The sequence below is a fragment of the Pseudomonas sp. GW821-FHT09A09 genome (genome assembly GCF_059418405.1).
The window spans coordinates 147,267-204,494 of record NZ_JBWKPU010000010.1 but is presented as its reverse complement, the minus strand read 5'-3'; the positions used below and the strand labels follow the sequence as shown (position 1 = coordinate 204,494).

The following is a 57,228-nucleotide window of genomic DNA, read 5'->3' as shown; positions in this document are numbered from 1 at the left end:
GACACGCCGCTGAGCCTGTTCGAATCCGGCGCGATCCTCAATTACCTGGCTGACAGCGCCGGGCAGTTCCTGCCGCCAGCCGGCACTGCCGAGCGGCAGAAGGTGCAGGAGTGGCTGTTCTGGCAAGTGGGGCACATCACCCCGTACCTGAGCCAGTTGCAGCTGTTCAAGGAGAAGGCGCCGGAGCCGATCCCGTTCGCCCTCGACCTGCTCAATGCCGAAGCCACGCGCTTGTACCGCGTGCTTGAGCAGCGCCTGGGCGAAGTGCCCTATGTGGCCGGCGAGTATTCGGTGGCCGACATGGCGATCTTCCCGTGGATCCAGCCGTTGCGCCAAGGCCAGGACCTGGCGAGCTACCCGCACATCCAGGCCTGGCGTGAGCGCATCAAGGCGCGGCCGGCGGTGCAGCGCGCCTATGCCAAGGGCCGCGACGTGGCGGCGGGCGAGCGTTCGTTGGCGTTGCAGTAACTCATTTCTTACTTTGTTGGGACTTCCATGAGCCAGACCATCACCCCGAGTCAACTGCAGCAATGGCTGTTCGACGGACAGGAAATCGCCGTATTCGACGTGCGCGAACACGGGCAGTACGGCGAAGCCCATCTGTTCCACGGGGTGAACCTGCCCTATAGCCGTCTGGAGCTGGAAGTGCGTCGTTTGGCGCCGAACCCCCAGGTGCGCCTGGTGATTTACGACCAGGACCAGGGCGAAGTGGCCACGCGTACCGCGCAGCGCCTGTACGCCCTGGGCTACGGCCGGGTGCATGTGCTGGAGGGTGGCGCAGACGGGTGGCAGGCGGCGGGTTTGCAGCTGTTTGCGGGCGTGCATGTGCCGTCCAAGGCGTTTGGCGAGTTGGTGGAGGAGGCCAGCCACACGCCCCACGTCACCGCGCGGCAACTGGCCGAGTGGCAGGCCCGTTGCGAGCCGTTGGTGGTGCTGGACGGTCGGCCGTTCGATGAATACCGCAAGATGACCATCCCGGGCTCCATCTGCTGCCCGAACGGTGAGTTGGGCTACCGCGTGCATGACCTGGTGCCGGATGACAGCACGCCAATCGTGGTCAACTGTGCCGGGCGTACGCGCAGCATCATTGGCGCGCAGACGCTGATCAATCTGGGCGTGAAGAACCCTATTTACGCACTGGAAAACGGCACCCAGGGCTGGTACCTGGAAGATTTCCAGCTGGAGCACGGCAGCACGCGACGCTATGCCGACGCGGTCAGCGGCGATCTGGATGCACAGCGCCAGGCCGCGCAGCAGTTGGCGCAACGGGCTGGGGTGCTGAGTGTGGCGGCGGAGCAGGTGCGGCAATGGGCCGAGGACACCGGGCGCAGCCTGTTCCTGTGCGATGTGCGCACTGCCGAGGAGTTTGCCGCAGGTACCTTGCCCGGCGCGCAACACACGCCGGGCGGGCAGTTGATCCAGTCCACCGATCTGTACATCGGCGTGCGCCAGGCCCGGGTGGTGCTGGTGGACAGCGATGGTATCCGTGCGCCGATCGTGGCCAGTTGGCTGCGTCAGTTGGGGCATGAGGCCTACGTGTTGAGCGGTGGGGTCGACAGTGGCCTGGCATTGCCGGTGCAGGCGCCGGTGGCTTATGAGCCTTTGCCGCTGATCAGCGCGCAAGGCTTTGAGTTGAGTGAAGTCAACTTGATCGACCTGCGCCCGAGCATGGTGTACCGCAAGGGGCATATTCCGGGTTCGCGCTGGTCGATCCGCTCACTACTCAACGCCGACCAGCGCCCTTTGGTGCTGGTGTCTGATGACCCGGCATTGGCGGCGTTTGCTGCACAAGGCTTGGACGCAAAACTGCTCGACGGTGGTTTTGCCGCCTGGGCCGCCGCCGGCCTGCCAGTGAGTGAAGACCCGCAGAACCCGCCGGACGCGCAGTGCATCGACTTCCTGTTTTTCACCCACGACCGCCACAGCGGCAACAAGGACGCCGCGCGCCAGTACCTGGCCTGGGAAATCGGCTTGCTAGCGCAGATGAGCCCGGCAGAAATCGCCAGCCTCAAGCCGCTGGTGCCGACGTCGCGTGTGCGTACCCGGTTGATCCACGCCGCCCGTACGGAAAAAGGCCAGGGTGGACGAGCGGTCAACGTGCCGGTCACGCGTATCAGCACGGTGCTGTTCGACAACCTCGCCCAGATGCGAGATGCCCGCGCCCGACGCGACAGCGAGCGTGTGCTGACTTACGGCGCTCGGGGCAACCCCACCTCCCATGCGCTGGAAGACCTGGTGACCGAGCTGGAGGGCGGCTATCGCACGCGTCTCTATGGCACCGGCCTGGCGGCGGCCGCCCAGGTATTCCTGGCGTATCTGCGCCCGGGCGATCATGTGTTGATCACCGACGCGGTGTACTCCCCGGTGCGCAAGCTGGCCCGGGAGTTCCTGCAGCCGTTTGGCATTGAAGTCAGTTACTTCGCGCCGGACGGCAAGGGGCTCGAAGCGCAATTGCAAGCCAACACAAGGCTGGTCTACGCCGAAGTGCCCGGCTCGTTGTTGTATGAATTGTGCGACTTGCCGGCGATTGCAGCCTTGTGCAAGCCACGCAATATCCTGCTGGCCGTCGACAACACCTGGGGTTCGGGCTACCTGTATCGCCCGCTGGCGCTGGGGGCGGACATCTCGATCATGGCCCTCACCAAATACCTCGGCGGCCACAGCGACGTGATGATGGGCAGCGTGTGCACCAGCGCAGCGGCTTGGCCGGCGTTGGGCCGCATGAGTGACACCTTTGGCAACGCGGTGAGTGCCGACGATGCTTACCTGGTGTTGCGAGGGGCGCGCACCCTGGCATCACGTTTGGACGTGCATGAGCGCGGCGCAGTGGAGATCGCCCAGTGGTTGCAGGCGCAACCGCAGGTCAAGCGGGTGTTCCATCCGGCGTTGCCGGAGCATCCGGGGCATGCGTTGTGGCGACGGGATTTCACCGGCAGCAACGGGTTGTTGTCGTTTGAGCTGGCCAATGCAGACGCGGCGTACGTCGAGCGGTTGATCGACGGCTTGCAGCTGTTCGGGTTGGGCGCATCGTGGGGCGGCTATGAAAGCCTGGTCACCGTGGCCGATACCAACGACCGCGACAGTGCAGCCGATCGCGGGCTGAACCCGGTGGTGCGCCTGCACATCGGCCTGGAGGACGTGGCGGCGTTGATCGAGGATTTGCAGCGCGGGTTAACGGCGGCAGGCTGAAAGAAGATCGCTCCCACGCCCGGTGGGAGCGATCACTCCGATCAGTGTTTGACCGGCGTTGGCAGCGTCACGAGGTTGACGTAGCCATCCCAGAATTGCTTCTGGTCCACGCCGAACACCACTTTGGCTTTTTGCGTGCCCACCGGCGCGCCTTTCTTGTAGCCCAGTGCGCGGCCGTAGTCGGCGCCGAAGGTGGCGTCCACGTCCACCCACAGGTCGCGGGATTCGGTGACGATCTGCGGGTTGACCAGATACAGCGCGGGCAAGCTGTCCCAGGTGAAGCTGTGGTAGCCCGGGTCTTTATCGAACAGTGGCCCGAACTCGTGTTTGTACAGGTCGGCAATTGCGCCTTTCTTGGCGATCACGCGCTGGTACACCGCCTTGTCGAAGGTGACTTTCTCGCACACGTCGTTAGGGAAAATCACGTGTTCGATCGGCGAACGCAACACGATCTTCGCGGCCTCCGGGTCGAACCACCAGTTGAACTCCGCCGCTGGCGTGGTGTTGCCCGGGATCTCCAGCGCGCCGCCCATGTACACAATGCGTTTGATCAGCGGCACGATGTCCGGCGCCGAACGAATGGCCAGGGCGATGTTGGTCAGCGGGCCGACCGCCAGGATCGTCACCTGGTGCGGGTTGGCCCGCACGCTCTGCACGATGAATTGCGCGGCGGTTTCACTGCGCAGTTGGGTGTGGGTGGCCAGGCCGTCCGGTGGCGCGATCAACTGTGACGGTGAGGTCGGGCGGGGGTTCTTGAACGCCCCCGGCCAACCCGCGCCGAACAGGGTTTTTTCTGCCTCGTAGGTGGCGTAGTCATGCAGCAGCGGGTAGGCGGCGCCGGAATAGACGCCCACCTCTTTTTCCACGCCCATGCGTTCCACGGCCTTGAGGGCGTCAACCTGCTCCTGGTCGACCCAAGCGTTGCCGCTGACCAGGGTCATGCCCAGCAACTCGATGCGTTTTTGCGCATGCAACTGGGCGAGCATGATGAAGGCCTGGCCGTCATCGTTGAGCACGTTGAAGTCGGTGTCGAAGATGACTTTTTCAGCGGCTTGCGCGGTACCGGCACATAAACCGACCGCAACGAGCAGCGCACAGCGTTTCAGGAAGCCTTGCATGGTGATTCATCCGAAAAATTATTGTTGTCAACGGTTCACCAGTTTCGCCGGCAAGGCGATGACCAGGAAGCTGCTGAGGATCAAGCAGCCCGCGAAAAACCACAAGGCACCGGCGCTGCTGCCTGTGACGTCGATCGCAACGCCCATCAACGAGTTGCTCACCAAGCCGGCAATGTTCGCCACCGAACAGGCCAGGGCAAAGCCCGTGGCAGCGGCGGTGCCTTTGAGGAAGGTGGCCGGCAGGCTGAAAAACACCGGCACCGCGCCGATGATCGCGGCCGAGGCGATGGCGAACAGCGCGACGGTGGCGGCGACGTTATGGGTAAAGAACGTGCTGGTGGCCATGGCTGCCGCGCCGATGAAGAACGGCACGATGATGTGCCAGCGGCGTTCGCGGTGTTTGTCCGAGCTGGCGCCGATCAGCAGCATGCCGAGCAAGGCTGCGATGCTCGGCAGCGCGGTGAGCACGCCGATATGGAAGGTGTCGGTCACCCCGGCGTTGCGGATAAAGGTCGGCATCCAGAAACCCATGGCGTAGGCGCTGAGCAGGATCGAGAAGTCGATACCGCCGAGCATCCACACCTTGAGGTTGAAGAAGCCGTCGCGAAAGCTGTGCTTGCTGCCGGTGGCGTCGGCCTCGTCCTTGCGCAGTTCGCTTTCCAGCAGGGCTTTTTCTTCATCCGACAGCCATTTGGCCTGCTGATAGGTGTTGGGCAGGGCCCAGAAGGTCAGCACGCCGAGCAATACGCTGGGCACGGCCTCGATCAGGAACAACCATTGCCAGCCGCGCAGGCCGGCCATCTGGTCGAAGTGACCCATGATCCAGCCGGACAGCGGGCCGCCGATCACGCTGGACAGCGGCAGGCCGATCATGAACAGCGCGATGATGCGCCCGCGTCGGTGGGTGGGGAACCAGGTGGTCAGGTAATACAGCACGCCCGGCAGGAAACCCGCTTCGGCGGCGCCAAGCAAAAAGCGCAGGATGTAGAACTGGGTGGTGGAGGTGACCAGCATGGTGCAGGCCGACAGCAGGCCCCAGGTGATCATGATGCGTGCGATCCAGATCTTCGCGCCGACCCGCTCCAGCACCAGGTTGCTCGGTACTTCAAAGATGATGTAGCCCACGAAGAACAGCCCGGCGCCGAGGCCGAACGCGGTTTCGCTGAAGTGCAGTTGGTCGAGCATCTGCAACTTGGCGAAGCCGATATTGATGCGGTCCAGGTAGGCCGCGAGGTAACAGAAGCACAGGAACGGAATCAGCTTCCAGGTGATCTTGTGGTAGAGCGTGGTGACGGGATCAGCGACGGTGGTCGCGGGCGCTGCATTCGCAATGGGCATTGGGGTGTCTCCTGGCGGTGACTTATGGTTTTTATACGGCCGCTTTGTTCCAGCACTTCGGAGTGCTGTAGAAGCGACTTCCAAAGGCAGTGTCAGAAGACTGAGGGGGGGGGCTGGCAACGCTCTCGTGTGGCGCCCGACTTATGTGGGAGCTGGCTTGCCTGCGATAGCATCGATGCGGTGTAGCAGTTACACCGCAGCGTCTGCATCGCGGGCAAGCCCGGCTCCCACAGGGATCGGTTCCCACATTCGGACGTGTTCCAGGCTGGGCCTCAGTTTTTTTCAGGACCACGCTCTATGGCGCAGTTCCCAATAACGTCTTATTGCTCCCTGAACTGATTCATCGCCTCCTGCTTGCTCACCACGTCGCCATACTTGCTGTCGATATCGAACAGGTTGGCTTCATGGGGAGCCGGGTGTCGATCGCCAACGCATTCACGCACGACGATGGTGCGAAACCCGTGTTGCACGGCATCCACCGCTGTGGCGCGGATGCAGCCGCTGGTGGAGCAACCGGCCAGCACCACGGTGTCGATGCCCTGGGCGTGCAGCATCGGGGCCAGGCTGCTGCCAAAAAACGCGCTGGCGTACTGCTTGGTGATCACCACTTCGTCGGTCTGGGGCAACACCTCGCTGCAAAACGCGGCGAGCGGGTTGCCTTCGACCATGTCTTTCATGACCGGGGCCTTCTTGACCCAGATCCCGCCATCGACGAAATGGCCGGGATGGTAGCGGATATTGGTGTGCACCACCGCAATCCCATGCCTGCGTGCGACGGCCAGCAGCTCGACGCTTTCGGCCACGGCACTGACCACGCCCGGCGCAAACAGCGGCGCGCCTTCGGTGGTGTAGCCCTGCATGAAGTCGATCATCAGCAGCGCGGCCTTTTTGCCAAAGCCGATGCGATTGCCCCAGACGCCCTGGTAGTTGGCGTCGGCGGATTGTTCGTTCATCACAAAGCCCCTCAGTAAGCGCCGGAGAGCAGGGCGCCGGCACCGGGCACGATGGGCTCCAGGTCCAGGGCCTTGAGCATGGCGTAGGTGGTGGCGATGGCGGCGGTGAGCACCGGTTTGCCGGTTTGTGCCTCGACCTTGGCCACCACCGGCAGCGACTGCATCTGCACGCAGGCCGACAGCACGATCACGTCCACGCCTTCCAGGTTCATGCCGGCGACGATGGCCGGCAGGTTGGCCGGGTCGTGGCGGGCCACTTCGAGGTTGTCGGGGATCTCCAGCGCGCGCCAGTCCACCACCTCAAAGCCTTCTTCGCGGATGTAGTTCACCACCAGTTCGGTGAGCGGCTTCATGTACGGCGCGACGATGGCGATGCGCTTGGCGCCCATCACCTTGAGGCCTTCAATCAAGGCACCGGCACTGGTGATCACCGGGGCGTTGGCGTCGTTGTCGGCGGTGGCCTTGCGCAAGCGTTGCTCGGAGTTGCGGTGATAGCCCAGCCCCATGGCCATGATCGCCACCAGGCAGGCGTAGCCCAGCACGTCGACCTTGGCGTCGGACAGCTCGACCGCGCAACGGTCGGACTCGCCGTCCATCGCTGCCAGTTCTTCCTTGCGCACTTGCTTCATGCGCATGCGGCTGGAGTGAAAGGTAAAGCGCTCCGGGCGGATGGCCTGGCGTGCGGTGAGCATCGCCGGGATCTCGGTTTCCATGGTGGTGTTGGAACTCGGCACGATCTGGCCGATGCGGTAAGGCTTGAGCATGGTGGTCTCCCTTATTGTTCGGTGGGCAGGAAGTCGCCCAGGGCGTCGAAGAAGCCCTGGAGGTCGTCCCACGGAATCATGTGCCCGGCGTTGGCCACGCGAACCACGTGGATCGCCGGTTGCAAGTCTTGGATCTCGGCGACGTCCTCGTCGAGAATCACGCCGCCACGCCCGGCCACCATCAACAGGGCAGGGGCCTTGAGGTGGGGCAGGTCTTGATGGAAGTCGACGTCGTGAAAATCATTGAAGGCGCGCACGATGGCGGGCTCGAAGCAGGTGTGCAGCCATTCGGCGCGCAGTTGCAGTTGTTCTTCGGTCCAGGTGGCGCAGAAGGCGCGCATGGCCTCGGCGTCCATGCCGACCAGCGACTGGCGGATGGAGTCGACGTACCACGGCAACTTGCTCGGGTAATCACGGCGGCCGGGACCGGACACCGGCGGGTCGATCAGCACCACGCGGTTCACGCCTTGGGGGTGCTTGACCGCACTGCGCACGGCAAAGCGTGCGCCCATGGAGTGGCCGACCAGGTGGTAGTGATCCAGGTTGAGCGCTTGGGCGAACGCGCCGATATCGTCGGCACAGGTCTCGGCGCTGTAATCCAGCTCGGGTCCGGTGGACGACAGGCCGCGTCCGCGCACATCGAGCACGTAGGTGTCGTAGTGCGCACCGAGGCGTTCGGCCACAAAGCCCCACGTGATAGCCGGGCTGGTGATGCCCGGGATCAGGATCAAAGCCGGGCCTTTACCGCCGTAACGCAGGTAGTGCTGGCGGATGCCATTGGCCTGGACGTTGCCGCCGTAGAGGAAGGTGCTCACGCGGCCACCCCCGATTTCAGCTCCTGGGCATACAGGTCATAACCGTAGACCCAGGCCGGGTCTTCTTGCGTGCGCAGCCAGGTGTTGGCGTTGGATACGGCCTGCACGCGGGATGCACGTTCCTTGCGGTTGGCTTCGTAGAGTTGGAACGCGGTGCGGTAGTCGCTGATGCCGGTTTCCTGCAGGCAGCGGGTGAGCATGGCGGCGTCTTCGATAGCCATGCCGGCGCCCTGGGCCATGTGCGGCTTCATCGGGTGGCAGGCGTCGCCCAACAGCACCAGGCGACCACGGCTCCACAATGGCAATGGGTTGCGGTTGCGCAGCGGCCATTTGGTCACGCTTTCAGTGGATTCGATCAGCGCCTGTACGGTGGGGTGGTAGCCCTTGAAAGCATCGAACATCTCTTCGCGGCTGCTGTCGACGAAGGCGCCCTGGAAGTCCCATTCGGCGTGGGGCACGCCGGTCACGTAGTAGTACTCGTCGCGCTTGCCGGTAGTGTAGTAGACCATCATGTGGCGGTCTTCGGTCCACCACTTGATGCAGTCTTCGAACTTGAGGTCGTACTTGGCCAACTGGTCGCCACGGATCAGTGCACGGTGCGCGACCCAGCCGCTGTACAGCGGTTTTTCCACGCCCAGCAGCTCTTCGCGGATCTTGGAGTTGATGCCGTCGGCGCCGATCACGATGTCGGCGTAGGTCACCTCGCCATCGGCGAAGGTCAGGCGCACCTGGGTGTCGGTTTCTTCGAGGGTTTCCAGGCGCTTGTTGAAGTGCAGGGTGCCCGGCTTGAGGGTGGACATCTGCAGGGCATGCAGGTCGCCGCGGTGCACGGTGATGTAGGACGCGCCGTAGCCAGTAAGCGGGATGCGTGACAGGTAATCACCGCTTTCGCCGCAACGGCTGAACCAATGCTCGGGGTGCGAGCCCATCAGGTCCAGCTGCTTTTCGATGCCCATGCGGCGGAAGATTTTCATGATGTTGGGGCCCATGTGGATCCCCGCACCCAGCCGGGAGAATTCTGGCGCCTGCTCGTAGATGTCCACATCGAAGCCAGCTTGCTGCAACAGGGTGGCGGCTGCGGCACCGCCAAGGCCGGCGCCGACGATGGCGATTTTCTGTGTGCTTCCCATGGGGCGTGATCCTCTCTCTTTTTGATTTTTGGCGGCGTCTGTCCGCAAGGTTTTTAAAGTGTATACGCTCATATTTTGAAATGGGAAGCCCGCATCTGAAAATTTATTTTTTGGCCATATTTATCCTGTGTAACGGGTTGTAGCCATTAAATAGTGGGCTTGTGTGGATTGGTAACGTTTTGGCGCGGTGCTTGCAGTCGGCCTGCAATTCAGGTCTTATCGTTAGTAATTGGCGTATACGCTATAAAAGTGCACTAGAGTGAAGCGCGGTGCTTGAACTTGGTGCAGCCCCACAGGAGACAGGAAAATGCCGGTAAGCGATTGCGAACTGACCCAGATGTTCGAGCATGTGTTGAAGCTGTCGAAGGTCGACCCGACCCAGAGCGTCGCCGTGCTCAAGAGCCATTACTCCGACCCGCGCACCGTGCGTGCCGCCATGGACGCCGCCCAGCGCCTGGGGGCCAAGGTGTATGCGGTGGAGCTGCCGTCGTTCAATCATCCCAAGGCGATGGGCAATGACATGACCGCCTACTGCGGCGACACCGCGCTCACCGGCAACATTGCCGCCCAGCGCGCCCTGGAGGCGGCGGACCTGATCGTCGACACCATGATGCTGCTGCATTCGCCGGAGCAGGAGCAGATCCTCAAGACCGGCACGCGCATCCTGCTGGCCGTGGAGCCCCCGGAAGTGCTGGCGCGCATGCTGCCCACCGAGGAAGACAAGGTGCGCGTACTGGCGGCGGAGCAGTTGCTGAAAAAGGCCCGTTCGATTCACGTCAAATCCCGCGCCGGCAGTGACTTCCGTGCCGCCCTGGGGCAATACCCGTCGGTGACTGAGTACGGCTTTGCCGACGAACCGGGGCGCTGGGACCACTGGCCCAGCGGCTTCCTGTTCTCGTGGCCCAACGAGGAAACCGCCGAGGGCGTGCTGGTGCTGGATATCGGCGACATCCTGCTGCCGTTCAAGACCTACACCCGCGAGAAGATCACCCTGGAGATCGAGAAGGGCTTTATCACTAAAATTCACGGCGGCTTCGAGGCCGAGTACCTGCGCGACTACATGAAGTACTTCAACGATCCCGAGGTGTACGGCATCTCCCATATCGGCTGGGGCCTGCAGCCACGGGCGCAGTGGACGGCCATGGGCCTGCACGACAAGAACGACGGCATGTGCATGGACGCGCGGGCGTTCTATGGCAACTTCCTGTTCTCCACCGGGCCGAACACCGAAGTGGGCGGCACGCGCAAGACGCCGTGCCATATGGACATTCCGCTGCGTAACTGCGATGTGTACCTGGACGACGAGGCCGTCGTTATCGCCGGTGATGTCGTCGCCCCCGCAGCCTCCCTGGCTCGCTAAACATCCCTGTAGGAGCCGGCTTGCCGGCGATAAGGCCCTCAAATGTTGCGCACATCTTGAGGCCGCCATCGCCGGCAAGCCGGCTCCTACATGGGTAGGTGTTTACGGCACATCCCGCTATCATGGCTCCCCATCGTTCATCATCCCCCGAGCCCGCCGTGCCTGATTCCTACGTCTTTTCCGAGCAAGTTGGCCATCTGCTGCGCAAGGCCTACCAGCGCCACCTGGCGATTTTCCAGCAGAATGTCGGTGACTCCCAGCTCACCGCCGTGCAGTTCGTCACCCTGTGTGCCCTGCGCGATCACGGTGCAAGTTCGCTGACCGAACTGGTCAAGGCCACCGCCGTCGACCAGGCGACCATTCGCGGCATCGTCGAGCGGCTCAAGGCCAAGGAGCTGATTACCCTGGAGCCCGACCCTCAGGACAAGCGCAAAGTGGTGGTGGACTTGTCGGCGTCCGGCGCCGAACTGGTGGGCCAGACGGCGCCGCGTGCCGCGCAGATCAGCGAACTGACCCTGAGTAACCTCAACCCCGCCGAACGCGTGGCGATGCTGTTCCTGCTGCGCAAGATGATCGACGACCCACAGGAATAAATTAGGTCTGGCACCGTTTTTGCTCTGAGTTGATGTAGTAGCCACTTCACCAGCCAAGTGTGTCGCGAGGCCCCAGGTCCGCGACGCTTTTTTTTGGCTGTTTCGTGTAGTGACCACTTCACCAATTGGCACAGGCGAAGCGAATGATCAGCCAGCACATCACGGTAGCGCTTGAGGTCAACGGCCAAACAAGCGAAGTCAGCGCCATGGCGGACACCCCGCTGTTACTGGTGCTGCGCAATGACTTGGAACTCAACGGCCCCAAGTACGGCTGCGGCCTGGGCGAGTGCGGTGCCTGCACCGTGATCATCGACGGCGTGGCCGCACGCGCGTGCGTGTTCCCGTTGGCCGGCGCGGTGGGTCGCCAGATTGTCACCCTGGAAGGCCTGGGCACACGCCAGGCGCTGCACCCGGTGCAACAGGCCTTTATCGACGAGCAGGCCGCGCAATGCGGCTACTGCCTCAACGGCATGATCATGACCGCCAAGGCCTTGCTCGACCGCAACCCCAATCCCAGCGAAGCCGAGGTGCGCAATGAACTCTCGGGCAACCTCTGCCGCTGCGGCACCCATATCGAAATCCTGCGTGCGGTGCTGCGTGCCGCTCGCCTCATGACGGTGGATTGATGAGCATGACCGACACGACCCTTTCCCGTGATCAGTGGCTGGCCAAGGCCGGTGTGTTGTTGATCGTCGATGACGTGTTGCCGCCGTCGGGGCCGGTGGCCAAGGGCGGCACGCCGACGGTGAAACCCAAGGAACTGGGGCTGTTTATCGCCGTGAACGATGACGGCCTGGTCTATGCCTTCAACGGCCATGTCGATCTGGGCACCGGCATTCGTACGTCGCTGGCGCAGATCGTCGCCGAAGAGCTCGATCTGGCGCTGGAGCAGGTCAAGATGGTGCTTGGCGACACTGAGCGCGCGCCCAACCAGGGGGCGACCATTGCCAGTGCGACCTTACAGATTTCCGCCATCCCGTTGCGTAACGCCGCAGCCGAAGCACGGCGTTTTCTGCTGGCGCGGGCGGCGGGGCGCTGGGGCGTGAGCACGGGCAGCCTCAAGGTGGAAGCCGGTGTGATCCACGCCGCAGACGGACGCACCACCACCTATGGCGAGTTGGTCAGCGGCCAGCACGATCAACTGCGCATCAGCGGTGATGCGCCTCTCAAGGCCATCGAGGATTACCGCTTGGTCGGCAAGGGCGCGGCCCGGGTGGACATCCCCGGCAAGGCCACCGGCGAGCTGACCTATGTGCACGACATGCGCGTCCCCGGCATGCTTCACGGTCGGGTGGTACGCCCGCCGTACGCGGGGCTCGATTGCGGAGACTTTGTCGGCAATAGCCTGCTGAGTGTGGACGAGGCGTCCATCGCGCATATCCCGGGAATCGTCGCCGTGGTGGTGATCCGCGATTTTGTCGGCGTGGTGGCCCTGCGCGAAGAACAGGCGATCAAGGCGGCCCACGAACTGCTGGTGCACTGGAAACCCTGGAACCACGCCTTGCCGGACATGAGTGACGTGGAGCAGGCCATCCGCGACAACCCACGGGTCCGCCGCACGGTGCTCGACCAGGGCCATGTCGACAAGGCACTGGCCGGCGCCAGCCAGCGCATGCCGCGCAGTTACCTGTGGCCGTATCAGATGCATGGCTCAATCGGGCCCTCTTGTGGGGTGGCGGACTATTCGCCCGCGGGCAGTCGGGTGTGGTCGGGCAGCCAGAACCCGCACCTGTTACGCGCCGACCTGGCGTGGTTGCTGGAATGCGAGGAAGGGCTGATCGACGTGATCCGCATGGAAGCGGCCGGCTGCTATGGGCGCAACTGCGCCGATGATGTGTGTGCCGACGCCTTGTTGTTGTCCCGCGCAGTGGGCAAGCCGGTGCGCGTGCAACTGACCCGCGAACAGGAACACCTGTGGGAGCCCAAAGGCACGGCGCAATTGATGGATGTCGACGGCGGGCTGAATGCTGACGGCAGCATCGCCGCCTACGACTTTGAAACCAGCTACCCCTCCAACGGCGCGCCGACCCTGGCGTTGCTGCTCACCGGTCGGGTAGAGCCGGTGGCCGCGATGTTCGAGATGGGCGACCGCACCTCGATCCCGCCCTACGACATCGACAACATGCGCGTGACTATCAACGACATGGCGCCCATCGTGCGTGCGTCGTGGATGCGCGGGGTGTCGGCACTGCCCAATACCTTTGCCCACGAGTCCTATATCGACGAACTGGCCTTTGCCGCCGGCGTCGATCCGGTGGAATACCGCCTGCGTTACCTCAAGGACGAGCGTGCCATCGACCTGGTGAAATCCACCGCCGAGCGCGCCAACTGGTCGCCGCGCACCGCGCCGATGCAAACCGCCAACGAGGATCACCTGCTGCGCGGTCGTGGCTTTGCCTATGCGCGCTACATCCACAGCAAGTTCCCGGGGTTTGGCGCGGCGTGGGCGGCCTGGGTGGCGGATGTGGCCATCGACAAGCAGACCGGCGACGTGTCGGTGACGCGGGTGGTGATCGGGCATGACTCGGGGATGATGATCAACCCGGCCGGGGTGCAGCACCAGATCCACGGCAATGTGATCCAGTCCACCAGCCGCGTGCTGAAGGAGCGGGTGACCTTTGAAGAGTCGACGGTGGCGAGCAAGGAGTGGGGCGGCTACCCGATCCTGACCTTCCCGGAAGTGCCGAAGATCGACGTACTGATGATGCCGCGCCAGGACCAGCCGCCCATGGGCGCCGGAGAATCGGCGTCGGTGCCCAGTGCGGCGGCGATTGCCAATGCGATCTATGACGCCACCGGCATTCGTTTTCGTGAGTTGCCGATCACCCCGGAACGGGTATTGGCGGCGCTGAATGCCGGCACGTTGGGCGAACCGGCCAAGTCGCCGGAGAAACGCAAGAAGTGGTGGTTTGGCGCACTGTTCGCCACCTTGGGCGCCTTGGCCGCCACGGCCTGGCCCTTCCACAGTGAGATCGCGCCGATTGCCCCGCCCGCTGCCGGCACCTGGTCCAAGGCCACCCTGGAACGCGGGCGTTTGCTCGCCGCCGTTGGCGATTGTGCGGTGTGCCACACGGCGCCGGGTGGTGCGGCCAATGCGGGCGGGCTGGCGATGGAGACGCCGTTCGGCACGCTGTACAGCAGCAATATCACCCCGGACGTAAAGACCGGCATTGGCGCCTGGTCGTACCCGGCCTTCGAGCGGGCCATGCGCGACGGCATTGGCCGCGATGGGCGCAACTTGTACCCGGCGTTTCCCTATACGGCGTTTCGCAATATCAACGATGCCGACATGCAGGCGCTGTATGCCTACCTCATGAGCCAGGCACCCGTGAGCCAGGCGCCGACGCCGAATGCCATGCGCTTTCCGTTCAATATCCGGCCGTTGATGGCGGGGTGGAACGCGTTGAATTTAAGGCGCGGCGAAATCACCGTGCAGCCGGAGCGCAGTGAGCAATGGAATCGCGGCAATTACCTGGTCAATGGCCTGGGGCACTGCGCGGCGTGTCATTCGCCGCGCAACCTGATGGGCGCGGAGAAGGGCGGCAAGGCGTTCCTCGCGGGAGGCATGGTCGATGGTTGGGAGGCGCCGGCGTTGACTGGGTTGTCCAAGGCGCCGACGCCGTGGACCGAGGATCAGTTGTTCACGTATTTGAGTACGGGGTACTCGGACGCCCATGGCGTGGCGGCCGGGCCGATGGGGCCGGTGGTGAGTGAGTTGTCGAAATTGCCCAAGACGGATATCCGGGCGATGGCGGTGTATTTGGCGTCACTCAATGGCGAGGCGACAGCCCAAGCGCAAAGCGTCGCGACGACGGTGCCAAACCCGAATGGTCGACGTGTGTTCGAGGGCTCGTGCAAGGCCTGCCACGCCGATGGCCTGGGGCCGAAGTTGTTTGGGGTGAGCCCGTCACTGGCCACCAACACCAACGTGCACAGCGACCAGCCGGACAATTTGATCAAGGTGATTTTGCAAGGCATCAGCAATCCGGCGACCAGGGACCTGGGGTACATGCCGGGGTTCAAGGACAGCTTGTCCAATAGTCAGGTGGCGGATCTGGCGGCGTACCTGCGCGGGCAATTTGCGCCGAATGCGCCGCAGTGGCAGGGCTTGGAGCAGAAGGTGGCGCATTTGCGGGCCAACCCCGGTACTCACTGAACACACCGTTCCCTTGTAGGAGCCCGGCTTGCCGGCGATGGCGTCCTATGATCAGGCGCTAAATGTGAAGGCCCCATCGCCGGCAAGCCGGCTCCTACAGGGGATTTGTGTTGTTATCGGATGTGGGGGTGACGCCGCGCAGGACGAGGTCGGTGATGAAGGCCAGCCAATCCTGCTGCTGCCCCTTGTCCGTCAGGTCTTCGCCGAGAAATGAGCTGAGGGTATGGCGGTTGGAGTTATAGAAGTAGCAGAGCGAGGCAATCATCAAATACACGTGCTTGAGGTCCACGTCCTGGCGAAATACACCTTGCGCCTGCCCAGCCTCGATGATCGGCCGTAATACGCCAACCGCTTCGCCCGACAACCGGCGCATCTCGCCGGACTGCTGCGCATGCTTGCCCTGGTGCAGGTTCTCGATGCTCAGGATTGCCACGAATTCCGGGTGTTTGACGTAGTAGTTCCAGATAAACCCCACCAGATCACGCAAGGCCTGCACCGGCGCATCGAGGTCGAGCTTGAGCTTGCTTTCGGCTTTGTTGAATTGCTCGTAGATGTGTTCCAGCACGCAGACGAACAGGTGTTCCTTGCTGCCGAAATAGTAATAGAGCATGCGGTCGTTGGAGTCGGCTGCCTTGGAAATGCTGTCGACCCGGCCACCGGAATAACCGTCGCGGGCGAACACCTTGACCGCCGCCTGCAGGATGCGTGCACGTGTCTGGTCCGCCTGTTGGGCACGAATGCCGGTCTTCTTGATCACCATGGAGAGCGCCTTGCGCGACAGTCAGGGCGCGAAATATAGCATGGGCATTTTTTCGGCCGTTCTGTGACCGACAAGTTCTGTAATAAAAACGCCATTGCACTGGGGATTGGATCCTGAACGGGCTATTTTGGTGCACCTCAATAACTAGAGTAGCCATGGATGAAATACCAACCCTTCAGCCTTACTTTGATTGCCACTGCCCTGGTGCTGACGGTCAGCGGTGTACAAGCCGCTTCCCAGGCCCCGGTGGCCGGTGAAAATGGCATGGTGGTGACCGCCCAGCATTTGGCCACTCATGTGGGTGTGGATGTGCTCAAGGCCGGCGGCAACGCGGTGGATGCGGCCGTCGCCGTGGGCTATGCGCTGGCCGTGGTGTATCCGGCGGCGGGTAACCTGGGCGGTGGCGGGTTCATGACCGTGCAACTGGCCGACGGGCGCAAGACCTTCCTCGACTTCCGCGAAAAAGCCCCGCTGGCGGCGACTGCCGACATGTACCTGGACAAGGACGGCAAGGTCATCGACGGCCTGAGCGCCAAGGGCCATTTGGCCGTGGGCGTGCCTGGCACCGTCTCCGGCATGGAACTGGCCCTGAGCAAGTACGGCACCCTCAAGCGCGCCCAGGTGATTGCCCCGGCGATCAAGCTGGCGGAAAACGGCTTCGCCCTGGAGCAGGGTGATATCGACCTGCTGCACACCGCCACCGGCGAGTTCGAAAAAGACAAGGACATGCGCGCCATCTTCCTGCACAACGGCCAACCGATGCAGGTGGGCCAGAAACTGGTGCAGAAAGACCTGGCCAAGACCCTCAAGGAAATCTCCGCCAAGGGCACCGATGGTTTCTATAAAGGCTGGGTAGCGAAGGCGCTGGTGGATTCCAGCCAGGCCGGCAAAGGCATCATCACCCAGGCTGACCTGGACAAGTACAAGACCCGTGAGTTGGCGCCTATCGAGTGCGATTACCGGGGCTACCACGTGGTTTCGGCGCCGCCTCCGAGCTCCGGTGGCGTGGTGATCTGCCAGATCATGAACATCCTCGAAGGCTACCCGATGGCCGACCTGGGCTACCACTCGGCCCAGGGCCTGCACTACCAGATCGAAGCGATGCGCCACGCCTACGTGGACCGTAACAGCTACCTCGGCGACCCGGACTTCGTGAAGAACCCAATCGCCCACCTGCTGGACAAGGACTACGCCGCCAAGCTGCGCGCCGCTATCGAACCGCAGAAGGCCGGTGACTCCCAAGCCATCAAGCCCGGCGTGTCGCCCCATGAAGGCAACAACACCACCCACTATTCCATCGTCGACAAGTGGGGCAACGCGGTCTCGGTCACCTACACCCTCAACGACTGGTTCGGTGCGGGCGTGATGGCAAGCAAGACCGGTGTGATCCTCAACGATGAAATGGACGACTTCACCGTCAAGGTCGGCGTGCCGAACATGTACGGCCTGGTCCAGGGCGAAGCCAACGCCATTGCCCCGGGCAAGGCGCCGCTGTCGTCGATGAGCCCGACCATCGTGACCAAGGACGGCAAGGCCGTGATGGTGGTGGGTACGCCGGGTGGCAGCCGCATTATCACCGCCACCTTACTGACCATCCTCAATGTCATCGACTACAAGATGAACATCCAGGAAGCCGTGGACGCGCCGCGTTTCCACCAGCAGTGGATGCCTGAGACCACCAACCTGGAAACCTTCGCGGTCAGCCCGGACACCCAGAAGATCCTCGAAAGCTGGGGCCACAAGTTCGCCGGCCCGCAAGACGCCAACCACTTGGCCGCAATCCTGGTGGGCGCACCGTCCCTGGGTGGCAAACCGGTAGGCAACAACCGTTTCTACGGCGCGAATGATCCGCGCCGTAACACCGGTTTGTCCCTGGGTTACTGAGGCGTGAGGTGGTGATGCAGGTGGGCCAGGGACAGCGCCACGCTGTCATGGGATAGCTGCAGGGCGGCGCCCTCGGCGCTGCCTTGGGCTGCCGGCATCACCCGTTCGAACATGTGAGTTTCATACGCCTGCACGGCTTTCGAGCCGTCAGGTGTCTCCAGCAGGTGCTGTGCCAGTTCGGCAGCGTCGAGCATCGCCGCATTCACCCCTTCGCCGCCAAACGGCGACATCAAGTGCGCCGCATCCCCGATCAACGTCAACCCAGGCCGATGGGCCCAGCGATGCCCGACGGGCAAGGCGTGGATGTGCCGGACGATCAGGGTAGGGCTGGCGGCATCGAACAGCGCCAGCACGTCCGGGTGCCAGCCTTGGAATTGGGTTTTCAGCGAGGGCGCGTGGGACAGGTCAATCGTGTTCGCCGCCCAGTCCGTAGGCACGCGGAAGATCGCATAGCCGCGCAGGTGCGCGTTGGCGTTGCGCTGCACGATGATCGAGCGGGCTTCGCCAGCCACTTGCAGCGTGCCGCGACCGACCAGGCGGGCGGCGAGTGGGTGCCTTAGGTCGGCGTCGTCGATGTTGAACTCAATAAAGGTCAACCCGCTGTACTGCGGCTGATAAGGCGACAGCAACGGGCGGATTTTCGACCAGGCCCCGTCGGCACCCACCACTAGGTCGAAGGGGCCGTGATGGAGGTCGCCTTGATGCAGCGTCCAGCGCTGGTCATCGCCCTGGCTGACGTGATGGATGCTCACACCCCACTTCACGCCCCCCTCGGGCAGGGAGTCGAGCAGGATCTGGCGCAGCTGGGTGCGGTCGACTTCCGGGCGGTCGCCTGCCTCGGGGTTCGGGTCTTCAAACAGCAACTGGCCGTGATGGTCCATCAGCCGTGATCCCTGGTCTTCATAGCGGGCGATGCGTTTGAAGGCGTCTTCCAGGCCGGCTTGTTGCAACGCGAACTGGCCGGACTCCACGTGCAGATCCAGCGTGCCACCTTGCGGGCGCTCCAGCGGCCCGCTTTCACGCTCGAATACGCAGACGGCTACACCGTGACGGCTGAGGATACGCGCCAGGGTCAGGCCGCCAGGGCCGCCGCCGACGATGGCGATACGCAGGGGGTGAGTCATGCAGGCACCTCGGCAAGGAGTTGTTCAACGGCTTGGAATGCGATGGCGCGGCGTTCTTCCCAGCTGCCACGAATGACCAGCGCTGGCTGCTGGTGCCGCTCGATCCAGTCCAGGCTGTCCTGGAAAAACGCCTGGCGGTCCGCCAGTTCCGGTTGGCAGCGCTGGCCGTCGGCGGTCCACTCCACGTCCTCCGGTGACAGCACCAGGTGCAGGTCGTAGTGCCGTGCCAGCAGTTCGCTGTCGAGCCAGGCGGGGTAGTCGCCGAACAGGGTCTGGCTCCACAGCTTGTTGGTCAGCAAGTGCGTGTCGAGGATCAGCAGGTCGGGCTGTTTGGCGCGGGCGGCATCTTCCCAGGCCAGTTGGCCGTGGGCGATAGCGGGGATGTCGGCCAGGGTGGTGTCGCGCTGATGTTGGTCGATGAAGTGGCGCACGTATTCGCCGACCATCACACCGCCAAAATGCGCTTGCAGTTCCGCCGCCAGCCAGCTTTTACCGCTGGACTCGGGGCCGGCCAGTACCACCACCTTCATGCGCGCAGCGCCGGGTCGGCACGCCATTCACGCCAGCCCTGCACGGCGATCACGGTGAACAGCGCATAGAGCGCGGCCGTGAGGTACAGGCCTTTGTAGAGGAACAGGCCAACGAAAATCACATCCACCGCGATCCACAACGGCCAGCATTGCACGCGCTTCTGCGCCATCCACATCTGCGCGACCAGGCTGAAGCCGGTGAGGGCGGCGTCGAGCCAGGGCTGGGCGGCGTCGGTCCAGTGGGCCATGGCCGCGCCCAACAACAGGCTGCCGGCCGCACCCACGGCCAGGCTGGTCATGATCGCCGGCCAGCCGAGGCTGGTGACCTGGCGACCCTGTTTGACCTCGCCGGCGCGGGTCCACTGCCACCAGCCGTACACTTGCAGCGCGGCGTAGACCACTTGCAGCAGCATGTCGGAATAGAGTTTTACGTCGAAGAATATCCAGGTGTAGAGCAGCACCATCACCAGGCCGATGGGCCAGCACCAAGGGTTCTGTTTGACCGTCAGCCAGACAGCGATCACCCCCAGGGCGGCGGCGAACAGTTCAAGCCCGGACATGGCGGTTCCTTAGGGGAGACGAAGAGGGCGCTGATTGTAACCAAAGATGGTCCATTGTAGGAGCCGGCTTGCCGGCGATTCGCCCTTGGGTCTTGTGGCCATTTCAAGAGCGCTATCGCCGGCAAGCCGGCTCCTACAGGGGGCGGGGTTAGATTTTGAATGGGCGCAACAGGCCATCGAGTTGTTCGCTGAGACCGCGCAGGTGGGCGCTGGCGACGCTCGATTGCTCTGCCGCCAACGCGGTGCTGTGGGACAGGCCTGCCGCCTGGGTGACGTTCTGGTTGATGTCTTCAACCACATGGGCCTGCTGCAAGGTGGCGCTGGCGATCGAGGCATTCAGGCCGTTGAGGTTGCGCAGCGCCTGGCCGATGGCATTGAGGCTGGCACCGGCCTGGCCGGCTTGTTCGATGGTCAGTTGCGACGCGCTGTGGCTGTCGCTGATCACCTTGACCGCCGCTTCCGAGTGGCCCTGCAGGCGCTCGATCATCACCTGGATCTCGGCGGTGGACTTTTGCGTGCGCTGGGCCAGCAGGCGCACTTCATCGGCCACCACGGCAAACCCCCGGCCTTGCTCGCCGGCGCGTGCCGCTTCGATGGCGGCGTTGAGGGCCAGCAGGTTGGTCTGGTCGGCAATCGAGCGGATCACTTCCAGCACGCCGCCAATCTGTGTGCTTTCGCTGGACAGGGTGCGGATCACCTCCACGGCCTGGCTGATGGTGCCCGAGAGCTGGTCGATCTGCTGCAGGCTGCCGTCGATGTTCACCTGGCCTTGCTGCGCCTGGGCCTGGGCGTCACGCATTTCGCTGGCGGCGTGCTCGGCGTTTTTCGCCACGTCCTGCACGCCGTAGGTCACTTCATTGATGGCGGTGGCCACCAGTTCCATCTGCTGCGACTGCTGCTGGCTGCGGTCATGGGCCTGGCTGGCGTTGGTGCCCAGCTCGGTGGAGGACTGCCCGAGGGCGTTGGCGCACACCTGCAACTGGCCCACCACCTGGCGCAGCTTGGCGGTGAAGCTGTTGAAGTGCCGGGACAGCTGGGTCACCTCATCATTGCCGTGGGTGTCCAGGCTGCGGGTCAGGTCGCTTTCGCCGCTGGCGATATTGCCCATGGCATTCACCGCCGCCTGCAACGGGTTGACGATGCTGCGGGCGATCACTGTCACCAGCAAGGCCATGACCAGCGCAATGCCCAGGCCAATCAGCGAGGCTTTCCACACCTGGCCCTTGAACTCGGCCTGCACGTCGTCCACGTACACACCGGAACCGATGATCCAGCCCCAGGGTTCGAACAGCTGGATGTACGAGGTTTTCTCCACCGGCGCTTCGGCACCCGGCTTCGGCCAACGATAGTTGACGATGCCGGCGCCCTTGGCCTTGGCCAGGATCACGAACTCGTTGAACACCGCAAACCCGTCCGGGTCGCGGATGGCCGAGAGGTTCTGGCCGTCCAGCTTGGGGTTGGCGGCGTGCATGATCATCACGGGGGTGAGGTCGTTGATCCAGAAGTAGTCGTCGTGGTCGTAGCGCAGGCCGCGCACGGCGCTCAACGCCTGTTTCTGCGCGGCTTCGCGGGTGAGCGCGCCGGTTTTTTCAAGGTTCTGGTAATAGGCGAGGACGCCGCTGGCCGTCTGCACCACGTGCTGGGTCTGCTGGCGCTTGGCCTGGTAGAGGTCGCCGTGGATCTGCTTGAGCATCAGCAGGCCCAGGGTCAACAGCATCAACACGGCGACGATCAGGATCAGCCAGAGACGACGGCTGATCGACATGCTGCGCAAACTGTTCATGGTCCTGTCACTCCGTGCTTTTTATAATTGTGGGTGCTGCATCGACATTTCCGGCTTGTCTGATAGGCTTTCGGCCTGCAATCGGAAAACCTGAGTACTGCCTGATTTTTCACGCAATTTTTGCACGCCGGGGTTGACTATCAACACCGGGCCTTCGGTGCGCTCGCCTCTTTGAATCATTAGAAACACGCACGACCTTTGGGAGAAACATGGACATTTGGACCGCCATACAGGCATTGATTTTGGGCGTTGTGGAAGGGCTGACCGAGTTCCTGCCGATCTCCAGCACCGGCCACCAGATCATCGTCGCCGACCTGATCGGCTTCGGCGGCGAACGCTTCGAAGCGTTCAATATCATCATCCAGCTGGGCGCGATCCTCGCCGTGGTCTGGGAATTCCGGCGCAAGATCTTCGACGTGGTCACCGGCTTGCCGACCCAGCGCAATGCCCAGCGCTTCACGGTCAACCTGATCATCGCGGTACTGCCAGCGGTGGTACTGGGGGTGATTTTTGCCGACCTGATCAAGCACTACCTGTTCAACCCGATCACCGTGGCGGCAGCCCTGGTCGTCGGCGGCGTGATCATGCTGTGGGCCGAGCGCCGCCAGCACGCGGTGCACGCCGAAACCGTGGACGACATCACCTGGAAAGACGCGATCAAGGTGGGCTTTGCCCAGTGCCTGGCGATGATCCCGGGCACCTCGCGTTCCGGCGCGACCATCATTGGCGGCCTGCTGTTCGGCCTGTCGCGCAAGACCGCCACCGAGTTCTCGTTCTTCCTGGCCATGCCGACCATGGTCGGTGCCGCCGTGTATTCGGGCTACAAGTACCGCCACCTGTTCCAGCCCGATGACCTGCCGGTGTTCGCCATCGGTTTTGTCACCTCGTTCATCTTCGCGATGATCGCGGTCAAGGCCTTGCTCAAGTTCATCGCCAGTCACAGCTACGCGGCCTTTGCCTGGTACCGCATCGCCTTCGGCCTGGTGATCCTGGCGACCTGGCAATTCGGCTGGATCGACTGGACCGCGGTCAAGCCATGAACATCCAGCACCCACGCCTCAAGGCGCTGATCTTCGTGCTGCTGTGCGCCGCGCCGCTGCTGGGCTCGGCCTTGCTCTGGTATCGCGGCGAAACGCTGATCCCGCTCGCGGCCTACGGCGTGGTCAGCGTGGTGGCGTTCCTGATGTACTGGAACGACAAACGCAAGGCCCAGACCGAAGGCCGCCGCACCCCGGAAAATATCCTGCACGCCGTCGAACTGGCAGGCGGCTGGCCGGGCGCGTTACTCGCCCAGCAAGTCTTCCGGCACAAGACCCGCAAAGTGTCTTACCAAGTCCTGTTCTGGGTGATCGTGCTGTTGCACCAAGTGTTCTGGCTGGACCAACTGTTCCTGGGCGGCACGCTGCTGTCAGTCCTTTAGGCAAAACACCCAACGCTAACCACGATGCGAAGCGAGCCGCTCTTGTAGGAGCTGGCTTGCCGGCGATGCAGGCACCTTGGTGAATCAGGCATACCCGGTTGATGCCATCGCAGGCAAGCCAGCTCCCACAGTGAGGGCGCGCGTCATCGTTCGCGACCATCGCCGGCAAGCCGGCTCCTACAGTGGACCGTGTTTGCTTTTGCTCTACACCACTCAAGCCGGCTGTCAGGCCGCTGTGCTCTTGCTTTTGACTTTGATCTTAGGCGGCCCCCCAAATACCTGTCGGATTACGGGCACACCGAGCCTAGGCGAGGTGCCGAGTGTTGGGGCAAGAGCGTTTTGCTGGGCCTGTCCCGTGACAACGGCCGCCATCGCAGGCAAGCCAGCTCCCACATTTTTGATCGCAGGGCAACAGTTGGAAAGCTGTCAGACCCCTTACTCCAGACGCAACCCCACCTGCGCCCGCTTGGGCAACTTACCCACCACCAACTGGTGAGACCGCTGCAACAGCCCCCGCAACTCCTCAGCCCCCAGCGGATACGGCGTATTCATGATCACCCACTGCGCCCGCGCCAAATAAGGCGCCGGATGAATCCCCGGCCGGTCGATATGCCCAAGAAACAACGCCTTGTCGACCTTGAACGCCAACGACTCCCCCCGCAGATTCTGCAAGGCAAACATCTTGTTGCCCGCAATCGAAAACACCCGCACACCGCCCCATTTATAGTCCTCCCGCGCACCGGGCAAACTCAGGCAGAACGCCGCGACCTGGGCTTCAGTCATCTTCATAACAAGCGATCTCCACAGCCCTTGAAGGCCTCTTCCAGGTAATCGATCCACGCGCGAATGGCCGGCAGCACCCCACGGCGATGCGGGTACACCGCCTGCAACCAGCCGCCCGGCGACGACCATTCGGGCAGCAGTTGCACCAACGCGCCGCTGGCCAATTCTTCCTCGCAGTACATCATCGGCAGCACGGTAAACCCCAGGCCCTTGAGGGCGCAGGCCTTGCGCACGATAAAGTCGTCGATGCCCAGGCGCGCCTCCATCGACAAGTCCTCGGCATTGCCTTGGGGGTCGATCAGGCGCAGGTGGACCAGGCGATCGGCCTCCAGTGCACCGAGCACCGGCAGTTGCTTGAGGTCTTCCAACGTGTTGATCTGTCGCCCCTGTAGAAACGCGGGGCTGGCGACCAGCAGGGTCTGAGCCTGGCGCAGGCGCTTGGTCACCAACAGCGGATCTTCATCGCCCAGCTCGCGCACGCGCAGGGCCACGTCGATGCCTTCGGCAACCAGGTCGACACGGCGGTTGACCAGGGTCATTTCCAGCTGCACCAGCGGATGGGCGGCGAGAAAGCCCGCGACCATCTCCGGCAACATGTGCTGGGCCATGCCCACCGGGCAGCTGACACGCAACCGTCCCCGAGGCTCGCTGGACATGCTGGCCACGGCCTCGTCGGCCATCTCCGCTTCCAGCAACATCGCCTGGCAGTGACGCAAATAACGTTCGCCGACGGCGGTGAGGGTGAGTTGACGGGTGGTACGTTGCAGCAGGCGGGCGCCCAGGCGTTCTTCCAGCTCGGCAATGCGCCGCGACAGCCGCGACTTGGGAATGCCCAGCAGCCGGCCGGCAGCGGCGAAGCCACCGGCTTCCACGACTTTGGCGAAATAGTAGAGGTCGTTGAGGTCTTGCATGGTCAACCTATTGTCCTGTCAATGGGACGAACTATCCGCGTATGGCGTGGGCAAATCCAGCCCCTACATGCCGGCCATCAACACATACTTCACATGCACGTACTCTTCGATCCCGTAATAGCTGCCTTCGCGGCCATACCCGGATTGCTTGATGCCGCCAAACGGAATCGAGGCGGTGCCCACGGAGCCTGAGTTCAGAATCACCATGCCCGCTTCAAGCCGGCGAGACAGGCGCAACGAACGGCCCAGGGCGCTGGTGTAGGCGTAGGCCACCAGGCCGAATTCGGTGCTGTTGGCGCGTTCTATCACTTCTTCTTCATCGTTGAAGACATAGAGGGCGAACACCGGGCCGAAGATCTCCTGGGTGGCCAGCGGCGAGTCATCCCCCAGGCCGGTGAGGATAGTCGGCGCGTAGAACAGGCCACCCTTGGCGTGAGGCTTGCCGCCCATGAGTACGGTTGCGCCGGCAGCCCTGGCGTCTTCCACCAGGCGCACCACCTTGTCAAAACCCAGCTGATTGACCAGAGGCCCGACCACAAAACCTTCGCGCAGGCCCTGATCCACTTCAATTGCGGCAACCGCCTGCTTCAGGCGCTCGGTGAACGCCTCAAGGATGCTCTGCTGCACAAAGATGCGGTTGGGTGAGATGCACACCTGGCCAGAGTTACGCAGCTTGGCGCTCACCAAGCCTTGTACGGCGGCGTCCAGGTTGGCGTCCTCGAACACGATAAACGGCGCGTTACCGCCCAGTTCCAGGGTCATCTTCTTCACGGTGGCGGCGCATTGCGCGGCGAGCAATTTGCCCACGGCGGTGGAGCCGGTGAAGGTGATCTTGCGGATACGCGGGTCGCCGGTGAGGATCGGGCCGATTTCCTTGGGGTCGCCCACTACCACTTCCAATACGCCTTCGCCGATGCCGGCGTTGCGCGCGTATTCCAGCAGCTTGAGGGCGGTCAGCGGCGTGTCTTCAGCCGGCTTGATCACCATGGTGCAACCGGCGGCCAAGGCGGTGGCGACCTTGCGGGTGATCATCATGAACGGGAAGTTCCATGGGGTGATGGCCGCCACCGGGCCGACCGCTTCCTTGGTGACCATCACCTGGGCGTTACGGTCGTGGGTGGGGATAGTGTCGCCGTAGACGCGCTTGGCTTCTTCGGCGTACCACTCGATGAAACCCAGGCCGTAGTCGATCTCGCCACGGGCTTCGGTCAGGCATTTGCCGTTTTCGCGGCACAGCAGTTCGGCGAAGGCTTCCTTGTCGGCCTTCACGCTGTCGTGCCAGCGGCGCAGGATGTCACTGCGCTCCTTGGCGAGTTTGCCGGACCAGTCGGGGAAGGCGGCGCAGGTGCGGTCGACGGCGGCCTTGACCTCGGTCGCAGAGTGTTTGGCTACGCGGCCGATTTCTTCACCGTTTGCAGGGTTGTAGACGATAAGCATGGGGGAATCTCCGTGGGCTGAAAGTGCTGTTTCAGGCTACGGAAAAGCGCTGTTTGGGCGAATATCCATTCCAATGTGCTGATTGCCTATTCCTATGAGTGCGTAGCGCCAGCCACCTCTGGCGCAGTACTGTGTGGCTTTGCAGAGGAGCCGATGCCGTGGGCCGTACACAGAGAATTGTCGAGCTGATGAGCGCCCTGGCGCCTGTTGAAGGCTATAACCTGAGCGTATTGGATGACGTGCGTTTCCTGCGTTCCAACCGGCCGCTGCACCGCGTGCCGGTGCTGTACGACCCGGGCATCGTGATCGTGTGCCAGGGCCGCAAGAGCGGCTACCTGGGCGAAGAGATCTACCGCTACGACGCCCAGCATTACCTGGTGGTGTCGGTGCCGGTGCCGTTCACCATGGAAACCGAGGCCAGCGAAGCGGAACCGATGCTGGCGGTGTACCTGCGGCTGGACTTCAGCCTGGCGGCCGAGTTGATGCTGGCGCTGGATAACTTCCCCGAACTCCCGCAGGCCAAGCCGCGGGGCATGTATTCCTCGCCCATGGATGAGCGGCTCAGCGAGTCATTGCTGCGCTTTCTGGAGGCGATGAGCGTGCCGATGGAGGCGCAGATATTGGGGCCGACCTTAATGCGCGAAATCTACTACCGGATTTTTACCGGGGAGCAGGGCGGCTCAATGCGAGCCGCGCTCAATCGCCAGGGGCAGTTCGGCAAGGTGGCGCGGGCGATTCGCAAGATCCATGCGTGCTACCACCAACATCTGGACGTGGAGGCGCTGGCGGGCGAGGCGATGATGAGTGTGCCGAGTTTTCACGCGCATTTTCGCACGGTCACCGACACGTCGCCGATGCAGTACCTCAAGTCCACGCGCCTGCATCAGGCGCGTTTGTTAATGCTGCGCAACGACATCACCGCCGCCACTGCGTGTGCCAAGGTCGGTTATGAAAGCGCCTCGCAGTTCAGTCGCGAGTTCAAGCGCTTCTTCGGGCGCACGCCCCAGGACGAGATCCAGTGGATGAAGCGCACCTATGCGCTGCCGGCGCCTACGACGTCGTCGATTTACGTGTCATCCCACTGAGCAGGGTGATCAGCAGGGCGAGCCCGGCAAACCCGGCGCCGGTGAGCGCCTGACCCTGCCAGCCGTAATGCTGTGACGCAAAGGCGCCGGCCGCAGAGCCCAGGGCGCCGCCGATGAAGTAGACCACCATGAACACAGTGTTCAGGCGGCTGGTGGCCGAAGGTTCCAGCGCCAGCACGCGGGTCTGGTTGGCCAGTTGGTTGATCCGGTTGCCGAGGTCGAGGAAGGTCGCCGCGATGAGGATCGGCCACCACCAGCCGCTCGGGCCGAAGGCGTAGATCAGGGCAAAGGCCACCAGCACGGTGCCGATGCCGACCCATTCCAGCAGTTGGCTGTGGCGGCGGGTCTGTTGGCCGATGGTGGTGGCAAGGAGGATGCCGACGATCGCCGACAGCCCCAACAAGCCCGCCTGCGCACTGGAGAAACCATAGGGCGGCAAGGCCAGCAACGCCGCCATCGAGCCCCAGAACACGTTCAATGCGCCAAACACCAGGCCGGCCTTGAGGGCCGACAGGCGCAGGGTAGGGTGCTGCCGGGCCAGGCCCCACAGCGATTTGAGCAAGGCGCCGTAGGCCAGCTTGCTGGTAGAGATGGACACCGGCATGCGCGTCAGGATCGCAATAAACAGCAGCACATCCAAGGCTGCCGCCAGGGCGAACATGCCGCGCCAGCCCAGCCAGCCACTGACCACGCCGCTGACGGTCCGGGCCAGCAGGCCACCGGCAGACAGGCCGCTGACCATCAAGCCGAGGACCGCGCCTTTTTGCGCTGGCTCGCTGAGGTCGGACGCGGCAGGGATGATCACTTGGGCGCTGATCCCCGACAGGCCCAGCAGCCCGCTCGCCACCAGCAGCCAGGTAAACGAGGGCGCCGAGGCCGAGGCCAGCAGGCTGATGAAGTTCAGGCACAGCACGGCCAGGATCAAGGTGCGCCGGCTGATGCGGTCGCCCAGCGGCACAAACAGCAAAAGGCCGCAGGCGTAGCCGAGCTGGGTGAGCATTGCGATCTGGCCGACATGGGCGGTGGTCACGTCGAAGCTGGTGGCGATCAGCGGCAGCATCGCCTGGTTGTAGTAGATGGTCGCGACCGAAAACCCGCAGCAGATGGCGAGCAGCAGGGTCAGGCCCTTGGTCAGGACGGGGGAGTTCGCGTGCATGGCAGGCCCGGTGGCTGGCGGATTTGCGGCGAGAATGCCGCGTGGCGCGGGTGAAATCCAGCACCACAGAGGATTGGGCAATAAACCTGGGGGATTGGATCAGGGCGGAAATGGGATTGTCCTGCTGGCAGGACAAACAGTCGCATTTGAGCTGTCTAATCGTTTATTGGGTTCATGTGTAGGATCAACCTCAATTGATCGCCCAGTGGCGATCCTCACTTGGAGATCACCCATGAAACTGTTGCACATCGATTCCAGCATCCTCGGCGACAACTCGGCTTCCCGCCAGCTCAGCGCAGGCGTGGTCAAGGCCTGGCAAGCCGCAGAGCCAGGTGTGAGCGTGACTTACCGTGACCTGGCAAACGAAGGTATCAGCCACTTTTCCGGCCTGACCTTGGGCGCCCTGGGCACTGCTGCCGAACTGCGCGATGCCGTGCAAAAGCACGAGGCTGAACTGAGCGCTTCGTCCCTGGCCGAATTCATCGCCGCTGACGCCGTGGTGATCGGCGCACCGATGTACAACTTCTCGGTGCCTTCGCAACTCAAGGCCTGGATCGACCGCATCGCGGTGGCCGGCCAGACCTTCCGCTACACCGAAGCTGGCCCTGAAGGCTTGTGCGGTGGCAAGAAGCTGATCATCGTGTCCACCGCCGGTGGTCTGCACGCTGGCCAGCCGAGCAACGTCGGCCATGAAGAGTACTTGAAGCTGGTGTTTGGTTTCCTGGGCATCACCGACATCGAATTCGTCCGCGCCCAAGGCCTGGCCTACGGTGATGAAGTGCGCAGCAAAGCCCTGAGCGACGCCAACGTACTCATCAGCGAACAATTGTTCGCCGCCGCGTAAGGCTTGTGTAAATTTCGCCTTTCCTCGGTTTCAATCTGAAGCCGGGCGCCTAAACTCTGTATTCTGGTCACCTGAACACGACCGGAGTACGGAGTTTTTTCGTTTACCCGCTGTCTCTACTTTGGCCCAGGTTATGCAGTCATGGGTTTACCACCCGGTACGAGCACCTTGAACCATGGACTTTTCAAACAGACATGCCGGTTTTAATGCAGCAAAGGTGGACATCCTCATGATGCGTCTTTGTGCTGTTTTGGTACTTTCCCTGCTCGGTGGCCTGATTTCAGTGCACGCCGCCCCCGCGCCGCACCCGCATTGGAGTGTGGGCTTCCATCGCATGACGTTCCTCGATCCGCTGGACTTGCAGCCGATGAAGGCCATCGCGTTCTACCCGTCCACCGACGATCAACACTCCACCCAACTGGGTCCTTATCACGTCGCGGCTACCGAAGACTCCAAGGTCGCCATCGGGCGCTTCCCGATGCTGATGCTGTCCCATGGCAATACCGGTACACCGCTGGCCCTGCATGACCTGGCCACATCCCTGGCGCGAAAAGGGTTTGTGGTGGTGGCGGTACTGCATCCCGGCGACAACTACAAGGACCACAGCCGCCTGGGTACGGTAAGCAACCTGTACGGGCGGCCGATCCAGATTTCCGAAGCCATCACCGCCACCTTGGGCGACCCGATGCTGTCGCCGTTCGTCAATGTGGATCAGGTGGGGGTGATCGGCTATTCGGCCGGTGGCGAAACCGCGCTGATCCTGGCGGGGGCCAAGCCCGATTTCGATCGCCTGCGCCGCTATTGCCAGGAACGCCCGGAAGACCGCGATGCCTGCACCACCAAAGGCGAATTGGTGGTCGACCGCGACGATCTGCAACCCCAAGCCGACCCGCGTATTCATGCCTTGATGTTGATGGCGCCGCTGAGCCTGATGTTCGGCCGCCACACCCTGGCCGATGTGCATGTGCCGGTGCTGCTCTACAGCGGCGACGGCGACAAGCTGGTGGCCGTGGACAAAAACGCCGCTGCCCTGGCGCGCAAACTGCCGGAACCTCCGGATTTCAAACTGCTGGCCGGGGCAGGGCATTTCGTGTTCATGGCGCCGTGTGACAGCGACCAACTGGCCGCCATGCCGGCGATCTGCACCGATGCCGACGGGGTGGACCGCGAGGGCATTCACCGCGACCTGGTGTCAGAGGCCGGGCGCTTCTTCATTCACACCCTGGGTCAATCGACCCGCGCCGGGTTGCAGACCGCAGATCAGTAAGCGCGGCGCTTGAGCAGCACGGTCACGGCCAATGCCGTGACCGACAGCAGCGCAGCGCAGAAGAAGATCCAGCCGTAACCCAGGTTCAACGCCACAAACCCCATCAACGGCCCGGCAATCGCCAGGGCCAGGTCAAAGAACACTGCATACGCGCTCAACCCCGCGCCCCGGCTGCTGTTGGGCACTTGCTTGATGGCTTCTACGCCCAGCGCCGGGTACACCAGCGACAAACCAAAGCCTGTCAGCCCGGCGCCGATCAGCGCGACGCCGGTGGACGGCGCCAGCCACAGCAAGGTCAAGCCCAGGGTTTCGATGGTCATGCAGGCAATCGCCGCCCTGAACCCGCCAAAGCGGCTGATGGCCGAGATAAACACCAGGCGCGACAGGATAAAACACACGCCAAACACCGTGAGGCAGTACGCCGCACCGGCCCAGCCACGGTTGAGGTAATACAACGTGATAAACGTGGTGAGGGTGCCGTAGCCGATAGATGCCAGGCACAAGCTGGCGCCGAACGGCGCAATACGCCCGAACACGGCCCAGAACGGCAAGCGCTCGCCACGCACCACTGGCACTGACGGTTTGTTGCGAATCAGCAAAAGGCCCAATGCGGCCAACACCGACAGCGCGATGCCAAGGCTGGTGTAGCCGTACTCGGCCACCATCACCACGCCCAGCGGCGCACCAATGGCGATGGCGCCGTAGGAGGCGATGCCATTCCAGGAAATCGAGCGCGCGGTGTGTTCGGCGCCGACCGCGCCCATGCACCAGCTGATAGTGCCCACGCCGATCAGGCCTTGGGCCACGCCGAGCAACAAGCGGGCAACAATCAAAATACCCAGGCTCAATGACGGCGTGCTTTGCACCAGCGTTGCCAGGAACGTCAGCACGCCGCTGACCAGAATGCCGGCCAGGCCCAGCACGATGGCGCGCTTGGTGCCGACGTTGTCGGACATGCGTCCGGCCATCGGGCGGCTGAGCAGGGTGGCCAGGTATTGCGAGCCGATGGTGATCCCGGCGACTACGGCGCTGAAACCCAGTTGCTCATGGACATAGCCCGGGATCACCGCAATCGGCAGGCCGATGCAGATAAAGGCGATGAAGGTGTAGAAGACGATGGAGACGATCTGCAGGGTGATCGACAGGGAGCTGGGGGCGGCGGCAGGCATGGGGACTCGTTCGCGGGCGGGCGGTGAGGGCATGATGGCAAGGGCATGACGGAAAAGGAAGCAGGCTAACTACTTTGTTGAGCGTACGGGCCGACCGATCCTCTCTAGCCCGCGTCGCTCAAGCTTTGCATCACACGTGGCATGGTTGCCACGAACCCTAGGCGCTCCGATTCGCGCTGCAATACCTTCAAGTCTTCGGTGCTTGAACTGTCGCGATGCTGCAAACATTGGCCCGCCACCTCGATCAAGCGCACATGATGGCTGACCCAGGCACAAGGTGCAGTCTGGGCAAGGGCCTCCAGGCCTTGGGCATGCCGGCCGGCCTGCTCGAAATCGCCACTGAGCAGGCACGTTTCGGCCGCCGCCACCCTGAAACGAAGGGCGTTATGCGCCAGGCAATCCTGCGTAAGCAGGGCTTCGCCCAGCACCAGCATCTGGCGGCTGAGTCGCGCGTCGTCGAGAATCAAGGCAAGGCTGCCGTAGACCCAGGGGCCGATGTAACGCTGCAACGCATAGCGCTCCACCAAACTCACGGCCTCGTAGATCAGTGTTTGCGCCCGATCGCGTTGATTCTGGCGCAAGGCTAAACGGGCCTGGCCTTCCAGCAGAATTGCCTCGAAGCGACTGGCGCCTATCTCACGGGCCAGTGCCAGGGCATTCGTCAGTTCCTGCTCGGCTTGCTCGTCCTGCCCCGTCGCCACCAGCACCCAGGCGGCGGTCAATCGGGAAAAGACTTCCGCGCGGCGGTTACCGACCTGACGGCTGGACACGGCAGCATCCATGGCGTCACGCAGGGCCAGCACCGGCCGCCCCAAGTAAATTAGCGCCGAGCCGCGAGCACTGCGATTGCCCGCTTCGACATGGGGCAGCCCGTGCTGTTCGCACAACCGCACGCACTGGTCGAAGACCTCATACGCGGTCTGCATCCGTCCTTGGGCGTAGTAGGAATCACCGATTCCGCCCAGAGCCTTGGCCTCGGTTTCCAAGTTCGCCGCGATACGCGAGAACGACAGTGATTTCTCATGCAGGCGACGGCACTCGGCGTAGTCGCCTCGCGGAAAGTAAATATCCCCGCGCAGTTGATACAAGCGGGCCAGTGCCGTGTTCGCCTGCAACGCTCGGGCGCTGGGGAGTATGGCTTCGATCAGCTGTTCCTCGTCCTCCAGGCAATCGAGCGTATTGAGCACCGGCGCCAGCCCCAAGGCCGCCTCAATCCGCTCTTGCGGCTGAGCGGCGAGGGCCAGGGCGCTCTGGAAACAGTCCCGCGCGCGAGCTATTTGCCCCAGGCCCCAGTGAGCCTGGCCACAGCGCAGTGCGAGGGTATAACTGCCGGCGGCGCGTTCGACGAAATCTGTTCCCTGTAGCCCCAGCGCAAGCACGCTGTCGTACTGGCAGGCCTGGAGCTTCTCGTCCATGGCGACCAGCAACGCATCGAAAGCCGTGGGGTCCCTGGCCAGCAACAAGTGCTGTGCATACAGGCTGCGATCACGCTCGCGATATAACTTCGCCACTTCGCCATGCAACTGTTCGCGCAGGGCGTTGGGTATCGCATCGTAGAGGCAGTGCATGACCAGGTCATGGACGAACAAGTAGCGACCCGGTTCAATTTCCCGTAGCAAACCCTCGCGCATATCTGTGCTCGGCAGATAATCCGGCTGCCCCAGCGCCTCGCGCCAAAGGTTCAACTCGCAACGGTTGCCGAAAATCGCGGCGTAACGCAAGGCATGTCGCTGCTCGGGCTGCAGGCGGTCGGAACGGGTCTGGATCAGGTGGCGCAAACTGTCTGGGAATACACCTTCGCGACTCGACAGCAGTTGCGTCAGGTACAGCGGGCTGCCTTGGGCACGCTTGACGCAGTCCGCCCGGTAGGCCGGGTCGACCTCGCTGAACTGATCGGCCAGCAGGCTGGCCTCGCGCGCTCGGATCGGAGCGATATCCAGCAGGCTCATGGGGGTACTGAAATACGGGCGCAGGGCGCTTTCCAGCGGATCGCCTTCATGGCGCGAGGTCAACAGCCAAACCAAGGGCGCCTCGTTCGTCGCTTCGAGCAGCTTGCCCAGCAGGCTGCACAATGCGACCTCGGCCCAGTGAAGGTCTTCGATGCAGATCAACAATGGCTTGTGCACCGCCAGCCGCAGCAGCAACTGTAAAAGCGCCGAAAGCAAGCCCTGGCTGCGCACTTCACTGCTCATCGCCGCGTACTGCGTGAGGGAATGCCCGGGAGGCTCGTCAACCCGGTGTAAGCCCGTCAGCACCCGCAGGAACAGTTGGTGTTCGTCTTTCAGCTTCAAGCGCAGCATCGCGCTTTCCAGTTCCGGAGCGCCGTCTTGTCGGTGCATGTCGAGGTCAAGCAGGCTGCGTACCAGTTGCCCCAATGGCCATAGGGCGTTGTCCATGCCGAAATCCAGCACGTCACTGCGATGACAGGCAAAACCGCCTTGGCGGGCCATCTCGAAGAACTCGGTGATCAGGCGTGTCTTGCCGATACCGGCCATGCCACGCACATACACCACATGCCCGTCCTGATAGGCCTGAGTGGCCTCGATGACACCCTTGAACTGCAGCACTTCGACGGTACGCCCCACCAAGGGGCGCGAGGCATTCTCGTCAAGGTTGCGCAAGCGCAGGCATAAGCGATAAGCGGGGAACGGCTCATCGGCCGGGGAAAACTCGAAACGCGTGCGAAGCTGTTCCACCAGGCCTTGGGCGACATTCACCGGTGCATTGCCATGCGGTTCGCGCGGGGTGTGGCCGCGCAACTGGCGCAGTACTTCACCCATCGTGGCGTCCTCGACGTTCTGGCGAACCAGTTGCAGCACAATCCCGAAACCAGGTTTGGCTAACTGTTCGCGGCTCAACGCTAGCGCACACAGCAGCGCTCGCTCGCTGTCGCTGCGGTACGCTTGCGGCGCGCCGAACCGGGCGACCACGATGTCGTCCGCACGCACCATCGGCACACCGCCGAACTGGCGGATCAGCCGCTCGATCTCTGCCACTCGGGAGGCTTGTTGTTCCGGGCGGGAGAGTTCACCCGACACCGGCGTTTCAAAGCTCAGTTGCAACACATAGCGGATCACATCGTCATCGATCTGGCGCAATGACTGCGTTGCCAGGACCGATTTGTGCAACTCGGTCACTGACTGTTCGATTTCCGCCAGGGCGCGTGTGACGGAGTGCCCGAGTAACGCTTCGACGTCGATCTGGAACGCTGTCGCCAGGTGGTGGGCCGTCCGATAGAGCACTGGCTTGCCGGTCTCGGCACGCTTGATGGAGGCAATGGACACACACAAGTGAAGGTTCAGGCAGGCCTCGGCCAGGGTTTCCTGGCTCAGGCCGCGCTGTTTGCGCAACCCTTTCAACAACCCGGCGTCCAGCAGCACGCGCCCGTCGGAAATCGCCGGGGCCTGCAGGGGGGGAACAGCCAACGCGTTCTGTTTGAAATCCATGTCGATTGTCTCGGCGGCGCCTGGGCAGCCGATGGAGTGTACTCCACATCTGATACCAAACTGATACCAGACTGACACTGCTCTGAACTGTCTCGATGGCGCCACGCTTCGGATACTAGCGCACGACGCCTGACCTACACTGGTTGCGCGAGCAGCATGTACCGTACCGCTCAGATGACAGTGCGGCGAAGTCAAGGAAACGCATCGCCGATTCGGTCTGAACGCTGGGTCGGCGACATTCAACGGGCGGCAGGCCATCGCCGTCTCTGCTGTCTCACCCGAACCCTGGTGGTGCAATCACGATGCAAACCTTCAACTGTGTGCCTTTTATCGGCGATGGCGACGAGGTCGATCTCGACACCCGTAGCTTCCCGTTCCTGTACAACGACCACGGCTTGGCGCGCCTCAAGCCCGCTGCAGAAGGCCGGCTGATCCAGCTGGCGCCGCAGAATCCCGAACTTGCACTCGGTGCTCTTTACACAGATGTCACTTGGGAACCGAGGGAAATCCCCACTGGCAGCGGCTCCTATACCATCAAGTCATTCGACTTCCACGCCCGGGAAGTCCGTTATGAACCGATGTGGGCCACTGAAGAAACAGCGGAAGCTTTCGGCATGACCTTGCTGCGCAGTGGTGAGTGCATCCACTTCGACCATGCGCAACTGATCCTTGGCCAGTACACCTATGGCAAATGGGCCGGGCACCAATCGCCCTACCTGGGGCCGGCTCGCCAGCGCGAACTGCTGACCTACAACCCGACAGACTTGGAGTACCACGCTTTTCCCCACGCCTTCTTTTCCCGCCATGGCCGGCTGCCGCTGGTGATCAGCGTGGCGCGCTGGCGGCCCTTCGTCGAAGAAATCCGCCTGGCCGACCTCTGGGTTCGACCCGGAGACGCGCTGGTGCTGCCACCCCAGTACTTTCCCGAGGCCCCATTGCTCGGCGCGCCCGCTGAGCAAAAGCGCTTGAAGGTCGTTGATATGCACGGTAATCGAAACTCGGCGCTCGCTTGTTGGTTCAAGGAGGGCGACGACGCGCTGTTGACAGAAACCATCCTGGCCAATGCTGACTTGATGAAGTCGGAAGCCGGCAGGCCGCACTATCACGAGGAACGAGCCCCGACCCGGCATGAAACACCAGAGGGTTTTCTCTAAAACTGCCTGAGCGATGGATTGGCCAATAAAAAAGCGCCAACGTTGCCGTTGGCGCTTTGCAAATGCGTTGCCTTGAAACGGGCGGTGCTTAGAACACCACGCCTTGGCTGCGCAGGTAGTCGTCGTAGGTGCCGCTGAAGTCGATCACGCCGGTGGCGCTCAACTCGATGATGCGGGTGGCCAGGGACGATACGAACTCACGGTCGTGGCTGACGAAGATCAGCGTGCCCGGGTAGTTCTCCAGCGCCAGGTTCAGCGCTTCGATGGATTCCATGTCCAAGTGGTTGGTCGGTTCGTCCATGATCAGCACGTTCGGCTTTTGCAGGATCAGCTTGCCGAACAGCATGCGGCCTTGCTCACCACCAGAAATCACCTTCACCGACTTCTGGATCTCGTCGTTGGAGAACAGCATGCGACCCAGGGTGCCACGGATCATCTGCTCGCCTTGGGTCCATTGGCCCATCCAGTCGAACAGCGTCACGTCGTCTTCGAAGTCATGGGCATGGTCCTGGGCGTAGTAGCCCAGTTCCGCGGCGTCGGTCCACTTGACGCTACCGGCATCCGGGGTCAGTTCGTTGACCAGGGTGCGCAGCAGGGTGGTCTTGCCGATACCGTTCGGGCCGATGATCGCCACGCGCTCGCCAGCTTCAACCTGGAAGCTGAAGTCCTTGAACAGCGGCTTGCCGTCGAAGCCCTTGGCCATTTTTTCGACCATGACGGCCTGGCGGTGCAGCTTTTTGTTCTGCTCGAAACGGATGAACGGGCTCACACGGCTCGAAGGCTTGACCTCAGCCAGCTGGATCTTGTCGATCGCCTTGGCGCGGGAGGTGGCCTGCTTGGCTTTCGAGGCGTTGGCCGAGAAGCGGCTGACGAAGGATTGCAGCTCGGAGATCTGCGCCTTCTTCTTGGCGTTGTCCGACAGCAGTTGCTCGCGGGACTGGGTCGCCACGGTCATGTACTCGTCGTAGTTGCCCGGGAACAGGCGCAGCTCGCCGTAGTCCAGGTCAGCCATGTGGGTGCACACGCTGTTCAGGAAGTGACGGTCGTGAGAGATGATGATCATCAGGCTGGAGCGCTGGGTCAGGATGTTTTCCAGCCAGCGGATGGTGTTGATGTCCAGGTGGTTGGTCGGTTCGTCGAGCAACAGCACTTCCGGGTCGGAGAACAGCGCCTGGGCCAGCAATACGCGCAGTTTCCAGCCTGGGGACACTTCGCTCATCGGGCCAAAGTGCTGTTCCAGCGGGATACCCAGGCCCAGCAGCAGCTCACCGGCACGGGATTCGGCGGTGTAGCCGTCCATTTCGGCGAATTCGGTTTCCAGCTCGGCCACGGCCATGCCGTCTTCTTCGCTCATTTCTGGCAGCGAGTAGATGCGGTCGCGCTCAGCCTTGACCTTCCACAGCTCTTCGTGACCCATGATCACGGTGTCGAGTACGGTGAATTCTTCGTAGGCGAACTGGTCCTGGCGCAGTTTACCCAGGCGTACATTCGGCTCCAGCATGACCTGGCCGCCGGACGGGTCGAGGTCGCCGCCGAGGATTTTCATGAAGGTCGACTTGCCGCAACCGTTGGCACCGATCAAACCATAACGGTTGCCGGCGCCGAACTTGACCGAGACGTTCTCGAAGAGCGGCTTGGCGCCGAACTGCATGGTGATGTTAGCTGTGGAGATCAATTACTTTACCTATCAATGGGTTGCGAGCGTGGCGGCAGGAGCCTTCAGGCATGCGTCAACAGCGACATCAAGGCGCGAAACCCGGTCGCTGAGCAGAAAATTTTGGATGTGTGTTGGAATTTGGCGCGCATTGTCGCATATGTCAGGCGACAGTTGTATGGCAGGCGAACGATGGTTTCGCCAAGGTCTCCGGCATGGCCAGCCATAACAGCGCCAGGGCGACGGCGGCCACGCCGGCCAGGGTCAGGAAAGCCGCGTTGTAGCCTGCCAATTGCACGACAAAACCCGCCAGGCTGCTGCTCAAGGCCGCGCCGAGGCCAAACACAGTCGAGAGCGCACCCAGGCTGACATTGAAGCGCCCGGTGCCTTGGGTCAGGTCCTTGACGATCACCGGGAACAGCGCGCCGAAGATCCCGGCACCAATGCCATCGAGCATCTGCACCGCCACCAGCCAGTAGGGGTCGCTGGACAGCGTATACAGCACGCCGCGCAACGGCAGGATCAGGAAACCGGCGATCAATAACGGCTTGCGCCCCCACACATCGGCCCGGGCGCCCACCAGCCAAGCCATCGGCACCATCACCAGTTGCGCGGCGACGATGCACGCCGAGGTCAGTGGCGTGGCCATTTGCAGGTTGATCTGTGCGAGTTTCTGGCTGACCAGCGGCAGCATCGCCGCATTGGCCAGGTGGAAGAGGGCGCAGCACACGGCGAAGAGCAGCAGGGGGCGGTTGCCCAGCAATACCTTCATGCCGGAGGGCTGTTCGTGATCCTGGGCATGGGCCGGGTCAAAACCCCGGGCGACTTCATGGTCGATGGCCGCTGCCGACACGCAACTGACCGCCACGACACTGGCCACTGCCATGAACGCCATCAGGTAAAACACCACCACCGCACCGTATAGGTACGCCAGGCCGCCGGCCAGCAAGGCGGCCACGGCATTGCCGGCATGGTTGAAGGTTTCGTTGCGCCCAGTGCGGCGTGTGAAGGCGCGTGGCCCGGTGATCCCCAGGGAAATGGCGGAAATCGCCGGAGCAAAGACCGACGCGGCCACCGCACTGGCGGCCTGGGTCAGCGCCACCCAACTGAATGCGCTGACAAACGGCAGCACCAGGCAACTGAGCGTCACCAGGATTGCGGCAATCGCGATCACTGCGCGCTTGCTGCGGGTGCGATCGATCAATGCGCCCGCAGGCCCTTGGGTGACCAGCGCGGCAATGCCGGCCAGGGTCATGACCACGCCAATGCTGGCCGGGTCCCACTTGTGGACTGCCAACAGGTAGATCGCCAGATAAGGCCCGAGGCCGTCACGTACATCCGCCAGGAAAAAATTCAGGCTGTCGAGGGACAAGGTGGTACGCAGGTCGGAGTGATGGGCCACGGCGAGGTCTTCAAGGGCAGCGCTCAGGGGCTGAACGCTCATTGGCTTAGTGACCTGTAGGCTCGGGGATTAGTTTCGCCATGCATAAGGGTTTTATCTGGCAGGCAATTGGCTTACTTTCCGAACCCCGCTTTATTCAAATCCTGGAGTCGCAATGGACATGCCCTCAGCCCAGCAGGCTATCACCCGCAACAAGGACGCCTGGGACGCTTCGGCCGAGCTGCACAAAGGCACCGCCACCTGGAACGCGCTGGTGGCGTCGGTCGCCCAGCCGGGGTTTTCGTGCCTGGACCCGACCATTACCGCACTGCTGCAAGACGTCGGCGTTGCCGGCAAGGACGTGGTGCAACTGTGCTGCAACAACGGCCGTGAGAGCCTGTCGCTGTTCGGGCTTGGCGCTCGTTCTGTGGTGGGCGTGGATCAGTCCCGAGCCTTTCTTCAGCAGGCGCAGGAACTCGCGGGCGTTTCGCCCCATGCCCCCGAGTTCATCGAGACCGATATTCACCATTTGCCGGAGCGCCTGCTTGGCCGTTTTGATGTCGCCCTGGTGACCATCGGCGTACTGGGCTGGATGCCCGACGTGGCGCTGTTCATGCGTCACGCGGCGAGCACCTTGAAGCCGGGCGGCACATTGGTGATCTACGAGACCCATCCGTTTTTGGAAGTGTTCGACCCTCGAGCCGACAACCCGCTGTTGCCTGCCAGTTCGTACTTCCAGCGCGATCCTTTTGTGCTGCAGGAGTCGATTGTCTACGAAGGCACCGCCGAGAAGGCCGGGCCGACGTCCTATTGGTATGTGCATACGCTGGGGAGCATCGTCAGCGGCGCGGTTGCGGCGCAGCTGCAGATCAGCCACTTGCAGGAGTACCCGCACTCCAATCGTGAAGAACTCTACGATCAGTACGAGCACCAGAGCGCGCAACTGCCACTGTGCTTCACCCTGACCGCCACTAAACGGTCCGTGTAATTCACTGGCGTGCAGGCAAAAAAAGGCCCGCGAGAGTGGCGGGCCAAGGGATTCACTGGAGTAGGTAGGTTTCACCCTATAGGTGGGAACGTGAAGGCCTTGTGAAAAGGGTGTCGCAAATTCGGATGTGTATGGGTCACCGGCGACGTACGAAGGTTCGCATGGTCTGACCCGGCCCGGTGCTGAATTCGGCCGGCCTGGGCATGCCTTCATCGGCGGCAATGAATACGAAGTCATCGCCTTCAAGGCGGTAACTGGCGGGCAGTTGTTTGCCGGCGTCTTCGCCGATGGCGTCCACCCAGGTAATGCTTTTAGGGGTGGTGCTGCTGTCCAGGGAAAAGTGGCCGGCCAACAACACTTCGCCTGCGGTGGTCCGCACTTCGAAGCTGTCACCGCAGATGATCGTCACGGCACCAGGCGCGCTATGGGCGTCGACCGGGTTCAGCACACCACTGTCTTCAAGAGCGGTCTGTTCCCAAGTACCCTGCAGGGCTTGAAAATCCAGGTCGGTGCGGGACGACATACAAATTCCTTTTTGCAGTAAGGGGTTGCGGACAGTGCCGTATCGCGGCATTGCAAGGCAAGCGTTGGCATTGATCCAGCACATTGAATGGACAGGTTTTCACAATTCTTAGTTAACCTTTGGTTACAAACTGTGGCTAAATAACTGCCAATGGTGATGAACCGGTGCTCAATTAGCCGGTCGTGCCGCATAAATGTGAATTGTGATTTCAGGTGCTGCTTATTCAATCCTCGGCCGTCGTGGGCACGCAGGAGCAGCCTGTTCTCTCTACTGACGTGTGACGAATCCCTTGAAACTCATCATTGTTGCTCTCTACGTTGCCTCCATTGCGTATGTACACCTGCGTGGCCGGGTGCGACACAAGCTGGGTCGCCAGCTTAGCGATCACTCGACGTTCCTGGCGCCGATCAACTGCTTTCTCTACCTCTTCTCCAAGCAACCCAGCCGACCGTACCTGTCGCCCAGCGACTTTCCCGACCTGGCACCGTTGCAGGAACACTGGGAAGAGATTCGCCAGGAAGGCCAGAACCTGATGCAGGCGGGGGCGATCAAGCGCTCCGACCAGTACAACGACGTGGGTTTCAATTCCTTCTTCAAGTCGGGCTGGAAGCGCTTCTACCTCAAGTGGTACGGCGACAGCCACCCGTCGGCGATGAAGCTGTGCCCGCGCACCACCGAGCTGGTGCAGAGCATCGGCTCGATCAAGGCCGCGATGTTTGCCGAGTTGCCGCCGGGCTCCAAGCTGGTGCGTCACCGCGACCCGTATGCCGGTTCCTACCGTTACCACCTGGGCCTGGACACGCCGAACGATCCGGGCTGCTACATCAATGTGGATGGCGAAAGCTACTACTGGCGCGACGGCGAGCCGGTGATGTTTGACGAGACCTACATCCACTACGCCGAAAACACCACCGAGCAAAACCGCATCATCCTGTTCTGCGATATCGAACGGCCGATGAAGTACCGCTGGGCGGCCGCGTTCAACCGCTGGTTCAGCCGAAATGTGATGGCTGCGGCCGGTTCGCCGAACGATGATGGCGACAAGACCGGTGGTTTGAACCGGGCGTTTACCCGCCTGTACAAGATTCGTCTGCGCGGCAAGGAACTGAAGAAACGCAACCGTACGCGCTACTACCTGGAAAAATGGGCGATTTTCGCCGGCTTGGCGCTGATCTTCATCCTGATCTGAAGCGTGTTTGAGGCGCGACTCACTAAGGTGGTGTCGCGCCCAACTTGTCCCACATCTTCTTGCTCAGCTTCTGCCGATTGGCATACCCGGCCCACGGGTCGCCTTTCAAACCCTTCAAGCGTTCCTGCAGGTTGGCGACCGTCCACTGCTGGGCACCGCGCAACGTTTTCAATTCCTCACGACTCACCGGCACTGACACGGGAAGGCCCGGCCGCGCCCGCACCGAATAGGCCGCCACCGTGCTCGCGCCGCGTGCATTGCGCAGGTAGTCGATAAAGATCTTGCCGATGCGGTTTTTCGGCCCGGACGTGGCAGTGAAGCGCTCGGGCAACTGCTGCGCCATGAACTGCGCGATGGCCTTTGCGAAGGCTTTAACCGTGTCCCAGCCATCCCGGCGCGCCAGCGGCACAACCAGGTGCAAGCCCTTGCCGCCGCTGGTCTTGACGAATGCGTCGAGCCCCAGTTCATCCAGCACCGACAAGGTCAGTTGCGCCGCCTCCAGCATGGTCTTCCACGGCAGCGCAGGGTCGGGGTCCAGGTCGAGTACAAACAGGTCTGGCGTTTCGATCTTGTCCGAGGTGGCGCCCCAGGTATGCAGCTCTATGGCGCCCATCTGCACGGCGCCGACCAGGGCGTTCGCGCTGTCGATTTCCATCAGGCGTGCATGGCCAGGGTCCAGCGCCGGGTCCAACTGCTTGATGTGAGGAATGGCGAGTCGCTCGGCATGTTTTTGGAAGAACTGCTCACCGTCGATGCCTTCCGGAGCACGCAGCAGTGACACGGGCCGATGGCGCAGAAAGGGCAGCAGCCACTCACTGATCCCCTCGTAAAAGGCTGCCAATTGCTGTTTTTGCGTACCGCTATGTGGATCGATGACGCGATCGGGGTGGGTGATTATCACACCCGCGTCAGTTTTTTTGGCGTTGGAGGCTTTCAGCGACTTCGCTGCGCGCGGTTGCTCATGAATAATCTGTGACGCCGGCTTGTTGGTGCGCAATGCCACAAATGCGGCTTGGCGCACGATGCCTTCGCGCGTCCATTCGGTGAAGTGCACCTCGCCGACCAGCGCAGGTTCCACCCAATGCACGCCGCGTGCTTGAGTGCTGTTCAGCGGCGTTGCCAGTGGCGAGGCCTTGCACTCAAGCGATGTGAGCTGCGCGTAGATGGCTTTTAGCGAGGCCTGATCGAACCCGGTGCCGACGCGCCCGGCATACACCAGGCCCGTCGCGTCGTTCACCGCCAGCAGCAGGGCGCCGAACCCGGTGCGCGAGCCTTTGGGGCGCGTGTAGCCGACGATGACGAACTCCTGGCGCAAGCGGCATTTGAGCTTGATCCAGTCCGTGTTGCGACTGGACACATACGGGCTGCCCAGGCGTTTGCCGATGACGCCTTCCAGGGCCAGGTCGCAGGCGCTTTCTATGATGTCGCGCTGGTTGGCGACAAAGGCTTCGGAAAACCGCAGCAGCTTGCTGCGACTCGCGCCGAGTGCGGATTTGAGCGCCGCCCGACGCTCCTCGACGGGCGCCTTGCGCTGGTCCACTCCGCCCAGAAAGGGCGCATCGAACAGGTAATACACGATGTCCAGGCTGCGGCCGATATCAAAGGCGTTTTGCAACGCCTGGAAATCCGGCAGGCCATCACCATTGAGGCTGACGACTTCACCGTCGAGCCAACTGTCCTTGAGCTTGAGGGCTTGCAACGCCTTGACCTGGCGCGGCAGGCGCTCGGTCCAGTCGTGGCCGTTGCGGGTGAACAGGCGTACTTCGCCGTCCAGGATGCGGGTGAGCATGCGATAACCATCGAATTTGATTTCGTACTGCCAGTCACCGTCCGGCGCGCGATCGACCAGGGTGGCCAATTGCGGCGTGAATTGTTCGGGGAGGGTGATTGGCTTTTTTTCGCGCTTGGCCCGGGTTTTGGGTTTGCCGACTGTGGCGTCGCTGAGCACGCTTTTGGGCATGGCTTGGACGATGTCGTAATCAGCGGCAGGGCGTGCCTGCGGGTCTTTTTCCTTGATCAGCAGCCATTGCTCTTTGTCGCCACTGCCTTTGAGACGGGTGCGCACCAAGGCCCAATCGCCGGAGAGTTTCTCGCCGATCAGGGTGAATTTGAGCTTGCCCGCCGCGTAAGCCTTGTGCGGATCTTCATGGGGTTGCCACACGCCACGGTCCCAGACGATGACGTCCCCCGCGCCGTATTGGCCGGGGGCAATGGTGCCTTCGAAGCCACCATAACTGAGCGGGTGGTCTTCAACGTGTACCGCCAGGCGTTTCTGGCTCGGGTCCAGGCTCGGCCCTTTGGGCACCGCCCAGCTTTTGAGCACGCCATCGAGTTCCAGGCGAAAGTCGTAGTGCAGGTTGCGTGCGTCGTGTTTCTGGATCACGAATGACAGGGCCGACGTTTTGCGCTGGCGAGTGGGCGCGTTGCCCGCCGGTTCTGCCGTGATCTTGAAGTCGCGCTTGCGGTTGTACTCGCTCAAGGGCTTTGGCATGGGAGGTTCCGTGGCTCAGGAGGCTTTGGTGGCTTTCTTCGCGGCAGGCTTCTTGGCAGGTTTGCCGGCCAGGCTGCGCTTGAGCAGCTCGGTCAGGTCGATCACATCCGCCGATTTGCGCTCGTCGCTGCCTTGAGTGGTTTCCACGTCTTCGATCTTGCCGGCTTTGGCCTTCTTCGCCACCAGCGCCAGGATCTTCTCCTGGAAGCTGTCGCGGTAGTCGTCGGGCTGCCAGTCGGCGCTCATGTCCTCTACCAGGCGCTTGGCCATGTCCAATTCGCCTTTTGCCAGCTTCGGCTGGGTGACGTCGCTGCCCAATTCCAACTCATCCAGGCTGCGCACTTCGGCGGGCCAGCGCAACATCACCAGCACCAGGGCTGAATCCAGCGGCATCAGGGCGGCCAGGTGCTGCTTGGTGTGCAGCACCACATTGGCCAGCGCGACTTTGCGGGTTTTCTTCAGGGTCTCGCGCAGCAGGGCGTAAACCTTGCCGCCGCGTTTGTCCGGGGCGAGGAAGTAGGGGGTGTCGATGTTCTGCAAGGGGATCTGGTCACTGGCGACAAAGGCGATGATCTCGATGGTCTGGGTCGACTTGGGGTGCGCCGAGCGAATTTCCTCTTCGCTGAGCACCACATAGCGGCCTTTTTCGAAAGCCACGCCCTTGACGATGTTGTCTTTGGTGACCTCTTTGCCGGTGGTTTTGTTGATGCGCTTGTAGCCCACCGGGTCCATGCTGCGCTTGTCGAGCCAGTCAAAATCAACGCCCTGAGCGGACGTTGCCGACACCAGCGACACCGGTATATGGACCAAGCCGAAACTGATGGCGCCTTTCCAGATTGCCCGTGGCATGGCTGCGGTTCCTTGAACAGAGTGAGTGTTCAGGTGACCGGCAGGCGCTGGCAAAAGTTTCGGCGGGCAGATATGCGGACAGATCGTGTAACACCTAATGAGAAACTATTTAGTTACGAAAGCCGAACCCAAGGCGTAGCGTGTTATCGAAAGCACGTACTACTCGCCCCAGAGAGGCTTTGTCATGAACAGCTGTGTGCGTCATCTCGCAGTGCTGGCGTTGGGTATGGCACTCACGTCACTGGCCCAGGCGCAAAGCCTGCCCGGCAGCACCGATTCCAACAACAGCCCGATTCACCGGGCCAACCCCAACAGCATGCAGGGCACCCAGCCCAATGCGCCGGCCACGCGGGGCGTTCAGATCGGCCCGACCAGCCCCAGGCCCACGGTCGAGAACGGCGGTATCGGCAACCGTTATCCCAAGCGTGACGCCGCCCCCAGTCGCCCCGCGACCGAAACCAAAGCTCCCACTTTTGATGCCAACGGCAATCGCCGGCCTTGAGTGCCGGTAAGGACTTCGCCTTATGTTTCTACGCAAAACCCTTCTCGCCGCCGTGTGCGCAACGGCACTGCTGCCTTTGACGACGGTGCTTGCCGCCGATGCCCAGCAATTCCCCAGTGAGCAAGGCAGCCTTTCTGTCACGCCCATCGCCAAGGGCCTGGACCATCCGTGGGCCGTCGCGTTTCTGCCCGACAAACAAGGTTTCCTGGTCACCGAACGCCCTGGCCACCTGCGCTTTGTCAGCCCGGACGGCAAGCTGTCTGCGCCCCTGAGCGGCGTGCCGCAGGTGTGGGCCAAAGGGCAGGGCGGCTTGCTGGACGTGGTGCTGTCGCCCGACTTCAAGCAAGACCGCATGGTCTACCTGTCTTACGCCGAAGGCGGTGGCAAGGGCGGCACGGCGGGCACTGCCGTCGGGCGCGGGCGCCTGGCGGATGACCTGAGCGGCTTGAAGGATTTCAAAGTGATCCTGCGCCAGGAGCCCAAGCTGTCCACCGGCAACCACTTCGGCTCACGATTGGCGTTTGACCGCGACGGCTATTTGTTCGTGACCCTGGGTGAGAACAATGACCGCCCCACAGCTCAGGACCTCGACAAGCTGCAAGGCAAGGTGGTGCGAATTTTCCCGGATGGCCGCGTGCCAGAGGACAACCCGTTTGTTGGCCAGCAGGGCGTGCGCCCGGAAATCTGGTCCTATGGCCAGCGCAACCCGCAGGGCCTGGCGCTGAACCCCTGGAGTGGCACGATCTGGGAAAACGAACACGGGCCTCGTGGCGGTGATGAAATCAACATCATCGAGCGCGGCAAGAACTACGGTTGGCCGCTGGCGACCCATGGCATCAACTATTCGCTGACACCGATTCCCGAAGCCCAGGGCAAGGAACTGGAGGGCACCGTGCCGCCCCATCATGTCTGGGAAAAGTCCCCGGGTATCAGCGGCATGGCGTTTTATGACGCCGACCGCTTCAAGCCGTGGCAGCACAACGTGTTTATCGGCGCGTTGGCCAGCCAGGAACTGATCCGGTTGCAGTTCGACGGCGACAAGGTGATTCATGAGGAGCGCTTGCTCGGTGGCTTGAAAGCGCGGATTCGCGATGTGCGGCAGGGGCCGGACGGTTACCTGTACGTGCTCACCGATGAAGACAACGGCGTGTTGTACCGCGTCGGTCTTAATCAGGATTGAAAGCAGGGGCCGCAATGCGGCCCCTTCTTGTTACAACCCCAGCTCGGACAGCCCCGGCTGATCATCCGGGCGCCGGCCCAGTGGCCAGTGGAACTTGCGCTCGCTTTCCTTGATCGGCAGGTCGTTGATGCAGGCGAAGCGGTTGGCCATCAAGCCGTTCTCATCGAACTCCCAGTTTTCGTTGCCGTAAGAGCGGAACCAGTTGCCGGAGTCGTCGTGCCATTCGTAGGCATAACGCACGGCGATACGGTTGTCGGTGAACGCCCACAACTCCTTGATCAGCCGGTAATCCAGTTCCTTGGCCCATTTGCGGGTCAGAAAGCCTTTGGCTTCTTCGCGGCTGGTGACGAATTCGGCGCGGTTGCGCCAGTGGGTGTCCAGCGTGTAGGCCAGGGACACGCGCTGCGGGTCACGGGAGTTCCAGCCGTCTTCGGCCAGGCGCACTTTTTCGATGGCCGAGGCGTGGGTGAACGGCGGCAGCGGCGGGCGTGTTTCAGCGGTAGAGGACATCGGGCAGCTCCTGAAAACAATAACGGATTATCGAAAGTTGCTTGGCGTGCGGTTTCAAAGTCCCAATAACGTTCGCGCCATGCATTGCGCATCATCGGCAGCTGTTGAATCACCCATCACCAGGGCAACGGTAATGGCACCATCGATCAGGATCAGCAGTTGCGCGGCCTGCCGTTTCGGGTCGGGGGTGCCATGTGCTTGGCACAGTTCGCGTGCGTACTCGAACAGTTTCTGTTTGTGGGCCTTGGCCAACAGACGCACCGGGTTGTGCGGGTCGCCGGTTTCGCCGCTGGTGTTGATAAAGGCGCAGCCGCGAAAATCCGCCGAGCCGAACCAGGCCTTGAGCGCGCTGAACAGCGCCAACAGGCGCTCACCCGTGCCTTCGCTGCGTTCCACCTCGCCACGCAACCACTGCATCCAGCGCTCGTCGCGGCGCTGCAGGGCGGCAATCACCAACTCGTCTTTATTGGCGAAGTAACGGTAAATACTTTTGCGCGAGACACCGGCGGTTTTCACCAGAAAGTCCATGCCGGTGGCGGCGATGCCATGGCGGTAGATCAACTTTTCGGTGACGTCGAGGATGATGTCGCGGGTTTCGTTGCCTGTCATATCGTTCATGTGGCGTACAGTAGAACGATCGTTCTTCTTGGTCAATTAACTTTTTTCCATGCGCTGCTGCGAGACCTGAGCACCCCCATGGTGTAAGCTCGGGGCCTCTTCGGATTCGACCCATTGCGAGCCTTATGCCGTCGTTCTTCAAACGCTCCCTGTTGCCCAAATTGCGCGGTTTCCCACTTTCCAGCGATGCCATCGAGGTGCTGTCCGGCGCCGATGCGTTCCGCCGTTGCCTGTTGGAGAAGATCCCTCAGGCCACCCGGCGCATCTACATCGTGGCGTTGTACTTGCAGCAGGACGAAGCGGGGCAGGAGATCTACGACGCCCTGCACGCAGCCAAGGCGGCACGGCCAGAGTTGGACATCGTGGTGGTGGTCGACTGGTTGCGTGCCCAGCGCGGGCTCATCGGCGCCGGCAAGCAGCCCGGCAACAGCGCCTGGTACCAGGCGATGACCGCGTCCCACGCCAGCCAGGTGCCGGTGTACGGCGTGCCGGTGCAAACCCGCGAGCTGTTCGGCGTGCTGCACCTCAAGGGCTTCGTGATCGACGACAGCGTGCTGTACAGCGGCGCCAGCCTGAACAACGTGTACCTGCACAAATTCGAAAAATACCGCTTCGACCGTTACCACCTGATCCACAGCCAACCGCTGGCAGACTCCATGCAGCATTTGGTGGAGCACGGCCTGGTGGCCTCCAAGGCGGTCAATCGCCTGGATTTGCCCAACCCGCCCACCACCCGCAGTTTGCGCAACGATATCGGCGACTTGCGCAGCCGCCTCAAGCACGCGGCTTACGACACCACGGCGGGGCAATTGCCCTATGGTCACCTGTCGGTCAGCCCGTTGCTGGGGGTGGGCAAGAACAACCCACTGAACCGCGTGGTGCTGGAGCTGATCGCCAGCGCCCAGCACCAGCTCACCATTTGCACGCCGTACTTCAACCTGCCGTTGCCGGTGACGCGAGAGATCAACCGGGCGTTGGCGCGCGGCGTGAAGATCGACATCATCGTCGGCGACAAGACCGCCAACGACTTCTACATCCCGCCGAGCGAGCCGTTCAAGGTGATCGCGGCGCTGCCGTACCTCTACGAAATCAGCCTGCGTCGCTTCGCCAAGCGTCACCAGCCGATGATCGACAGCGGCCAGTTGAACCTGCACCTGTGGCGCGACGGTGACAACACCTATCACCTCAAGGGCATGTGGGTTGACCAGCGCTACACCTTGCTCACCGGCAACAACCTCAACCCCCGCGCGTTCCGCCTCGACCTGGAAAACGCCTTGCTCATCGATGACCCGCAGGGTGAGTGGCTGGCACCTCGACGCATGGAGCTGACGCAGATTTACCAGCACACCACGCGCATCGAAGGCTACCAGCAGCTGCAAACCCTGCTGGACTACCCGGAAGCGGTGGGCAAGTTCCTGCGCCGGGTCAGCCGCGTACGCATTGAGCGCTTGCTGTACCGGATTCTCTGATTAGCGGGCAAAAAAAGACCCGGGCCCTGTCGAAGGGCCCGGGTCTTTTTTTTGCGCTGCGGCTTAGTTCAAGCCCAGCTTGCCACGCAGGGTGGACAGGTCTTCAGCCAGGGTGTTGACCGGGCCAACCAGGGCTTTACGGTCGTTTTCCTTGACCTTGTCATAGGTCTCGAAACCACCGTCCTTGGTCTTGTACTTGGCCAGGATCTTGTCCACGGTGGCGAAGTTCTTGTCGACCTTGGCCAGGAAGGCTTTGTCTTGCTTCTCGATCTGGCCACGGAACAGGTCGACGATTTTCTTCGCGCCGTCGATGTTGCCCTGGAAGTCATACAGGTCAGTGTGGCTGTAGCGGTCTTCTTCGCCGGAGATCTTGGTCGCGGCGACTTCTTCGAGCAGGGCTGCGGCGCCGCCCACGACTTTCTCAGGTGGGAAGGTCAGGCCATCAACACGGGTCTTGAGGTCGTTGACGTCGGTGTTGAGCTTGGCGGTCAGCGTTTCCAGGCCTTTGGTGGTGTTCTGCGAGAACAGCACGTATTCGATGCGGTGGAAGCCGGTGAAGTCTTCAGCGGTCACGCCTTTTTCGTGGTCATCAACACGGGAGTCGATGGACGCGTCGAGGTCGCTGAACAGCTCGGCGATCGGCTCGATGGACTCGTAGTGCACGCGGGTCGGTGCGTAGAGCTTCTTGGCGGTGGCCAGGTCGCCCTTGTTGATGGCGTCGGTGAAGGCTTTGGTCTGGGTGACCAGCTCGCCGATTTCTTCGGTCACGTAGATCTTGTAGTCCGAAACCGGGCCTACCAGGTCCAGCGGCGCGGTGGCGGCGAAGGCTGCCAGCGGCGAAAGGGACAGCAACAACGACAACGCAATAGTCGACTTCTTCATGGGACAGTTTCCGCTCTGGGTTTATTTTAGGTGTTGGCAGTGGTTTGAGGGTGCGTTGCAGCGAGCAGCGTGCGCCCAAGGAAATCCTTGGGCCCCGTGACGCCCGGCAAGGTGAAGAAGTACCCGCCGCCCACCGGCTTGAGGTATTCCTCCAGAGGCTCGCCGTTGAGCCGGGTTTGTACGCTGATGAAGCCTTTCTCCAGGTCAGCCTGGTAGCAGATGAACAGCAGCCCCATGTCCAGCTGACCGTTTTTATTGACGCCGTTGGAGTAGTTGAACGGCCGACGCAGGATCAGGTTGGCCTGGGTCTGCGGGGTGCGCGGGTTGGCCAGGCGGATGTGGGCATCGAGCTTGGTCAACTTGCCTTCCGGGTCCTTGCTGTAATCCGGCACCTGGGTTTCCTTGTCGCCATCCATGGGCGCGCCGGTTGGTTTGACGCGGCCGATGATGCTTTCCTGTTCTTGCAGGGGCGTGCGGTCCCAGCGCTCGACGAAGTTACGGATGATCCGCACCGCCTGGTAGCTGCCATGGGCAGCCCAGGCCGGTTCGTCGCTGGTCGGTTGAACCCAGACGATCTGGTCCATGGCCTTGTCGTCGGTGGAGTTCGGGTTGGCCGAACCGTCACGGAAACCGAGGAAGTTACGTGCGCTTTGCGCAGGCTCGCCCGGTTTTGCGGGGGCCTGGGGCGGCACGCTGCCTTCCTGTTTCCAGCGCACCAGCAGCAGGTCTGGCAGGTTCTTCACGATGTCGCGCAGGGCGTGGATGTTGGTGTCTGGCGTGTTGGAGCTGAACTGCAGGCTCAGGTCGCCGTGGCACTGCGCAGGCTCCAGCGCGTCGTTGGGGAAACCGACCATGCGGCTCAGGCGCTTGGGTTTGACGGCGGTGAGGCCGAAGCGCTCATCGAACAGCGATTCGCCGACGGACACGGTGATGGTCAGGTTGTCCGGGGTGACCACCGGGCCGAGGATGCCCGAGTCGGTCGGCGGCAGTTTCGGGTCGACCTGGGGCACGGTGCCGCCGGTCATCAGGAAGCTGATGCGCTCGTTCAGGGTGCGGAACAGGCGCTCCAGGTCTTCCCGGTCGCTGGCCAGCACGTCAAACGCCACGACCATGCCGCAGGCCGGGCGCGGCGTGACGATGCCGCTCTGGTGTTTGCCGAAGAAGTCGTGGTGGTCCTGGGTCTTGTCACTGCGCGGTGCGGTGGTGACTTGCTCGGCAGCAGCGGCCATGGCCGGGCAGGTCAGGGTGCTGCCGGCAATCGCCGCGCCGGTGGCGGCCATGCCCAGCAGGACACGGCGGCGCTGAAGGTTAAGCTGTTCTGAATCACTCATCTGTGCGGTCGTCTTCACTGCAGGCCGGAAAGGCCAAGGGCGGGGTCGATTCCATCGAGTGCAACGGCCAGAGTCTTGGCCTTGTCGGCGATCTGCTTGCGCTGATCGGCGGTAACGCTGTCGTACGCGCTGTAACGGTTATTGACTTTGAAACCCGCGAGTTCGCCATCGAACGCGCTGAGAGCGCTGTCGATTTTCGGCAACAGGTCGGCGGCGGATTTGGTCAACAACGGACGCATCAGCTCGACCACTTTATGGGCGGCCTCAAGATTGGCGGCAAAGCCGTTCAGGTCGATATGGCTGTAGCGTTCTTCTTCACCGCTGACGGCGCGCACATCGGCAAGGCTATTGAGGTTGCGCACCACAATGCTCACCAGCTGCTCGGGCGGCAGGGACTGGGCCAGCAGCTGTTGCTTGAGGCTGGTCACGTCGGCGACCAGGCGCTGCGCAACCGGCGCCAGGCCGTCGAGGCTGCGTTGCTGGAACAGGCTGTATTCGAGGCGGTGGAAGCCGCTGAACGCTGGGTCCTGCTCGCGTTTTTCAAAGTAGTCGGCGCGGGCGTTGATCGCGTTGTCCAGCTCTGCCAGGCGTTGGGACGCCGGGGCCAGGCGCTGGTAGGCCTCGCGGGCCGGCACGTACAAGGCTTGCGCCTGGGCCAGGTCGCCGGCGTCGATGGCTTGCTGCAGGGCCGTGGCGGCCTTGATCAATGCGCTGCCTTGGCCGCTCAGGTACACGCGGAATTCCGACAGCGGGCCAATGAACGCCACCATCGACGGTTTCGCTTTGGCCTGGGCGTCGGACTCTGCCGTTGGCGTGACGTGCAACGTGCCCCGTGGGTTGCTCAACAAGCCACAGGTGATGGCGTAGTCGCCAGGCAACAGGTTGGCGTTGATCACCTGGCTGAGGCCCGGGGCGATGTTTTCGCGTTCTTCGATCACCAGCACGCCGTCGAGGATTTCCCATTCCACCGCCCGGTCGGAGCGGTTGATGATGCGAAAGCTCGCACGCCCGGCGGGCACGGTCAGCTCGTTGGGCTCGCACGCGTGGCCGTGGATGGTCACGGCGATTTCGTTGTGGTTGGTCTGGCGTTTGGCGGCGGCCAGCTGTGAGGCGTAGTAGAACAGGCCACCGGCGGCGATCATCACGACCACCGAGCCGGCCACCGCCCAGCGCAGGGCGCGAGGAGGTGAAGCCGGTTGAGGGGTTGGGTTGGACAAGAGACGGTCCTTACTGGCTGGAAACGGAAGTCGGTTTGGCGACAGGTTTGGCAGGGGCCGAGGGCAGGAAAAACATCACCAGGGCCACCACCAGGTAAATCAGATAAGCACCCAGGGTGCTGACGGTCGGTGCCTCTTGATAGCCGAACATGCCGGCCAGCACCGAGCCCAGCGGGCTGTCCATCGGCAGCGCAGCGCTGAAGTCAAACAGCACGGTTTGCAGGTGGTTCCACACCCCGGCTTCGTGCAGGGCCTGGACCGAATTGGCCAGGATGCCGGCGGCGACCACGAGGATGAACAGGCCGGTCCAGCGGAAGAACGCGCCGAGGTTCAAGCGCATGCTGCCGGAATAGATCAGGAAACCGACCACAATCGCCAGGATCAGGCCGAGCAGGGCGCCGATGGGCGCGCCGGGGCCTTCGCTCTGCTGGAACACGGCCAGCAGGAAGAACACCGTCTCCAGCCCTTCACGGGCCACGGCGAAAAACACCATGGCAATCAGCGCGATCACCTGGTGCTTGGAACCGGCCAATGCGTGGTCAAGGGATTCGTGCAGGGCATGCTTGATGGAGCGCGCCACCTTGCGCATCCAGAACACCATTGAACTCAGAATGCCCACGGCGACCAGGCCGACCAAGCCTTCGAACAGTTCCTGTTGTTTCTGCGGGAACTCGGCGCTGACCAGCTCCAGGCCCCCACCTACCAGCAAGGCCAGCGCGGCGGCGAGGAACACGCCGATCCACACGGCAGGCATCCACTGGCCGCGGCCGGTCTGCTGCAGGTAACTGGCGATGATGCCGACGATCAATGCGGCTTCAATGCCTTCGCGCAACATGATTAAAAAGGGAACAAGCATTCGGCACCGCATCGAGACTGGATAGGATGCTAATTTGTAACATAATGATACTCATTACTAAACAAGCAATTTTGACCTTTACTGAACGTTGACTGAACGGCCCGCCAAACGGCCGTCGCGCGGCATTGGGTCACCGGGTGACGGGGTTACGCCTACTTTTTTGTAAGCCGAGTCCCTAAGATGGCGGCACTCCACGCTACACAGGGCCCGGAACGCGCCAATGTCCGAAAAAGACACCATCTCCATTCACCTTGTCCGCGAGGCGTTGCTGCAAAGCTGTGCGCCCGGCTTGGCGACCACCGAAGTGCTGAACAAGGTGGGTATCGACCCCGCCTGGCTTGACCTGCCCCACGCCCGCGTACCGGCAACGGCGTATGCGCGCCTGTGGCGTTTGCTGGCCCGGCGCCTGGACGATGAATTCTTCGGCATGGACCCGCGCAAGCTCAAATCCGGCAGCCTGGAGTTCCTATGCCGTGCCGCCATGGCTCAACCGACCCTGGCGCAGGGGCTTGAGGCGGGCCTGGGGTTTTTGTCGTTGATGCTGGATCACCTGCCGGCCCAGTTGGTGCGCCAGCAGAGCCTGGCCGAGATTGTCTTGCTTGAACCCGAACCACAGCCCAAGCGCGCGTTTACCTACTTTGCCTATTGGATGATTGTCCACGGCGTGGCGTGCTGGCTGGCGGGGCGGCGCATTCCGATCCTGGCCATCGAGCTGCGCAGCCCTCAGCCGGATTTTTGTGATGACTACCAGGTGATGTTTTCTGACAACCTGCGGTTTGATCGGCCACGCACGCGGATGATTTTTTCTGCGGATTGCCTCGACGTGCCCATCAAGCGCACACCGGAAGAACTCAAGCGTTTCCTCGCCCATGCGCCGGCCAATATTCTGGTGAAGTACCGCGATCCCGACAGCCTGGCTGCTCGGATCAAACACGACCTTCGGCAGTTGCCCCCTGACACTTGGCCGGAAACTGAAGGCTTGGCCGCCAACCTGTGTATTTCTGCCTCTACCTTGCGTCGTCGTTTGGCGGAAGAAGGGCAGACCTACCAAGGCCTCAAGGACAGCGTGCGCAAAGAGCTCGCCATCGTCTGGCTGGCCGAACCGCAGGTCAGCTTTGCCGAGATCGCCACGAGGCTTGGGTTTGCCGATGCCAGTTCGTTCTACAAGGCCTTTCGCAAATGGTCCGGGTCCAACCCGGGGCACTACCGCAGCTTGATTCTGAACGAGCCGACGCGCCCTCATTTCGGCAACTGAATGCAGCCTCGTTTGGGCAACTCAACGCGTTCACCTGTAGGAGCCGGCTTGCCGGCGATAGCATCGACTGGGTGCCTTACAGTGCGTGGCGCCTGAATCGCCGGCAAGCCGGCTCCTACAGGTGACCGAGCGTGGCCTTGGCCGACAGGCAAAAAAAAGCCCCACGACCGAAGGGGGCATGGGGCTAAAAATTGGCTGGATGCGACCAACCAAAGGAGCTCTTTACATCACTTGGCGCTGGCGACCACCGTGTCCGGCTGCCAGCCACCCCCCAACGCCTTGTAGATCGCGACGATGCCGCGGTACAGGTCCACTTCGGCCTGGGCCTGGGAGTCTTCGGCGGCCAGGCGTTCGCGCTGGGCGTCGAGCAGTACCAGGAAGTCCACGGTGCCTTCGCGATAACGAATCGCGGCGAGGTCAGCGGCGGCGCGGCTCGACTCACTCTGACGAATCAGCGAAACCAGACGCTGCTGGCGCTTGCCGTAATCACTGAAGGCATTTTCCGACTCTTCCAATGCCAGCAACACTTGCTGCTCATACGTCGCCAGTGCGCCATCGGCCTCGGCGTTCGCGCCGCGCAAACGTGCACGCACGCTGCCCAGGTCAAACGCTGCCCAGGTAATGCTTGGGCCCAAGGACCAGGCATTCGCGGCGGCCGAACCGATCTGCGAACCACGCCCTGCGGTAAAGCCGAGGAACCCACTGAGGCTGACCCGTGGGAACAAGTCGGCCTTGGCCACGCCGATACGCGCGGTGGCGGCGGCCAGTTTGCGCTCGGCACTGAGAATGTCCGGCCGACGTTGCAGCAGTTGCCCCGGGTCGCCAATCGGCAACGCCTTGGCAATCGCCGGCAGGTCTTTGGGGCTCAGGTCCACGGTCAGCTTGTCCGGGCGCTGGCCGAGGAGGGTGGCGATGCGGTTACGCTCGCGCACTTGCTCGGCTTGCAGTTGCGGCACGCTGGCCTCAACGGCGGCCAGGCGGGCATCGGCGCGTTCCACGTCGAGCTGATCACCCACGCCTGCGTCACGCAGGCTGACGGTGATGGTGCGCGATTCCTGCTGGTTCTTCAGGTTGTCCAGGGCGATGCGTTCGCGCAGTTGAGCGCCGCGCAGTTGACCGTAAGCGTCCACCAGTTCGGCAATCATGGTGACTTGCAGTTGGTACAGGTCGGCTTCGGCGACCTGTTGGTCAGCGTCGCTGGCCTCCAGGTTGCGGCGGATACGGCCGAACAAGTCGACTTCCCAGGCCATGTCCAGGCCCAGGTCATAACGCTCGCTGTTCACACGCTTGGTGGTCTGGCCCGGGATCTGGCCCTTGCCCACATCGCTGCTGGCGCGGGTGGTGACCACCGGCATGATGTCGGTGGCCACGTCATCACGGATGGCGCGTGCCGCTCGCAGGCGGGCAAACGCCACGCGCAGGTCGCGGTTACCGCTCAACGACTGGGTGACCAGTTGGTTGAGGGTCGGGTCGTCGAACTGCTGCCACCAAATGCCTTCGTACTTGGCGTGGTCGTAGCTCTTGGTGTCGGCGGCGGCCGTGATGTTGGCCGCCTCCAGCTTCTCGGTCTTGTAGTCCGGGCCCACGGCACAGGCGCTCAGCGC

Annotated in this window: 48 protein-coding genes (2 of these 48 running past the window's edge); 19 read left to right on the top strand and 29 right to left on the bottom strand. The window is 62.5% G+C overall.

Going from position 1 to position 57,228, the window contains the following annotated elements; genetic code table 11:
* Positions 1 to 468: the 3' portion of a glutathione S-transferase family protein gene (locus AC07OV_RS11605; RefSeq protein WP_495092275.1), read on the top strand. 180 nt of this gene lie to the left of the window's left edge; the window shows 468 of its 648 coding nt (coding positions 181–648); its start codon lies beyond the left edge, outside the window; it ends in the stop codon at positions 466 to 468.
* Between the two features lie 27 nt (positions 469 to 495).
* Positions 496 to 3,189 carry a cystathionine beta-lyase gene (gene metC, locus AC07OV_RS11600; RefSeq protein WP_495092274.1) on the top strand — a complete coding sequence of 898 codons (2,694 nt, stop codon included), beginning with the start codon at positions 496 to 498 and terminating at the stop codon, positions 3,187 to 3,189.
* Between the two features lie 41 nt (positions 3,190 to 3,230).
* Here metC and AC07OV_RS11595 read toward each other — a convergent pair whose 3' ends face one another.
* The 6 genes from AC07OV_RS11595 to AC07OV_RS11570 all read right to left on the bottom strand — a co-directional run bounded on the left by AC07OV_RS11595 (position 3,231) and on the right by AC07OV_RS11570 (position 9,307).
* Complete coding sequence (locus AC07OV_RS11595) at positions 3,231 to 4,307, bottom strand: nucleoside hydrolase (RefSeq protein ID WP_178924525.1); 1,077 nt, start codon at positions 4,305 to 4,307, stop codon at positions 3,231 to 3,233.
* A gap of 27 nt (positions 4,308 to 4,334) precedes the next feature.
* The gene (locus AC07OV_RS11590) at positions 4,335 to 5,645 is read right to left on the bottom strand and encodes an MFS transporter (protein ID WP_494999152.1); all 1,311 of its coding nucleotides are present in this window, start codon (positions 5,643 to 5,645) and stop codon (positions 4,335 to 4,337) included.
* 320 nt (positions 5,646 to 5,965) lie between these two features.
* Positions 5,966 to 6,598, bottom strand: a complete 633-nt coding sequence (locus tag AC07OV_RS11585) for an N-carbamoylsarcosine amidohydrolase (protein WP_495092273.1) — start codon at positions 6,596 to 6,598, stop codon at positions 5,966 to 5,968.
* A gap of 11 nt (positions 6,599 to 6,609) precedes the next feature.
* Positions 6,610 to 7,362, bottom strand: coding sequence for a maleate cis-trans isomerase family protein (locus AC07OV_RS11580; protein WP_122307871.1), 753 nt, complete (start codon positions 7,360 to 7,362; stop codon positions 6,610 to 6,612).
* A gap of 11 nt (positions 7,363 to 7,373) precedes the next feature.
* Positions 7,374 to 8,177, bottom strand: coding sequence for an alpha/beta fold hydrolase (locus tag AC07OV_RS11575; protein ID WP_495092272.1), 804 nt, complete (start codon positions 8,175 to 8,177; stop codon positions 7,374 to 7,376).
* Positions 8,174 to 9,307 carry an FAD-dependent monooxygenase gene (locus tag AC07OV_RS11570; RefSeq protein ID WP_176998131.1) on the bottom strand — a complete coding sequence of 378 codons (1,134 nt, stop codon included), beginning with the start codon at positions 9,305 to 9,307 and terminating at the stop codon, positions 8,174 to 8,176. The genes AC07OV_RS11575 and AC07OV_RS11570 overlap by 4 nt, the downstream gene beginning before the upstream one ends.
* 307 nt (positions 9,308 to 9,614) lie before the next feature.
* Here AC07OV_RS11570 and AC07OV_RS11565 point away from each other — a divergent pair, with 307 nt between their 5' ends.
* From AC07OV_RS11565 to AC07OV_RS11550, 4 genes are all read left to right on the top strand, one after another.
* On the top strand, positions 9,615 to 10,667 hold the full coding sequence (locus AC07OV_RS11565) for a 2,5-dihydroxypyridine 5,6-dioxygenase (protein WP_494999154.1): 1,053 nt from the start codon (positions 9,615 to 9,617) through the stop codon (positions 10,665 to 10,667).
* 158 nt (positions 10,668 to 10,825) lie between these two features.
* Positions 10,826 to 11,260 (top strand): MarR family winged helix-turn-helix transcriptional regulator, encoded by a 435-nt coding sequence (locus AC07OV_RS11560; RefSeq protein ID WP_176998133.1) that lies wholly within the window; start codon positions 10,826 to 10,828, stop codon positions 11,258 to 11,260.
* 143 nt (positions 11,261 to 11,403) lie between these two features.
* Positions 11,404 to 11,886 carry a (2Fe-2S)-binding protein gene (locus AC07OV_RS11555; protein ID WP_495092271.1) on the top strand — a complete coding sequence of 161 codons (483 nt, stop codon included), beginning with the start codon at positions 11,404 to 11,406 and terminating at the stop codon, positions 11,884 to 11,886.
* Positions 11,887 to 11,891: 5 nt separating this feature from the next.
* Positions 11,892 to 15,416: a molybdopterin cofactor-binding domain-containing protein gene (locus AC07OV_RS11550; RefSeq protein WP_495092270.1), complete on the top strand. Its 3,525-nt coding sequence runs from the start codon at positions 11,892 to 11,894 to the stop codon at positions 15,414 to 15,416.
* Between the two features lie 94 nt (positions 15,417 to 15,510).
* On the opposite strand, the gene AC07OV_RS11545 is transcribed toward AC07OV_RS11550, so the two are convergent.
* Complete coding sequence (locus AC07OV_RS11545; protein ID WP_495092269.1) at positions 15,511 to 16,176, bottom strand: TetR family transcriptional regulator; 666 nt, start codon at positions 16,174 to 16,176, stop codon at positions 15,511 to 15,513.
* 159 nt (positions 16,177 to 16,335) lie between these two features.
* Here AC07OV_RS11545 and ggt point away from each other — a divergent pair, with 159 nt between their 5' ends.
* On the top strand, positions 16,336 to 18,060 hold the full coding sequence (gene ggt / locus AC07OV_RS11540) for a gamma-glutamyltransferase (RefSeq protein WP_495092268.1): 1,725 nt from the start codon (positions 16,336 to 16,338) through the stop codon (positions 18,058 to 18,060).
* Here the strand turns inward: ggt and AC07OV_RS11535 are convergent.
* From AC07OV_RS11535 to AC07OV_RS11520, 4 genes are all read right to left on the bottom strand, one after another.
* Positions 18,054 to 19,184: an FAD-dependent oxidoreductase gene (locus AC07OV_RS11535; RefSeq protein ID WP_495092267.1), complete on the bottom strand. Its 1,131-nt coding sequence runs from the start codon at positions 19,182 to 19,184 to the stop codon at positions 18,054 to 18,056. The two genes, ggt and AC07OV_RS11535, sit on opposite strands and share 7 nt — an antisense overlap.
* A complete protein-coding gene (locus AC07OV_RS11530) occupies positions 19,181 to 19,714 on the bottom strand; it encodes an AAA family ATPase (RefSeq protein WP_494998641.1) in 534 nt (177 codons plus the stop codon). Before AC07OV_RS11530 ends, AC07OV_RS11535 begins: the two co-directional genes overlap by 4 nt.
* Positions 19,711 to 20,274, bottom strand: coding sequence for a nicotinamide riboside transporter PnuC (gene pnuC / locus AC07OV_RS11525; RefSeq protein ID WP_176998139.1), 564 nt, complete (start codon positions 20,272 to 20,274; stop codon positions 19,711 to 19,713). The genes AC07OV_RS11530 and pnuC overlap by 4 nt, the downstream gene beginning before the upstream one ends.
* Before the next feature lie 148 nt (positions 20,275 to 20,422).
* The gene (locus AC07OV_RS11520) at positions 20,423 to 22,057 is read right to left on the bottom strand and encodes a methyl-accepting chemotaxis protein (protein WP_494998635.1); all 1,635 of its coding nucleotides are present in this window, start codon (positions 22,055 to 22,057) and stop codon (positions 20,423 to 20,425) included.
* A gap of 209 nt (positions 22,058 to 22,266) precedes the next feature.
* Here AC07OV_RS11520 and AC07OV_RS11515 point away from each other — a divergent pair, with 209 nt between their 5' ends.
* Both AC07OV_RS11515 and AC07OV_RS11510 read left to right on the top strand, forming a co-directional pair.
* Entirely contained in the window at positions 22,267 to 23,097 is an 831-nt protein-coding gene (locus AC07OV_RS11515; protein WP_176998141.1) for an undecaprenyl-diphosphate phosphatase, read from the top strand.
* Entirely contained in the window at positions 23,094 to 23,477 is a 384-nt protein-coding gene (locus AC07OV_RS11510; RefSeq protein ID WP_495092266.1) for a DUF1294 domain-containing protein, read from the top strand. The genes AC07OV_RS11515 and AC07OV_RS11510 overlap by 4 nt, the downstream gene beginning before the upstream one ends.
* A gap of 435 nt (positions 23,478 to 23,912) precedes the next feature.
* Here AC07OV_RS11510 and AC07OV_RS11505 read toward each other — a convergent pair whose 3' ends face one another.
* The 3 genes from AC07OV_RS11505 to AC07OV_RS11495 form a co-directional block, all read right to left on the bottom strand.
* A complete protein-coding gene (locus AC07OV_RS11505) occupies positions 23,913 to 24,266 on the bottom strand; it encodes an MmcQ/YjbR family DNA-binding protein (RefSeq protein WP_494998633.1) in 354 nt (117 codons plus the stop codon).
* A complete protein-coding gene (locus AC07OV_RS11500) occupies positions 24,263 to 25,171 on the bottom strand; it encodes a LysR substrate-binding domain-containing protein (protein WP_494998632.1) in 909 nt (302 codons plus the stop codon). The genes AC07OV_RS11505 and AC07OV_RS11500 overlap by 4 nt, the downstream gene beginning before the upstream one ends.
* Before the next feature lie 63 nt (positions 25,172 to 25,234).
* Positions 25,235 to 26,608, bottom strand: a complete 1,374-nt coding sequence (locus AC07OV_RS11495; RefSeq protein ID WP_494998631.1) for an NAD-dependent succinate-semialdehyde dehydrogenase — start codon at positions 26,606 to 26,608, stop codon at positions 25,235 to 25,237.
* A 188-nt stretch (positions 26,609 to 26,796) separates the two neighbouring features.
* On the opposite strand from AC07OV_RS11495, the gene AC07OV_RS11490 reads away from it, so the two are divergent.
* Positions 26,797 to 27,693, top strand: coding sequence for an AraC family transcriptional regulator (locus tag AC07OV_RS11490; protein WP_495092283.1), 897 nt, complete (start codon positions 26,797 to 26,799; stop codon positions 27,691 to 27,693).
* Here AC07OV_RS11490 and AC07OV_RS11485 read toward each other — a convergent pair.
* Positions 27,659 to 28,849 (bottom strand): MFS transporter, encoded by a 1,191-nt coding sequence (locus AC07OV_RS11485; RefSeq protein WP_494998629.1) that lies wholly within the window; start codon positions 28,847 to 28,849, stop codon positions 27,659 to 27,661. The genes AC07OV_RS11490 and AC07OV_RS11485 overlap by 35 nt on opposite strands.
* A 232-nt stretch (positions 28,850 to 29,081) precedes the next feature.
* Here AC07OV_RS11485 and AC07OV_RS11480 point away from each other — a divergent pair, with 232 nt between their 5' ends.
* The gene (locus AC07OV_RS11480) at positions 29,082 to 29,693 is read left to right on the top strand and encodes an FMN-dependent NADH-azoreductase (protein ID WP_176998147.1); all 612 of its coding nucleotides are present in this window, start codon (positions 29,082 to 29,084) and stop codon (positions 29,691 to 29,693) included.
* 229 nt (positions 29,694 to 29,922) lie between these two features.
* On the top strand, positions 29,923 to 30,960 hold the full coding sequence (locus tag AC07OV_RS11475; RefSeq protein ID WP_176998148.1) for an alpha/beta hydrolase family protein: 1,038 nt from the start codon (positions 29,923 to 29,925) through the stop codon (positions 30,958 to 30,960).
* Here AC07OV_RS11475 and AC07OV_RS11470 read toward each other — a convergent pair.
* Together AC07OV_RS11470 and AC07OV_RS11465 are read right to left on the bottom strand one after the other, a co-directional pair.
* Positions 30,954 to 32,129 carry an MFS transporter gene (locus AC07OV_RS11470; protein WP_494998627.1) on the bottom strand — a complete coding sequence of 392 codons (1,176 nt, stop codon included), beginning with the start codon at positions 32,127 to 32,129 and terminating at the stop codon, positions 30,954 to 30,956. The genes AC07OV_RS11475 and AC07OV_RS11470 overlap by 7 nt on opposite strands.
* 104 nt (positions 32,130 to 32,233) lie before the next feature.
* Positions 32,234 to 35,575, bottom strand: a complete 3,342-nt coding sequence (locus AC07OV_RS11465) for an AAA family ATPase (protein ID WP_495092265.1) — start codon at positions 35,573 to 35,575, stop codon at positions 32,234 to 32,236.
* A gap of 302 nt (positions 35,576 to 35,877) precedes the next feature.
* Between AC07OV_RS11465 and AC07OV_RS11460 the strand changes: the two genes are divergently transcribed.
* Positions 35,878 to 36,729 carry a hypothetical protein gene (locus tag AC07OV_RS11460; RefSeq protein WP_495092264.1) on the top strand — a complete coding sequence of 284 codons (852 nt, stop codon included), beginning with the start codon at positions 35,878 to 35,880 and terminating at the stop codon, positions 36,727 to 36,729.
* A gap of 88 nt (positions 36,730 to 36,817) precedes the next feature.
* On the opposite strand, the gene AC07OV_RS11455 is transcribed toward AC07OV_RS11460, so the two are convergent.
* Positions 36,818 to 38,404, bottom strand: coding sequence for an ABC-F family ATPase (locus AC07OV_RS11455; RefSeq protein WP_026083083.1), 1,587 nt, complete (start codon positions 38,402 to 38,404; stop codon positions 36,818 to 36,820).
* Between the two features lie 142 nt (positions 38,405 to 38,546).
* On the bottom strand, positions 38,547 to 39,785 hold the full coding sequence (locus AC07OV_RS11450; protein ID WP_495092282.1) for an MFS transporter: 1,239 nt from the start codon (positions 39,783 to 39,785) through the stop codon (positions 38,547 to 38,549).
* Between the two features lie 154 nt (positions 39,786 to 39,939).
* Between AC07OV_RS11450 and AC07OV_RS11445 the strand changes: the two genes are divergently transcribed.
* The gene (locus tag AC07OV_RS11445) at positions 39,940 to 40,752 is read left to right on the top strand and encodes a class I SAM-dependent methyltransferase (protein ID WP_495092263.1); all 813 of its coding nucleotides are present in this window, start codon (positions 39,940 to 39,942) and stop codon (positions 40,750 to 40,752) included.
* A 136-nt stretch (positions 40,753 to 40,888) separates the two neighbouring features.
* Here AC07OV_RS11445 and AC07OV_RS11440 read toward each other — a convergent pair whose 3' ends face one another.
* A complete protein-coding gene (locus AC07OV_RS11440) occupies positions 40,889 to 41,275 on the bottom strand; it encodes a TIGR03067 domain-containing protein (RefSeq protein WP_494998623.1) in 387 nt (128 codons plus the stop codon).
* 289 nt (positions 41,276 to 41,564) lie between these two features.
* On the opposite strand from AC07OV_RS11440, the gene lpxO reads away from it, so the two are divergent.
* Positions 41,565 to 42,464 carry a lipid A hydroxylase LpxO gene (gene lpxO / locus AC07OV_RS11435; RefSeq protein ID WP_494998622.1) on the top strand — a complete coding sequence of 300 codons (900 nt, stop codon included), beginning with the start codon at positions 41,565 to 41,567 and terminating at the stop codon, positions 42,462 to 42,464.
* A 22-nt stretch (positions 42,465 to 42,486) separates the two neighbouring features.
* Here lpxO and ligD read toward each other — a convergent pair whose 3' ends face one another.
* Positions 42,487 to 44,955 carry a DNA ligase D gene (gene ligD, locus AC07OV_RS11430; protein WP_495092262.1) on the bottom strand — a complete coding sequence of 823 codons (2,469 nt, stop codon included), beginning with the start codon at positions 44,953 to 44,955 and terminating at the stop codon, positions 42,487 to 42,489.
* Between the two features lie 15 nt (positions 44,956 to 44,970).
* Complete coding sequence (ku, locus tag AC07OV_RS11425; RefSeq protein WP_495092261.1) at positions 44,971 to 45,804, bottom strand: non-homologous end joining protein Ku; 834 nt, start codon at positions 45,802 to 45,804, stop codon at positions 44,971 to 44,973.
* A gap of 184 nt (positions 45,805 to 45,988) precedes the next feature.
* Here ku and AC07OV_RS11420 point away from each other — a divergent pair, with 184 nt between their 5' ends.
* Positions 45,989 to 46,306 (top strand): hypothetical protein, encoded by a 318-nt coding sequence (locus tag AC07OV_RS11420; RefSeq protein WP_176998157.1) that lies wholly within the window; start codon positions 45,989 to 45,991, stop codon positions 46,304 to 46,306.
* 22 nt (positions 46,307 to 46,328) lie between these two features.
* On the top strand, positions 46,329 to 47,486 hold the full coding sequence (locus tag AC07OV_RS11415) for a PQQ-dependent sugar dehydrogenase (RefSeq protein WP_495092260.1): 1,158 nt from the start codon (positions 46,329 to 46,331) through the stop codon (positions 47,484 to 47,486).
* Between the two features lie 30 nt (positions 47,487 to 47,516).
* Here the strand turns inward: AC07OV_RS11415 and AC07OV_RS11410 are convergent, their stop codons facing one another.
* Both AC07OV_RS11410 and AC07OV_RS11405 read right to left on the bottom strand, forming a co-directional pair.
* A complete protein-coding gene (locus AC07OV_RS11410) occupies positions 47,517 to 47,996 on the bottom strand; it encodes a nuclear transport factor 2 family protein (protein ID WP_495092259.1) in 480 nt (159 codons plus the stop codon).
* A gap of 54 nt (positions 47,997 to 48,050) precedes the next feature.
* Positions 48,051 to 48,614 carry a TetR/AcrR family transcriptional regulator gene (locus AC07OV_RS11405; protein WP_495092258.1) on the bottom strand — a complete coding sequence of 188 codons (564 nt, stop codon included), beginning with the start codon at positions 48,612 to 48,614 and terminating at the stop codon, positions 48,051 to 48,053.
* A gap of 125 nt (positions 48,615 to 48,739) precedes the next feature.
* On the opposite strand from AC07OV_RS11405, the gene pssA reads away from it, so the two are divergent.
* Positions 48,740 to 50,083 carry a CDP-diacylglycerol--serine O-phosphatidyltransferase gene (pssA, locus tag AC07OV_RS11400; protein ID WP_494998616.1) on the top strand — a complete coding sequence of 448 codons (1,344 nt, stop codon included), beginning with the start codon at positions 48,740 to 48,742 and terminating at the stop codon, positions 50,081 to 50,083.
* Between the two features lie 63 nt (positions 50,084 to 50,146).
* On the opposite strand, the gene efeO (AC07OV_RS11395) is transcribed toward pssA, so the two are convergent.
* The 4 genes from efeO (AC07OV_RS11395) to efeU are packed head-to-tail and all read right to left on the bottom strand — an operon-like array spanning position 50,147 to position 54,369.
* A complete protein-coding gene (efeO, locus tag AC07OV_RS11395) occupies positions 50,147 to 50,965 on the bottom strand; it encodes an iron uptake system protein EfeO (RefSeq protein WP_176998162.1) in 819 nt (272 codons plus the stop codon).
* 26 nt (positions 50,966 to 50,991) lie between these two features.
* The gene (gene efeB, locus AC07OV_RS11390) at positions 50,992 to 52,296 is read right to left on the bottom strand and encodes an iron uptake transporter deferrochelatase/peroxidase subunit (RefSeq protein WP_176998163.1); all 1,305 of its coding nucleotides are present in this window, start codon (positions 52,294 to 52,296) and stop codon (positions 50,992 to 50,994) included.
* 14 nt (positions 52,297 to 52,310) lie between these two features.
* On the bottom strand, positions 52,311 to 53,513 hold the full coding sequence (gene efeO, locus AC07OV_RS11385) for an iron uptake system protein EfeO (RefSeq protein WP_495092257.1): 1,203 nt from the start codon (positions 53,511 to 53,513) through the stop codon (positions 52,311 to 52,313).
* Positions 53,514 to 53,523: 10 nt separating this feature from the next.
* A complete protein-coding gene (efeU, locus tag AC07OV_RS11380) occupies positions 53,524 to 54,369 on the bottom strand; it encodes an iron uptake transporter permease EfeU (RefSeq protein ID WP_495092256.1) in 846 nt (281 codons plus the stop codon).
* Between the two features lie 220 nt (positions 54,370 to 54,589).
* Between efeU and AC07OV_RS11375 the strand changes: the two genes are divergently transcribed.
* A complete protein-coding gene (locus AC07OV_RS11375; RefSeq protein ID WP_495092255.1) occupies positions 54,590 to 55,624 on the top strand; it encodes an AraC family transcriptional regulator in 1,035 nt (344 codons plus the stop codon).
* 227 nt (positions 55,625 to 55,851) lie between these two features.
* Here AC07OV_RS11375 and AC07OV_RS11370 read toward each other — a convergent pair whose 3' ends face one another.
* A protein-coding gene (locus AC07OV_RS11370; RefSeq protein ID WP_176998170.1) for an efflux transporter outer membrane subunit crosses the window boundary here: on the bottom strand, positions 55,852 to 57,228 show its 3' portion. The gene runs 39 nt beyond the window's last position; 1,377 of the gene's 1,416 nt are visible here — the last part of the coding sequence; its start codon lies off the right edge, out of view; its stop codon occupies positions 55,852 to 55,854.

Bases quoted from the DNA above. Each gene is read 5' to 3' on its own strand.
- metC (WP_495092274.1), top strand. From the start codon at position 496: ATGAGCCAGACCATCACCCCGAGTCAACTGCAGCAATGGCTGTTCGAC.
- AC07OV_RS11595 (WP_178924525.1), bottom strand. From the start codon at position 4,307: ATGCAAGGCTTCCTGAAACGCTGTGCGCTGCTCGTTGCGGTCGGTTTA.
- AC07OV_RS11590 (WP_494999152.1), bottom strand. From the start codon at position 5,645: ATGCCCATTGCGAATGCAGCGCCCGCGACCACCGTCGCTGATCCCGTC.
- AC07OV_RS11585 (WP_495092273.1), bottom strand. From the start codon at position 6,598: ATGAACGAACAATCCGCCGACGCCAACTACCAGGGCGTCTGGGGCAAT.
- AC07OV_RS11580 (WP_122307871.1), bottom strand. From the start codon at position 7,362: ATGCTCAAGCCTTACCGCATCGGCCAGATCGTGCCGAGTTCCAACACC.
- AC07OV_RS11570 (WP_176998131.1), bottom strand. From the start codon at position 9,307: ATGGGAAGCACACAGAAAATCGCCATCGTCGGCGCCGGCCTTGGCGGT.
- AC07OV_RS11565 (WP_494999154.1), top strand. From the start codon at position 9,615: ATGCCGGTAAGCGATTGCGAACTGACCCAGATGTTCGAGCATGTGTTG.
- AC07OV_RS11555 (WP_495092271.1), top strand. From the start codon at position 11,404: ATGATCAGCCAGCACATCACGGTAGCGCTTGAGGTCAACGGCCAAACA.
- AC07OV_RS11550 (WP_495092270.1), top strand. From the start codon at position 11,892: ATGACCGACACGACCCTTTCCCGTGATCAGTGGCTGGCCAAGGCCGGT.
- AC07OV_RS11545 (WP_495092269.1), bottom strand. From the start codon at position 16,176: ATGGTGATCAAGAAGACCGGCATTCGTGCCCAACAGGCGGACCAGACA.
- ggt (WP_495092268.1), top strand. From the start codon at position 16,336: ATGAAATACCAACCCTTCAGCCTTACTTTGATTGCCACTGCCCTGGTG.
- AC07OV_RS11535 (WP_495092267.1), bottom strand. From the start codon at position 19,184: ATGACTCACCCCCTGCGTATCGCCATCGTCGGCGGCGGCCCTGGCGGC.
- AC07OV_RS11530 (WP_494998641.1), bottom strand. From the start codon at position 19,714: ATGAAGGTGGTGGTACTGGCCGGCCCCGAGTCCAGCGGTAAAAGCTGG.
- pnuC (WP_176998139.1), bottom strand. From the start codon at position 20,274: ATGTCCGGGCTTGAACTGTTCGCCGCCGCCCTGGGGGTGATCGCTGTC.
- AC07OV_RS11520 (WP_494998635.1), bottom strand. From the start codon at position 22,057: ATGAACAGTTTGCGCAGCATGTCGATCAGCCGTCGTCTCTGGCTGATC.
- AC07OV_RS11515 (WP_176998141.1), top strand. From the start codon at position 22,267: ATGGACATTTGGACCGCCATACAGGCATTGATTTTGGGCGTTGTGGAA.
- AC07OV_RS11510 (WP_495092266.1), top strand. From the start codon at position 23,094: ATGAACATCCAGCACCCACGCCTCAAGGCGCTGATCTTCGTGCTGCTG.
- AC07OV_RS11505 (WP_494998633.1), bottom strand. From the start codon at position 24,266: ATGAAGATGACTGAAGCCCAGGTCGCGGCGTTCTGCCTGAGTTTGCCC.
- AC07OV_RS11500 (WP_494998632.1), bottom strand. From the start codon at position 25,171: ATGCAAGACCTCAACGACCTCTACTATTTCGCCAAAGTCGTGGAAGCC.
- AC07OV_RS11495 (WP_494998631.1), bottom strand. From the start codon at position 26,608: ATGCTTATCGTCTACAACCCTGCAAACGGTGAAGAAATCGGCCGCGTA.
- AC07OV_RS11490 (WP_495092283.1), top strand. From the start codon at position 26,797: ATGAGCGCCCTGGCGCCTGTTGAAGGCTATAACCTGAGCGTATTGGAT.
- AC07OV_RS11485 (WP_494998629.1), bottom strand. From the start codon at position 28,849: ATGCACGCGAACTCCCCCGTCCTGACCAAGGGCCTGACCCTGCTGCTC.
- AC07OV_RS11480 (WP_176998147.1), top strand. From the start codon at position 29,082: ATGAAACTGTTGCACATCGATTCCAGCATCCTCGGCGACAACTCGGCT.
- AC07OV_RS11475 (WP_176998148.1), top strand. From the start codon at position 29,923: ATGATGCGTCTTTGTGCTGTTTTGGTACTTTCCCTGCTCGGTGGCCTG.
- AC07OV_RS11470 (WP_494998627.1), bottom strand. From the start codon at position 32,129: ATGCCTGCCGCCGCCCCCAGCTCCCTGTCGATCACCCTGCAGATCGTC.
- AC07OV_RS11465 (WP_495092265.1), bottom strand. From the start codon at position 35,575: ATGGATTTCAAACAGAACGCGTTGGCTGTTCCCCCCCTGCAGGCCCCG.
- AC07OV_RS11460 (WP_495092264.1), top strand. From the start codon at position 35,878: ATGCAAACCTTCAACTGTGTGCCTTTTATCGGCGATGGCGACGAGGTC.
- AC07OV_RS11445 (WP_495092263.1), top strand. From the start codon at position 39,940: ATGGACATGCCCTCAGCCCAGCAGGCTATCACCCGCAACAAGGACGCC.
- AC07OV_RS11440 (WP_494998623.1), bottom strand. From the start codon at position 41,275: ATGTCGTCCCGCACCGACCTGGATTTTCAAGCCCTGCAGGGTACTTGG.
- ligD (WP_495092262.1), bottom strand. From the start codon at position 44,955: ATGCCAAAGCCCTTGAGCGAGTACAACCGCAAGCGCGACTTCAAGATC.
- ku (WP_495092261.1), bottom strand. From the start codon at position 45,804: ATGCCACGGGCAATCTGGAAAGGCGCCATCAGTTTCGGCTTGGTCCAT.
- AC07OV_RS11420 (WP_176998157.1), top strand. From the start codon at position 45,989: ATGAACAGCTGTGTGCGTCATCTCGCAGTGCTGGCGTTGGGTATGGCA.
- AC07OV_RS11415 (WP_495092260.1), top strand. From the start codon at position 46,329: ATGTTTCTACGCAAAACCCTTCTCGCCGCCGTGTGCGCAACGGCACTG.
- AC07OV_RS11410 (WP_495092259.1), bottom strand. From the start codon at position 47,996: ATGTCCTCTACCGCTGAAACACGCCCGCCGCTGCCGCCGTTCACCCAC.
- AC07OV_RS11405 (WP_495092258.1), bottom strand. From the start codon at position 48,614: ATGAACGATATGACAGGCAACGAAACCCGCGACATCATCCTCGACGTC.
- pssA (WP_494998616.1), top strand. From the start codon at position 48,740: ATGCCGTCGTTCTTCAAACGCTCCCTGTTGCCCAAATTGCGCGGTTTC.
- efeO (WP_176998162.1), bottom strand. From the start codon at position 50,965: ATGAAGAAGTCGACTATTGCGTTGTCGTTGTTGCTGTCCCTTTCGCCG.
- efeB (WP_176998163.1), bottom strand. From the start codon at position 52,296: ATGAGTGATTCAGAACAGCTTAACCTTCAGCGCCGCCGTGTCCTGCTG.
- efeU (WP_495092256.1), bottom strand. From the start codon at position 54,369: ATGCTTGTTCCCTTTTTAATCATGTTGCGCGAAGGCATTGAAGCCGCA.
- AC07OV_RS11375 (WP_495092255.1), top strand. From the start codon at position 54,590: ATGTCCGAAAAAGACACCATCTCCATTCACCTTGTCCGCGAGGCGTTG.